The sequence below is a fragment of the Methylobacterium sp. UNC300MFChir4.1 genome (assembly GCF_900110155.1).
Taxonomy (GTDB): Bacteria; Pseudomonadota; Alphaproteobacteria; order Rhizobiales; family Beijerinckiaceae; genus Methylobacterium.
In genome coordinates, this window is the sequence record NZ_FOCS01000035.1 from 1 (window position 1) to 42,443 (window position 42,443).

A 42,443-nucleotide genomic window follows, 5' to 3' on the forward strand; every position below is an offset into this window, starting at 1 on the left:
CCCTCGTGTACGGCACCGGCGGCTTCGCCTACGGCTCCGGCAGCGCCGACCGCTCCTTCGGCGGCTACGCCGGCAACGACAGCTTCCGCACCGGCTGGGCCGTCGGCGGCGGCATCGAGTACGCCCTGCCCACCGACTCGTTCCTGAACTTCTTCCGCTCCTCGGCCGTGACGCTCAAGGTCGAAGGCCTGTACGTCAACCTCGACCGCAACACCCGCAACCAGGGCGCGTTCGTCATCAACGCCGCCAACAACTTCCCGGTCGTCTACAGCGGCATCGGCCGCCGCTCCGACGAGTTCGCCGTCGTCCGCGCCGGCCTGAACTACAAGTTCGGCTCCTACTGAGATCGACCAGCGACGGTCGGGTGCGACGCTCGCACCCCGACCGTCGCACCCGACCCGACACGCGAAGGGGCCGCTTCCCACAGGAGGCGGCCCCTTCGCCGTTCGGGCGGGCCGAACGCGACCCCCCGTCCTCGCGAGCGCGGCGGCGCGGAAGCTCGACGGCCAGCCGACGATGCGGCCGGCCCGGGATCGAGCCTCAGCCGATCGCCCAGAAGAGCGGCAGGGCGCCCGCCAGGAACAGCGCGGAGGAGATGAGCACGGCGACGCGCTCGCGATGGCGGAGGATGAGGGCGTGGGGCTGGGCGAACATGGGATGGCGGAGCTGAGGGAGCCGGATCGGAGGTGCGCGGTCACGCTGGCATCCGAACCTTGACGGATCGGGGGCAGGTCGCGTCATCCACAGGCGGTCGTCGGCGGGTGTCGCGGCCGTGCCACAGAGGCCGGCGGCAGGGCCGCCGCTCGGCGCTCCGCACCGGTACCGCGACGAGCGTTCGGTCGTCCGGGCCGTCGCCGGGGCGTCGCGGCGCGCCTCAGGCGACGGCCGAGTCGGGACGGCCGGGTGGCACGAACGTTTCGGACGCGTCGATCTGCGCGGCGAACCGCTCGATCGGCTGCGGACTGCTGATCAGGTAGCCCTGGACCTCGTCGCAGGCCTCCGCGGCCAGGAAGCGCATCTGCGCCTCCGTCTCGACGCCCTCCGCCACGACGCTCATCCCGAGGCTGCGGCCGAGCCCCAGAACCGCCCGCACGATCACCGCCGCCTGCGGACTGACCTCGACATGGCCCACGAAGGACCGGTCGATCTTGATCTTGTCGAAGGGGAAGGCCTGCAGCGTCGCGAGGGACGAGTAGCCGGTGCCGAAATCGTCCATCGCGATGGACACGCCGAAGGCCTTCAGCCGGCGCAGGATGCCGAGCGCCCGCGCCATGTCGTTGATGATCAGGGTCTCGGTGATCTCGAGTTCGAGCCGCGTCGGCGCGAGGCCCGTCTCGGTCAGGATGGCCAGCACGCGCTCGGGCAGATCCGCCTGTTGGAACTGGCGCGGCGACAGGTTCACCGCCACCTTCAGCGGGTGCGCCCAGCGGGCCGCCTCGCGGCAGGCGGCCCGGAGCACCCACTCGCCGAGCGGCAGGATCAGCCCGCTCTCCTCCGCCAGGGGGATGAAGGCGTTCGGCGGCACGAGGCCGCGGGTCGGATGCTCCCAGCGCACGAGCGCCTCGAACCCGAGAAGCCGGCCGGTGGCGGTGCTCACCTGCGGTTGATAGTGCAGGATGAGCTCGTCGCCCTCGATCGCCTGGCGCAGGTCGCGCTCCAGATCGCGCCGGGCCGCCTCGGCCGCGTCCATCGCGGGCTCGAACACCCGGTGGGTGTTCCGCCCCTCGGTCTTCGCCCGGTACAGGGCGAGGTCGGCGCGGCGGACCAGCGTCTCGCTGTCGAAGCCGTGGCCGGGTGCCCGGGCGATGCCGACGCTCAGGCCCACCTTCAGCCGCCGCTTGCCGAAGGGGATCGGCGCCTGGACGGCCGCGATCAGGCGCGCCGCCAGGGCCTCCGCGCGGGCGGGGTCGTCCGCATCGGCCACCAGCACGGCGAACTCGTCGCCGCTGAAGCGCGCCACCATGTCGTCGGCCCGCAGCACCGCGCGGATGCGATGGGCCACCGCCCGGAGCAGGAAGTCCCCGGCCGCGTGGCCGAGGCTGTCGTTGACGGCCTTGAAGCGGTCGAGGTCGAGGCACAGCACCGCGCAGGTGCCGCCGTTCAGATGCAGGTCGGCGAGCCGGATCTCGAGCCGCTCGTAGAACAGGGCGCGGTTGGGCAGGTCGGTGAGGCCGTCGTGGCGCGCCATGTGGGCGACCTGCCCCTCGGCGGCCTTGCGGGCGCTGATGTCGATCTGGGTGCCGATGAAGCGCACCGCGCGGCCGTCGGCGGCGCGCGCCACCACCTTGCCGCGCGTCATCATCCAGGCCCAGGAGCCGTCCTTGCGGCGCATGCGATGCTCGGACATGTAGGTCGGCGCCCGCCCGCTCAGGTGCTCGATCAGGGCCCGCTCGGCCGCGCCCGCATCCTCCGGGTGGAGCAGGGCCCGCCACGTCCGCGCGTGGCTCGCCAGTTCGCCGGGCTCGTAGCCCAGGACCCCCCACCAGCGGTCGGAGGACCACGCCTCCCCGGTCGTGAGGTCGCAGTCCCAGAGCCCGTCGCTGCCCGCATCCTGCGCCAGGGCGAGGCGGGTCTCGCTGACCTGCAGCGTCTCCTCGGCCCGCTTGCGCGCGGTGATGTCCGTGAAGGTCCGCACCGCACCTCCGTCGGGCAGCGGCACGGTGCGGATCTCCAGCACGGTGCCGTCGGGGCGCTCGCGCTCGTAGGTGTGGGCGCGGCACTCCAGGCCGCCCGCGGCCACCCAGCGCTGCAGGGTCTCGCTCGCCTTCCCGAACTCGCCGCGCGCGATCTGGTATTGCCGCACCGCCTCGAAGGTCGGGCGGGACCGCATCAGGTCCGGCGGCAGGTCGAGCAGCGCGAGGGCGCGGGCATTACAGACCTGAACGACGCCGGCGGCGTCGATCATCATCAGCCCCTGATCCATCGTGTCGAGAACGGTATCGAGGAGCTTCGCCTTCTCCCGCAGCGCGACCGTCCCACTGTTCATACCCGGGGATCCCAATCGTCCGCCTGGGCGAACATTCTGCTGGACGGTGCGAGGTCCCACCGGCGCGGACGGTACCATCGGGGAGCTTTCCGGATTCTTTCCGGAGGCCCGCTTTCAATCTCTGCGTGCACTTCCGGGCGGCGGATCGCGACGAGGCCGGGGCGCGGATTCCCGAGGCGCCTTGCCGGGCCTTGCCGGGCTGCCCGCGGAGCCCTCTGATAGGCGGCGCGCAGCGGGGACCGGGCCATGGCCGTGAAGCGGATCGTCACCAACATCCGGACCACGCAGGTCGAGGCGGCGCGGTCCTTCTACGCGGAGGTGCTCGGCCTGGAGGTGGTCATGGATCACGGCTGGATCCTGACCTTCGCGGCCCCCGGGATGTCGGCGACGCCGCAGATCAGCGTGGCCAGCGCGGGCGGCTCGGGCACGCCGGTTCCCGACATCTCGGTCGAGGTCGACGACTTGGCGGAGGTCCTCGCCCGCGTAAGGCGGGCCGGCCTGCCCGTGCTGTACGGCCCGGCCCGGGAGCCCTGGGGTGTGGAGCGGTTCTACGTCCGCGACCCGTTCGACCGGCTGGTCAACATCGTCGCCCATCTGGCGTGAGGCCGCGCGCGAGGCCCTCCGTGAGGCCGGGCCGGCCGCTCACTCGGCCTCGTCCCGGACGAGGGAGATGCAGGTCCGCACCATCTCCTCGAGCCGCAGGTCCTTGGTGTCCCCGATATTGGCGGTCTCCTCCAGACAGCGCATGAAGTACGCCGCGTCCAGCTTGGGCGACAGCGTGTGGAAGGCCCGGCCCATCCGGGTCGAGAAATCGATCTTGTCGGTCGCGCTCGCCCGCGGCCACAGCGAGGCCTTGTCGTCCACGGTCAGGCGGGCGGCCTTCGCCGGCAGAGTCGCGCAGGCCAGAGTCACTAAGACGATTATAAGCTTGGTCTGCATTGTAAATCTCCGATCCAGCGGCATAGAACTGCGCGACTCTTCGCAGCGGTGACGGTCGACGGACGCGCTGCTCCTGCGACTGGATGGGAGAAGCGATGCGCGCGATCCGTCTTTCCGGCCCGATCTCGGCCGGCCTCCTGGGTCTTCTGACGGCCCAGGCCCACGCTCAGGCGCAGCCCCCCGCGCAGCCCATCCCGCAGCCTCCGATCCAGCCCCAGGGACAACCCCCGATGCAGGCGCAGGACCCGGCGTCCGCCGATCCGCGGCGCAATCAGGCGGCGAAGCTCGCGGGGCTCGCCGGTTTCGTGAACCTCGAATGCCCCGGCCTGCGCAGCGATCCGGCGCGCCTCAAGCAGACCGTCGAGGCCCTGGGCGTCGACGCGGCGAGCCTGGAGACCGGCGACCTGCACCTGACCGCGACCCGCTACATCGCGGCCTACCAGAAGGACGTCGCGGCCAATTGCCGGAAGGCCGAGGCGACGTTCGGGCCGCAGGGATCGATCGTTCCCGGCCTGATCGTGCCGCGGTAGCCCCGGCCCGCTGACGGCGGTCGTCCTCACACCGGGCGCCCGTCCCGCGACAGGGCGATGCGCAGGAGGTCGGCGAGGCTGCCGGCGCCGAGCTTCTGCTTCATGCCCGAGACGACGGCCGACACGCTCCGGTGGCTCATCGACAGGCTGTCGGCGATCGCCTCGTTGGACTTGCCCGCCCCCAGCAGCGACAGCACCTGAACCTCCCGCGCGGTCAGGCGTGCCAGGGGCGATTCCAGGAGCCCGGCATTCAGCATCGCGATCTTGGTCGCGACCTCGTGCGGCAGGTAGCTGTGCCCGGCCGACACGGTCGCCAGCGCCTCGTGGAAGCGCGTCACCGCCGTGTCCTTCAGGACGAAGCCGTGCGCCCCGCCCTCGATGGCCCGGGCGACGATCACCGGATCGTCGTGCATGCTGAAGGCGAGGATCCGGGTCGCCGGCTCGAGGGCCCGCACCCGGCGGATCAGCGACAGGCCCGACAGCCCCTGGTCGCGGAAGCCCAGGTCGGTCACCACCAGCCCGGGCCGGTGGCGGTGGAAGGTGCGGTAGCCCGACACCACGTCCGCGGCCTCGTGGACCGCCCGGACGCCGGCATCCTCGGCGAGATGGCGGAAGCCGCGCCGCACGACCGGGTGGTCGTCGACGATCAGCACCGCGTCGAGAACCCGCGGGCCGTCCCGCCCCGCCGGACGGTCGGCCGAGGCCCGGGCGGCGCTCACGGCGTCCCCTCGCCGACCGGGTGCGGGCCGGCGAGGCGCGCCAGCGCGGCCGCGTGGTCGGCCCCCTGCATCCGGGCGTTGTGGTAGTGCTGGCACATCTCGCCGTAGAGGCTCTTGCGGCGGCCGCGCTCCGCCGCGATGCCGCCGAGACCGTCGAGGATCGCGCCGTAGCCCTCGCCGATGCCGGCCTCGGCCAGCATCTGGCCGAGCTGGACGGTGCGGTTGGCGATCATGCGCGGATCCTCGATGAAGCCGTCGCGGGCTCCGGCCAGCGCCGTCGCCATCGCGCGCACGCGGGGATCGTCGGCAGGCAGGGCCGTCCCGGCCTCGCGGCCCGCGAGCCAGCGGGCCGGGTCGGTCCCGTCGGTCGGCGCGAGCCAGGCCGGCAGGGTGCCCTCGGCGGTGGTGGCCACCACCGCGCCGGCCTCGTCGGCGCGCGCGTCGGCGCGCTCGTCCGCCCCGCGGTCGCAGGCGCCGAGGGCCAGCAGGACCAGCCCGGACGCGATCCCGATGCGGCCGGCACGGCTCATCGCGCGGGCTCCCCCGCCAGGACCGTGCGCGGCCCCTCCGCCACCTTGATGCGCGCCGTCTCGCGCCAGGTGGCGAGATCGATCACCGAGACGTCGTCCGAGAACCAGTTCGCCACGTAGGCAAGCGGACCGACCACCGCGATGCCCTCGGGATAGGGGCCCACCGCCACGGTGGCGACGATCTCGAGCCGGGCCGCGTCGATCACCGTCACGGCGGCGGCGTGCTGGTTGGTGACCAGGATGCGGCTGCCGTCCCCGGTGAGCGCCACGCCGTAGGGCATCCGGCCGGCCGGAACCGTGGCGCGGGCCCGCAGCGTCGCCGTGTCGATCACCGTGAGGTCGCCGCTGCGCACGTTGGCGACGTAGAGGCTCGCCTCGTCCGGTGCGAGCGCCAGGGCGAAGGGCGCCTCGCCGGTCGGGACCACGGCCACGCGGGCCATCGTCCCGGTGTCGATCACGCTGACCTGACGGCTCTCGCGGTCGGCGACGTAGAGCCGCCCGCGTTGGTCGAGGACGAGATGGGCCGGGTCGCGGCCCACCGCGGCGGCGCCCTCGACGGCGCCGGTCGCCGCGGAGATCTTCAGGACGCGGTCGCCCGACCAGTCGCCGACGTACAGGTGCGCCCCGTCCGGGCTCGCCGCGAGGCCGAAGGCCTGGCCGGGGACGGGCAGGCGGCGGGGCGGCGCGCCGGGCGCGACGACGGTGACGGCGCGCCCGTCCGGGTGGGTCAGATAGAGGCGGCCGGCCCGGTCGGTCGCCGCCGCCACCGGCGCCGGTCCGAGCGGGATCCGCCCGGCCACTTTCCCGGCCTCGATCCGCGCCAGCTCGGCCCCCTGCTGGCTGACGACCCAGACCGGGTCGCCGGCCGCGGACGCGACACTGGTCCCAGCGCCGGTCCCGGCCGCGACCGCGACCGCGAGCGTCGCGATCAGCCACAGGTGGCGCATGCGGGGCCTCAATGGGTCGTCCGGCCCTCGACGGCCGCCTTCAGGCCCTTGAGCCCGTCCGCGAAGTAGCGGTTCATCGCCGTGCGCCCGGCCTCGTCGCTGAGAGTCTCCGGCGGCTCGTTGCCGGTGTCGCCCCGGTAGAAGCGGCCGATCCACGACACTTTGGAGCCGGTCCCGTCCGGGGTAACGGTGAGCGTCGCCGAGTAGGAGGAGACGGGGAGCGCCTTCAGGTCCGGGTCGGACATCCGGTACGAGTAGGTCCGGCCGTCGGCCAGCCACTCGTCCAGCCCCTCGACCAGGGTGCCGCCGGCCTTGAGGGTCACCCGGCGGGTCGTGCCCTCGACGTTGCCGCCACTGGCCTCGGCCTTGGCCACGTCCGGGTGCCAGCGCCCGATGCCGCCGAAATCGCCCACCACCTTCCAGACCGCCTCCGGGGGCGCCTGGATGGTGATCGACTGGTCGATCTTCTGCGGCGTCGGCCCGTGGGCCAGCGCCGCGCCGGCGAGGCCGACGACGGCGAGGGCCGGGGCGAGGGCCGGAAAGAGGGCGAGGGGCATCCGCATGGTCAGGTCCTGATCGCTCCGGTTGGAGCAGGGGTTGGAGCAGGGATTGGAGCAGAGTGGCCCGCGCGCCCGCGGAGCGCGCGAAGGGCGCGGGCGAGGGGCCCCGCCAGCAGGGCCAGGAGCGTCAGAGCCAGGGCCGCCGCCAGGAGGGCGGGCCGCGGGTCGAGGCGGCCGGGCAGCGGGCGCGGCGTCGCCGCGGCGCGCAGAGGGGCGGAGAGACCGCCCGGGCCGTCGAGATGGACGTAGCCGAGGCCGGTCTCGGCGGCGAGGCGCTTCAGGTAGGGCTCGCGGACCGACGAGAGGTGCTCGGTGCCGTGGGCGGCCTGGGCCCCGAAGGGGGCGTTGCGCGGGTTGTAGCCCTCGCGGGATTCTGCGTCGGCCGGGGGCGGCCCGGAGCGGTTCTCCTGCTGGACGTCGCTCTCGCCGAGGAAACCCGTCTCGCGCCCGCGATCGTCGAAGCGCGGGATCGGCGACAGGCCGTAGCCGCCCGCGCCGACGATCAGACCGCGCACCGCGCCGGGCCTGCCGTCGAAGGTCGGGCTGCCGGAGGCGGGCAGGGGCGGCGTCTCCTGGCCGTCGGTGAGGAACAGGAGGTCGGCGTCGATCTCCCCCGCCATGGCGATCGACCGGAACAGGCCGGCCGCGATGCGGCTGTCCCCCTCCCAGGCCATGCGCGGGTCGAGGGCCGCGATGGCGCCGTCCAGCGGCGCGAAGTCGGCGCAGACCTCGACCGGCGTGAATAGCAGGAACGGCCGCCGGTCGGTGAACAGGCCGAGCGCCACCCGCGAGCCGCAGGGGAGGTCGGGCAGCGTCGCCCGAAGCGCCGCCTTGACGGTCTCGAGCCGGCTCATCGACCCGCCGGCGGCGGGATAGTCGCGCACCGCCATGCTGCCGGTGATGTCGACCACCGCCAGCACCGACACGCCGGTGCGGGTGACCGGGATCGGCGGCGCGACCAGGGCCGCCAGCGCCAGCGCGAGGGCGGCCGCCAGGGCGCGGAACCGCCCGTCGCGCAGGTTGCGGGCGACGAGGGTGGGCAGGACCGAGGGCAGGACGGGGGGAAGGACGCGCCGCGGGCTCACGGGCCGCCCCGCGGCTGGCCGGGGATGTCGGTCCAGATCTTCTTCGGCTCGGCGCGCAGCTCGTCCCCGGTCTTGCGGTCGAATTCCGGGTAGTCGCGCACGAGGCGCGAGGCGACGTCGAGGTTGTACTTGGCGTCCCAGAATTCGGGCCGGGCCTGGAGGGCGCGGCGGTAATCCTGCCGCGCCAGCGTCACCTGGGGCGCGGCCTTGTCGAGGTCGCCCCGGCCGATCAGCGCGAAGGCCTGCCGCATCCGCGCGTTGCCGATGACGTACCGCGCCCGGGCCGCCTCCCGCACCGCGCCGGCGCGGTCGAGGGCGTCGAGGAGGGGCTCGGTCTCGCCGAGACGGTCCCGGGCGGCGAGGAATCCGATCCGTGCCGCCAGGAGGGCCGGCCGCGCATCCGGCTCGACCGGCCGGTCGCGGCCCGCCTCCAGGGCGGCGATCCGGTCGTCGTCGCGCGCGGCGCTCCAGCCCGAGACGGCGAACCACAGGGCGGCGGCCGCGAGGACCAGCGGCAGCGCGACCAGCAGGGCCGGCCGGACCCGGCGCCACGCCGCCGCGGCGCCGAGGCGGGGGAGGGCGGCGCGGCGGCGCGGGGCCGGGCCGTCGAGGAGGGCGCCGGCGCTCATGCCGCCCTCCGCGCCGCCGCGCCCGCGGCCTCCGTCGCGGTCTCCGCACCGGCCGGGGCCCCCGCGAGGTCCGCCTCGGCGAGCTTGGCCACGACGAGCGCGGCGAGGCCGAGGGCGGCGAGCGCGGCGGCGAGCCCGGTCAGGTCCCGGCGCGGGCGCTCCTCGACGTAGGGGATCGGGTCCCGCTCCAGGGCCTCGATCTGCCGGATGGCGGCGGCCACCGCCTCGGCGCCCTCGGCCTCGAAGGCGCGGTAGGGCACGCCGAGGCTCTTGAAGAACAGGTCGAGATGGCGCTCCGGCGCGGCCTGGGGCGTGTCCTCGCCGGCCGGCCGGTCGGCGATGCCGGGCGATCCCTGGGTGCGCAGGAACAGCCAGTACAGGTTCGGCCGGATCCGCGCGACCGCGGCGCGCAGCTGGTCCTGGATGCGCGGGTCGATCACCGCCGCGCCGTCGGAGACCAGCAGGAGAACCCGCGAGGCGCCGACATCGATTCCGAACTGCGACAGGGCCATGCCGAGGCCCCGGCCGATATTGGTGTAGTCGAGGCCGGGCCGGTCGATGGCGGCGATCGCCGCCCGCACGGCGTCGTGGCGGTCGGTCATCGGCATGACCAGCATCGGCGCGGTGGAGAAGGCCGTCACGGCGAACAGATCGTGCGCCCGGGCGCCGACGAAATCGGCCAGCAGGCGCCGGGAAGCCGCAGCCTTCGATTCCTCGGCGCCGGAGGGCTGCCGGCCCGCGAAGGTCTCGTTCATGCTGCCCGAGCGGTCGATCAGCAGCGAGACCTGCGCGCCGATGCCGAGGCGCTCGATCCTTGCGCCCGTCCGGTAGGGGCCCGCCAGGGCCACGATCAGGCCGGCGATGGCCAGGACGCCGGCGAGCGTCAGCGCCCGGCCGAGCCAGGCCGAGACGGGATCGGCCGGGGCGGCGGCGACGGACGGCACGGAGGTCCGGCGCAGGGCCGAGCGGGCCAGCGGCAGCAGCGCCAGCGGCAGCAGCCACAGGACCCAGGGATCGGTCGCGCCGAGGCGGGCGAGGAGATCGGTCACGGCCTCACGCGCTCCGCTCCGCCGCCGCGAGCCGCGCCAGGAGCGCCTCGGCCTCGGCGCAGGGCCAAGCCGCGCGCGCGGCCGGCAGCCGGCCGCCGAAGAAGGCGAGGCGCGAGGCCTCGAAGAAGCGCGCGAGCCCCGCGGCCTGGTCCCGGAAGGCCTCGTGCCGGGCGAGGAAGGCGCCGAGATCGTCGGCCAGCACCCGCCTCCCGTCGGTCAGGTCGAGGCCCCGGTGCAGGGCCAGCAGCGCCGCCCGGTAGGCCTGATCGGGCCCGGTCCCCGCCCGCTGCCGCCGGAGCGCGCGCAGAGCCGCCGCGAAGGGCCGGCCCCGCCGCTGCCGGAACGGTCCCCAGGCCCGATCGTGCGCCAGCGCCAGCGCGGCGAGGCCCGCGAGGGCGCCGAGACCCGCCGCCGCCGCGACGTCCGGCCCGGGATCAATCCGCCCGCTCCGGCCGTCCGGGCGCAGGTACTCGGCCGGATCCTCGCGCCGCTGCGGCTGCACCTCGCGCAGGGGCGAGACGCCGAGGCTCCAGCCCGGCACCTGGACGGCCGCGGTGGTGCGCCCGGTCGCCGCCTCGCTCGCCAGCGTCAGGGGGAAGCCCGGCACCTCCAGGGTGCGGGCGTCGAGGGCGGCGTAGAAGCTCTGGTAGGTGAGGCGCAGGCGCACCCGCCGGCCGCCGGCCGCCGGGGCCTCGTCGACCGCGACGGCGCGCAGGTCGAGCCAGTAGGTCACCGGACCGGGCCGGGGCAGGGTCGCGCGCTGCAGCCGGAAGTCGGGATCGGCCAGGATCTCCACCTGCGCCTCGACCAGGTCGCCCAGGAAGATCCCGAAGGGCCGGGGGCTGCGCACCTCGACGGAGCGCACCTGCGCGGCGGCCGGGCCGGCCGTCAGGGCGAGCGGCGCGGCCATGATGCCGGCCAGGACACCGGCGAGGACGCCGGCGCGGAGGCTGGCGAAGAGGCTGGCGGAGAGGCCGGCGGAGAGGCCGGCCGGCAGGAGGGCGGGACCGCGCGCGCCCATGCTCAGGTCGTCATCAGGTGGCGGGTGAGCGCCTGGGCGTCGAAGCGCCCGGCGAGCTGGAAGACCCGGCGGGCGAAGGGCGCGGCGGCGCGCTCCAGGGCGGCGATCCGGTCCCGCTCCCGGGCGATCCAGGCCCGGCGCAGGCTCGGGCGCAGCAGGACCACGCGGCGGCCGCCGCCCTCGAGATCGTCGAGTTCGACGAGGCCGAAGGCCGGCAGTGCCTCCGCCTCGGCGGGGTCGGCGAGCAGGATCGGCACCGTGTCGTGCGGCGCCAGGGCGGCGAAGACCCGGGCGATCAGGGCCTCCGGCCAGCGGAAGTCGGAGGCGAGGAAGACGAGCTTCGGCCGCCCGGCGAGCCGCCGCGCGGCCTCGAGCATGCCGGCGCAGCCGCGCCCCGCGCGCGGCGCGCCCGCGACCCGCTCGGCGGCGGCGACGGCCGCGCCCCGGTGGCGGGTGGCGGGGAGGGTGAGGTCGTCGCGCAGGGTCTCGTCGCAGCCGATCAGGCCGAACCCGTCGCTGATCCGGGTCGCCGAGACGGCCAGCGCCCGGCAGAGATCACCCGTGAGCCGCGCCCGGTCGGCCGTGCCACGGAAGCCCATCGAGGCCGAGAGATCGATCAGGACCCAGGTCTCGACCGCGGTCCGCGCCTCGAAGCGGCGGACATGCACGCCCTCGAACGGGTCGCGCAGCGTCGCGCGCAGGTCGATGCGGCGGGCATCCGGCAGCTGCAGGAACGGCACCTGATCGCGGAACGGGCCGGCGCCGCCGGCGTCGCGCCCCCGGTGAAGGCCGGCCCGGCTGCCGCGCGGCCGCCAGCGCGGCAGGTAGACGATGTCGGCCGTGCGCGGGTCGCTCACGGCGCCGGCACCGTCTCGAACGCGGCCCGGCACAGGGCGGGCACGATCGCGCCGCGCTGCAATTCGTGGACGGGCTCGAGGAAGACGCGGTGGGCCATCACCTCGGTGAAGACCGCCCGCACGTCCTCCGGCACCAGCCACTCGCGGCCCTCCAGCCACGCCCGCACCCGGGCGGCGCGCACCAGGAAGGCGACGCCGCGCGGGGAGGCGCCCCCCTGCACCAGAGTGGCGGTGTCGAGGCCCGGGAGCCGGATCCCGGCCTCCGCGGGGCGGACCAGCGCGTCCCAGAGGGCCACCACGTAGGCCTCGATCGACGGCTCCGCGCGGACGGCGTGCTGGATCGCGGCCGCGATGCCGCCGATCCGGGCGTGGTCGAGCACGCCCTCGGCGACCGCGCCGACGAGGGCGTCGGTGTCGTGGAAGCGCGGGTCGAAGACCAGGCTCCGGCGCACCGCCGCGTCCCGGGGCGCCTCCAGCCCGATCTCCATCAGGAAGCGGTCGCGGGCCGCGGCCGGCAGTTCGAAGGTCTCCTCGCGCTCGACGCGGTTGCGGTCGGCGAAGACCTGCAGGTTCGGGAACGTGTAGGTGCGGCCGAAGGCCTGGACGCTGCGCTCGGCCATCAGCCGGAGCAGCAGGGCGTGGACCTGCGGCCGCGCCCGGTTGATCTCGTTGAAGAAGAACACCGAGAGATCCTCGGCCCGGGCCAGGACCGGGCCGGGATCGACCCGCGGCCGGCCGTCGGGGCCGAGATAGGTGTGGTAGATCAGGTCGGTCGGCATCATGTCGACCGTGCCCTCGACGCGCTCGTAGGCCCCGCCCAGCGCCCGGGCCACCGCCCGCAGCAGGGTGGTCTTGCCGACGCCGACATCGCCCTCGAGCATCACGTGGCCGCGGGCGAAGATCGCGATCGTCACGAGGCGGATCGCCCGCTCCTGACCGACCACCGCCTTGGCGACCTCCGCCTCGAAGCGGGCCGCCGCCGCCCGCCAGTCGGTGAGCATCGTGTCTCCGGAACGGAGGGTGTTCATGAGGCGGTGCCTGCGCGTGTCGATGCGGCGTGCGCTGCGGAGCGTCGCTGTGGGCCGGCGCCGCGGCGCGGGCCGGCCCCAGGACGGTCGGCTCGGTCGCGATCAGTTCGAAGAGATCTTGGCGACGTCGTACTCGAACTTGCCGGTCTTCTTGGCGTTCTCGATCCGCTTCCTGTTGCGCTCCTCCATCTGCTTGATGGATTCGGCCTGCTTGCTGACCTCCTTCGGGTCGTGCTTGGGATCGTACTTGGTCCCGGCGATCTTCTCGGGGAAGCCGGGCTTCGGCTGCCAGCAATTGCCCGGCGCCTTGCAGGTCTGACCGTCGTAGGCCAGCGCCGGCACCGCGAAGGCCGCCCCCGCGATCAGCATCGCCGCCGTGATCACTGTGCGCATCGTAGATTCCTCCGTCTCTTCCTGGGGCGGCCGGTCGGGCCGCCGGTTCGCCCCGTCTTGCGCGGGGCGCGACTTGCCGAGAACGGCTAGTCCAGCGGCTTGCACTGGCCGGGCACGTCCTTGGCAAAGGTCTCGCCCTCCTTGAAGGGCTTGTAGGTCTTCTTCTGCTCGTCGGTGAGCCACTCGGCATCCTTCACCGGGCCCGTGTAGAGATGACGGATCCAGGCGATGACCTGCAGCATCTCGTCGGGATTGAGATCCTCGTTGTGCGGTCCCATCATGCCGTTGGCACCGCCCCAGAGGGTCGCGAACAGGCCGACATCGGTCGTGTTCGCCGGGTAGGTCCAGTAATCGTCGTTGAGGCCGGGCCCGACCTTGCCCTCGCCGAGATGGCCGTGACAGCCGGAGCACGAGGTCAGGAACAGGCTCTCGCCGTTGCGCAGGCAGGACTTGTCGTCGATGTAGAGGTTCTTGCCGGTCTGGAAGAAGGTCTTGACCGCCTGCGTGTCCCGCCCGCCCGGCTTGCCCTCGGCCGTGTCCATCGCCTCGCCGGTGATGGTGTTGCGGAAGACGATGCCGGTCTGCGGGCCGGACTGGGGCTGCGCGCGGGCCGCGGCGGGCATCGCCACGGCGAGGGTGAGAAGGGCGACGCGGGCCGAACGTACGATGTGCATCTGTTGAGCGGGTCCTGATGTCCTGATCGATGGCCCGGACGCGCCGGGCCGGTCTCGGTGGGGCGGTCTCGGTGGGGCAGCCTCAGTTCGAGGCGACGACCGGCACACCGTCCTGCTTGAGGATCGCCGCGATGGCGGGCCGGGCCTTCTCGATCCCGGCGTCGAGGGCCTTGCGCAGGGCCTCGTCGTCCTTGCGCACGCCCATCGACTGGTCGAAGACCTGCGGGACCTTGCGGCCGTCGCTGCCGACCGTGTCGGCCGGGACCAGCGTCATGCGCAGCGGCGTCGGGGAATCCTTGACGTAGCGGGCCACGTCCGGGCCGAAGGCGACGCCGACATCGGCCTTGTCGTTGGCGACCTCGCTGACGATGCGGGCCGGGTCGATCTGGGTGTACTGGTTGCGCGGCGAGCGGAAGTTCACCAGCGAGTAGAGGTAGGCCATGTCCTCCTCGTAGCGGCCGATATCCTTGAGCATCGCCTCGCCGGGGGAGCCGAACGGCACCACCATGTGGTCGAGGGTCTTGAGCCGCGGGTCGGACCAGGACTTCACGTCGAGATCCTTGTCGGCGCGGGTGATGAAGACGTAGCCGCTCCGGTAGTACGGCCGGGTGGTCAGCACCCGCGGGTCGTCGCTGTCGAGGCCGACGACCACGTCGCAGGTCCGCTTCTCCAGGCCGTCGCGGACGAGGTAGATCGCGGGCTTCTCGAGCCAGACGAAGACGGGCTTCTTCCCCATCGCCTCGGCGACGGCGACCGCGACGCGGTTCTCGAGCCCGGAGCCGTCCTTCATCGAGAGGGGCGGCTGCTTCTCGGAGGCGCAGATCCGCAGGGTCGCGGGGTCGGCCGGCGGGGCGGCCGGGGCCTTGCCGGGATCCGACTGGATGGCCTGGGCCTCGGATTCCTGGGCCGCCACCGGCCCGGCGGCCAGGGTGGCGAGCGTCAGGACGGCGGCGAAGCGGGCCGCCAGGATGCGTGCGCGCGGGCGCGGCATGGACGTTGATCCCTGTTGTCGAAGCGTTTCTTGATGGCGTGTCCGGATGGCGTGTCCGGAGGGACAGGCGGGGCGCCAGAGGGCCTCGCCTGTCGGGATCTGATCCCAGCACCCCGCCGGCCGAGGGGCCGACGGGATGCAGGCGGCGGTTACTGGGGGCCCTTACTTGGCAGCGTGCTGCGCGTACTCGCCGACGTTCGGGTCGTCGTACGGGCCCTTGCCGTCCAGCGAGAACACCATCACGCCGCCGCCCATCTGGGTGTAGTTGGCGAGCTTCTTGAAGGCGCCCACCGCGCCGAGACCGGCGGTCGGGTCGGCGAGGTCGAACACCAGGCCCACGCCCGGCCAGCCGCCGACGCCGTAGTAGATGGCGACGTACTGCGTGCCCTTGTGGGTGTAGGTGATCGGGTAGCCGATGGCGCCCGACGGCAGCTTGAACTTCCAGAGGAGGTCGCCGTTGTCGGAGTCGCGCGCCTTGATGAAGCCGTCCAGCGTCCCGTAGAGGACGAGGTCGCCGGCGGTGGCGGTGGTGCCGCCCCAGACCGCGAAGCGCTCCATCTTCTCCCAGTTGAACTTGCCGGTGATGGCGTTGTAGCTCTTGATCTGGCCGAGGCCCTCGTAGTTCTGCCGGTCACCCTTCGGGCCCGGATACATGTTCAGCGTCGCACCGACGAAGAACTGACCCGCGCGGTAGGGCAGCATGAAGGGCTCCCAATCCATGCAGATGTGGTTGATGCCCATGTAGAAGGCTTGCCGCTTCGGGTCGTAGGAATCGTGACCCTGGTTGTGGTAGCCCATCGCCGAGGGGCAGATGTCCTTGGCGAGATGGTCCATCCGGGTGCCGTATTCCGGATCGCGCACCGGCGTGCCGGTCTTCAGATCCACCGACTTGAACACGTTGACGGTGTCGTCGATCTTGTTGGCCGAGACCAGTGTGCCGTCCGTCCGGTCGAGGGTGTAGACGATGCCGTTGCGGTCCGGGTGGGTGAGGAGCTTCCTCATCTTCCCGTCCTTGTCCTTCTGGTCGGACAGCATCATCACGTTGACGCCGGCATAGTCCCACTCGTCGTGGGGCGTCTTCTGGTAGCCGAACTTCGCCTCGCCGGTGTCGGCGTCGCGGCCGAAGATCGTCATCGTCCACTTGTTGTCGCCGGGACGCATGGTCTCGTTCCACGGCGCCGGGTTGCCGGTGCCGAAGTAGATCAGGTTGGTGCCCGGATCGTAGGCGTACCAGCCCCAGTTGGTGCCGCCGCCGATCTTCCAGGCGTCGCCCTCCCAGGTCGAGGTGCCGAGGCCCTTCTGGCCGTAATGGGCGTTGTGGATGTTGAAGTCCTTGGCGAGCAGCAGGTCCTCGTCCGGGCCGGTGGCGTAGGCGCGCCAGACCTGCGCGCCGGTCTTGACGTCGTAGGCGGTGAGGTAGCCGCGCACGCCGAGCTCGGCGCCCGAGGAGCCGATGATCACCTTGTCCTTCACCACGTAGGGGGCGATCGTGAGGGTCGAGCCGACCTTGATGTCGGAGTTCTCGACCTTCCACACCGTCTCGCCGGTCTGGGCGTTGAGGGCGGCGACGTTGCCGTCGAGCTGGGTCTTGAGGATCAGCGCCGGGGTCTTGCCGTCGCCGGGCCAGTAGGCGAGGCCGCGGTTCACGAGATCGCAGCAGGCCACCGAGCGCGCGGCCGGGTTCTGCTTGGGCTTGTCCTGCCAGAGGATCTTGCCCGGATCGTCGAGGCCTAGGGCGAAGGTGTTGTTGGGGAACGAGGTGTGGATGTACATGACGCCGTCGACGACGAGCGGCGCGCCCTCGTGGCCGTTGAGCAGGCCGGTGGAGAACGTCCAGGACGGCTTGAGCTGCTTGACGTTGCTCTTGTTGATCTGCGTCAGGTCGCTGTAATTGTTCGAGTCGTAGTTCTTACCGGGCATCACCCAGTTCTCGTCGCTCTTCGATTTCTCGACGAGCTTGTCGTTGGCCTGCGCCATGCCCGCCATGGCGACCGGCGCGAGCGCCATGATCGCCAATGCCGAGACGGAATTCCGGAGCCTGATCATCCTGCGTCTCCTCGCCGGACTGCCACGCCGTTTGGCCTCGCAGTCATCGTGGTGTTGATTCGATGGCGACACGACTTTCACCGACAAATCCGCCTCCAGCGTCGCGATAACCGGGCTATTTCCAGTATTCGCTGAGCTTATGAAAGACTTATTATCGTTGTGCGCCACTTGATTATTCGCACGGCTTGTAATGCGTGTCTTTGCAAAACGAAACATTTCTTTTCGGGATGATTTGGCAACAGAACACCGGAGATCTGGTAAGATCACGGAGACCTTGACCGAGAGCCGGCCGCTATCCCAGACAGGTGGGCCAGACAGGTGGGAACGATACGCGGGCGTGCGGGCCCGGAGCCGTCCGCCGACCCGTCCCGGGAGGACGCCATGGGTCATGTCACGGGCTGCGCGGCCCGCTCTCCGGCGCTGGCCGCCTGCTGGGCGGCTCTCGCCCTGGCGCCTGCGGCTCTGGCACCCGCGACCTTGGCGCCTGCGGCCCTGGCGGCCGGGACCGGCGGGGAACGCCGTCTCGCGGCGCTCTACCAGCAGGACGGGCGGCGCGAGCTGACGGGGGCCGACCTGGAGCGCTTTCCCGGCGCGGGCGTCCTGTGGTGCCGTCGCCCGGACGGGATTCCCCAGAAGGCCGCCGCCGCGTGGCTGATCGGGAGCCGGTCCCTCGTGCTGATGAACGCGCACAATTTCCGCAATCGACAACTGGAGGTTACTCGAAACGTCGCCGACTGCTACTTTCAGATAGCAGGTCGGAACTACGCCTTCGTGCCCGAGATCCTGGAACTCGGCGTCGAGCCCGAGGCGCGGCGCCTGCACATCACCGACGACTGGGCGCTGCTGCGCCTCGCCGAGCCGGCCGAGGCGCGGCCGCAGCCGATCCCGGACCCGCCCACCCTTCCGACCGGCGACCTGACGCTCCCGGTGACGATGGTCTCACCGGCCGGGCACGAGAACTACCGGGGGCAGAGCAGCCGGGAATCCTGCGCCGTCCGGCGGATCGATCCGCCGAGCGAGGGAGCGATCCGCCGCGCCCGCCACGATTGCAACGACGGCTACGGCGGATCGGGCTCGGGCCTGTTCGACGCGGAGGGCCATCTCATCGCGATGCAGAGCGCGTCGCTCTCGATGAACCAGCGCCACGCCTTCGACATCGAGTTCCATTACGGCTCGGCCCTGCTGATCGAGGGCCGGCTCCACGAGGCCCTCGAGGCTCAGGCCCGCGCGGCCCGGGACCGCTAGGGCGGGCCGCCCCGGGTGTCCGCGGCGCCTCCCCGGGAATCCGGTAAGCTCCCGGTAAGCAAGGCGGCGGTTTCCGCCCCGGCGCCGGGGGAAGCGCTCGACGGCGCCGCGGCGGCAAGCCAAAACTTAACGTTGAACCTCGAATCTGGTCCCGCGAGGGAGCCGGTATGCCCGCTGTCGGAACGTTCAGGGTCTGCGCGCCGGGACGGCCGCCGTTCGCGGCGGCCGTGGCAGAGGGCGTGGCCGAGGCGGTCGCGCTGCCATCCGTGCTCGTCACGATGCTGGGCAGCCTGATCGAGGCCTGGCCCCGGCAGATCTACACACAACCCCTGGTGACCACCCGCTTCCTCGGCCAGCGGACCACCTACGTCTGCGATCCCGGCCACATCCGCGGCCTGATGGTCGACCAGGCCGAGGCGCTGGAGCGGGAGCCGTTCATGCTCCGGGCGCTGGCCCCGGCCCTCGGCGCGGGGGTCCTCACCGCGGACGGGGACCACTGGCGGCGTCAGCGCAGGACCGCGACCCCGATGTTCCGCCCGGACCGGGTCCGGAGCTTCGTGCCGGCCATGGCCCGGGCCGCCGCGGCGACGCGGGCGCGCTGGCGCGACACCGATCCCGCCGGGAGCGAGCGGGACATCCTGCGCGAGATGATGCGCACGACGTTCGACGTCATCGTCGCCACGATGGTGTCGGGCGATCCCCACCTGGAGGTCGGGCCCTTCGGGGCCGCGATGGACGCCTATCTCGGCCAGACCAGCTGGAAGATCGCCCTGGAGATGCTGCGGGCGCCGGCCTGGGTCCCGCATCCGGGGTCCCGGGCCGGGGCGGAGGCGGTGCGCTACCTGCGCGGCGAGGTCGCCCGCACGATCGCGCGCCGCCGGGCCCGCGGCGAGCCCGGCTCCGACCTCCTCGGCCTCCTGCTGCAGGCGCGGGACCCGGAGACCGGCGCGCCGCTCACCGAGGCGAGCCTCGTCGACAACCTGCTGACCTTCGTGTCCGCCGGCCACGAGACCACCGCCCTGGCGCTGGCCTGGACCTTCCGGGTCCTGGCCGAGCACCCGGAGGTGGAGGAGCGCGTCGTCGCCGAGATGGCGCGCCTCGGCGCCGATCCCGAGTCCGATCCCGGTTCCGTGGACGGGCTCCCCTACACCCGCCAGGTGCTCCTCGAGGTGATGCGCCTCTATCCGCCGGCCCCGCTGATCGTGCGGCGGACGCGGGCCCCGGTCCGGCTCGGGGACACGGTCGTGCCGGCCGGGCAGTCGGTCCACGTGCCGGTTTACGCCCTGCACCGGCACGCGCTGCTCTGGGACAGGCCGGAGGCGTTCGACCCGGGCCGCTTCGCGCCGGAGCGGGCCGCCGCGCGCGACCGCTACGCCTACCTGCCGTTCGGCGCCGGCCCGCGGGTCTGCATCGGCATGGGCCTCGCCCTGACCGAGTGCCTCGTCGTCCTGGCGACGCTGCTGCCCGCCTTCCGCCTCCGGCCGGTGACGGCGGAGATGCCGGCGGCGCAGTTCCGCGTGACCCTGCGGCCCAGGGGCGGCCTGACCATGAGGGTCGCGCCCCGCCACGGGGCCGGGCAGGGGGACGGGCACGGGGCCGAGCAGGGGGCGGCCCATGCCGCCTGAGATGCCGCCTGAGATGTCGCCCGAGGTGTCGCCCGAGATCTCCGCGGGCGCGACCGGGCCGGGCGCGCGGCGGGGGACCTGGCCGGACCGCCGGCCGGGATCGCTGCTCGGCCGCCTCTTCGGTCCCGACGCCGACGACGCGCTGCCGAGCCGCTACCGCCTGCAGGTGCGGGCGGGGCTCCTCGACGAGACGCTGAAGCTCGCCACCTACTCGGCGGTGACGCACCTGATCATCGCGCTGGCCGTCGCGTACTTCTTCTGGGGTTCGGCCTCACACACCTACCTCCTCGGCCTGCTCGCCGTGGTCGCGGTGCTGATCACGGCGGCGACCTACGCGACCTGGCTCTACTGGCGCACCCACGGCGACACCGCCTCGGCGCACACCGTCCGGTGGGGCTGCCGGATCTCCGCCGGCCTCGCCTTCGCCCTGGGCCTCGCCTGGGCGACCCTGCCGGTCGTGCTGTTCGCCCCCTCCGGCGGCGACGCGCGGCTGCTCGTCGTCGCCATCGTGGCCGGCCTGATCTCGGACGCCTACGTGGTCGGCCCGCTCCTGTCGGTCTCGTACCTGTTCGCGGTCCCGGTCATCGTCGGCAGCTTCGTCGGGCTGGCCCGGTCCGGGGAGCCGGTCGCGCTCAGCATCGGCTTCCTGCTCGCCGTCTACGCGATCTTCGTGGTGACGAGCGTGAGCCGCATGAGCCGCCTGTCGCGCCAGCGCATCCTCGACCGCGTGCGGGTCGAGGACCAGAGCGAGACGATCGGGCTGCTGCTCAACGCCTTCGAGGCGAATGCCAGCGACTGGCTGTGGGAGACGGACGGGACCGGACGGTTCCAGCACGTCTCCACCCGGATGGCGGACGTGCTGGCCTGCCCGGTGCAGAGTCTCCAGCACGCCTCGTTCCCGGCGCTGCTCGCCGGCCGGGCGGAGGCGCCCCCCGAGGCCGACCAGAGCGCCGACCTCGTGGACCGTCTCCGGCGGGGCGTCGCCTTCCACCAGCACCTGATCGCCGTCGACACGCCGGCCGGCCGGCGCTGGCTCCGGCTGAGCGGCAAGCCGTTCCTCGACCAGAAGGGGCGCTTCGCCGGGTTCCGGGGCGTCGGCTCCGACGTGACCGAGGCCCGCCGGGCGGAGGCGCACATCGCCTATCTGGCCACCCGGGACCCGATGACCGGCCTGTCGAACCGGGTCATGTTCCACGACGTCGCGTCCGAGGCCTGCGCGGCCGCCGCGCAGAATGCGCCGCAGAACGCGCAACCGGCCCCGGACGCGACGGTCAGCCTGCTCTACCTCGACCTCGACGGCTTCAAGACCGTCAACGACAGCATCGGCCACGCCGCGGGCGACGCCCTGCTGGGGCAGGTCGCCGATCGCCTGCGCGCCCTGCTCCCGGCCGACGCGCAGGCGTTCCGTCTCGGGGGCGACGAGTTCGCGATCCTGCAGCGCGGCCGGGACGGCGCGGCCGCGCAGGCCCTGGCCGAGGCCACGATCGCGACCCTGCGCGAGCCCTACCTCATCGACGGCGTCCGGGCGGAGATCGGCGTCAGCATCGGGATCGCCTGCGCCCCGGCGGACGCGACCGAGCCCGAGGACCTGCTCCGGAAGGCGGATCTCGCGCTCTACAGCGCCAAGCAGGGCGGCAAGGGGCGCTGGCGGGGCTTCGACCGCGACCTGGACGTGCGCGTCCAGCGCCGGCACGAACTCGACGAGGCGATGCGCCAGGCCCTCGCCGACGGCGAGATGGCGCTGCACTACCAGCCGCTGGTCAGCCTGCAGGACGGCCAAGTGGTCGGCTGCGAGGCGCTGCTCCGCTGGACCCGGCCCGGTCTCGGCCCCGTCTCGCCCGCCGAGCTGATCCCGATCGCCGAGGGAACCGGCTTCATCCTCGCGCTCGGGCGCTGGGCCCTGCGGCGGGCCTGCGCGGAGGCGCTGACTTGGCCGGTGCGCCTGCGCGTCGCCGTCAACATCTCGTCGGTCCATTTCCGCCGGCCCGACTTCTTCGCCGACGTCGCGGCGGTGCTGGGCGAGACCGGCCTCGCGCCGGACCGCCTGGAGATCGAGATCACCGAGTCGATCTTCCTGGCCAACACGCCGCACGTGCTGGACAATCTCCGCTCCCTGCGGGCGCTCGGCGTGCGGATCGCCCTCGACGATTTCGGGACGGGCTACTCCTCGCTGAGCTACCTGACGCAGTTCCCGGTCGACAAGATCAAGATCGACCGCGCCTTCGTGCGCGACCTGAGCAGCCGCCCCGAATGCCTGACGGTGATCGAGGCGATCATGGTCATCGCCCGCGACCTGCGCATCGACGTCACCGTGGAGGGCGTCGAGACCGAGCAGCAGGCCGAGCTGCTCCGGCTGCGGCGCTGCAACAGCGCGCAGGGCTTCCTGTACAGCCCGGCCCGGCCGCCCGAAGAGATCCCCGGCCTGATCGAGAGCCTGCCCCGGCGGGCGCTCCCGACGGAGCGGGCGGTCCGCGCGGTCGCCTGAGGGCGGGCGAGCCCGGATCCGGGTTGCCACGCGGGCCGGAACGGCTCTAGCGGGAGACGACCACGCGGAACCGGGACACAGGCGCGCCATGCCCAAGGTCGTCATCAGCGAGTTCATGGACGAGGCCGCGATCGCGGCCGAGCTCGCCGGCCTCGACGTGCAGTACGATCCGGGTCTCGTCGACCGGCCCGGGGACCTCGCCGCCGCCGTGGCGCGGGCCGACGCCCTGATCGTGCGCAACCGGACCCAGGTCCGCGGCCCCCTGCTCGACGCCGCCCGCGACCTCAAGGTCGTCGGCCGCCTCGGCGTCGGCCTCGACAACATCGACGTCCCGGCCTGCCGGGCGCGCGGCATCGCGGTCTACCCGGCCACCGGCGCCAACGACGGCGCGGTCGCCGAGTACGTGGTCGCCACCGCGCTGCTGCTCCTGCGCGGCGCCTACGGGGCCACGGCCCGCGTGGCGGCCGGCACGTGGCCGCGCAACGCCCTGATGGGCCGCGAGATCGCCGGCAAGCGCCTCGGCCTCGTCGGCTTCGGGTCGATCGCCCGCGAGACCGCCCGGAGGGCGGCGGCCCTCGGCATGACGGTCGCCGCCCACGACCCCTTCGTGGCCGCGGACGACCCGGCCTGGAACCCGGCCACTGGCCCCGTGCAGAGCCAGGCGCTCGACGCGCTGATCGCGCAGAGCGACGTGCTCTCGCTGCACGTGCCGCTCACCGATCAGACCCGCGGGTTGATCGACGCGGCGGCGCTGGCGCGGATGCCGAAGGGCGCGATCCTGATCAACGCGGCTAGGGGCGGGGTGGTGGACGAGGCCGCCGTGGCGCAAGCCCTGCGGTCCGGCCATCTCGGCGGCGCGGCGCTGGACGTGTTCGACCGCGAGCCCCTCGACGCGGCGGGCGCCGTCTTCGCCGACGTGCCGAACCTGATCCTCACGCCGCACATCGCCGGGGTGACGCAGGAATCGAACGTGCGCGTCTCCGCCGTCACGGCCCAGGCCGTCCGCCGCCACCTCACGAGGGACTGAACCGGGAGGGCCCGCGCGCGGCTGCACATCGACGGCAACCTGCGCGCCGCGCGGGTCGCCTTCGACGGGCTCGACCGGGAGGCTCAGCGCAGGGCAAGCACCTGGGCAGCGTGCGAGGCGACGGCCTGCACGGCCGGGAGATCGTAGGCGTAGACGCGGCCGGCCAGGATCGCGAGCGCCAGCGTCCAGAACACCGCACCGCCGACGCGCCGCGCCGTGCGGTCGCCGGTCGAGGTGGCCGGGCAGGCGCCGGCGACGCCGTCGGCGACGGGCTCGCCGAACGGATCGAAGGCTGGCGACTGGTTTTCAGAGGCGCTGCGCATGGTGCCGAATGTCGCGCTCGGGAGGTCCGTTCGCAATGGACACGTCTTTCGAATTTCGCTGCGCACGGAGATGCTTGTTCTCCATTCGATCCCCGCGACAGGCAGGTTCTTCTCAGAGGGCCGGTTCGACTGCCGGGAACGCGATATCTTCTTCCCGCTGGGGGCCGGGACCGCCCGCTCCCGGGGCGGCCGGCGTGTGGTAGGCCATGCGCTCGCGGCGCCCCCGCAGGGGCTCGCGACTGACTTCGCGCCACGCCTCGGCCGGCGCCCCCGCGGAACGCCGCGCGGCCTCCGAGACCAGGATCGGGACGCCGTGGAGCTTGGTCGCCTGCTCGAGGCGGGCGGCGACGTTGACGGCGTCGCCCAGCACGGTGAACTCGTAGCGCGCCTCCTCGCCGATGATCCCGCAGAACACCTCGCCGTAATGGACGCCGACACCGATGCGCACGACCTGCGCGGGTGCGGCCCTGTCGGTCCAGCGGGCGATCACCGCGACGAGGTCCTGCGCGAAGGCGAGGGCGCGGGCCGCGTCGTCGGGCCGGGGCTCGGGCAGGCCGAACACCACCAGGGCGCCGTCGCCGATGAACTTGTCGACCACGCCGCCCCGCAGGCGGGCGAGGCGCGTCACCCGCCGCCGGAAGGCGGACAGGAACTCGGAGAGCCGGTGCGGATCCAGGCTCTCGGCCAGGGTGGTCGAGCCGCGCATGTCGACGAACACGATGGCGGCCTGCTGGCGGCGGCCGGCCTTCAGGCTCCCGTCACCGTCGGCGAGCCGCAGGACCAGCTCCTGCGGCAGGAACCGCGACAGCCGGTTGCGCCGGGTCGCCTCCCGCAGGGCCGACACGGCGAACAGCACGAACAGCACCGCCAGGGCCCCGACCATGACCCAGATGGCCAGGGCGATCCGCGACACCGTCGCCTGTCGCCGCTCCATCCGCCGCGCCTCGTGCGCCTCCATGCGGCGCACCCGGTCGCGGATCGCGTCCATCACCTGCTTGCCGCGCCCGTCCGCCACGGAGGCGCGGGCCGCCGCGCCGTCGCCGGCGCGCATGAGGGCGACGCTGGCGCCGAGCTCGTCGAGCTTCCGGCGGATCAGCCCGGCCAGGGTGTCGAGGTCGCCCCGCTGGTCGGGATCGTCCTGGACGAGGTCGCGCAGGAGATCGAGCTGCTGGTCGACGTTCAGCCGCCCCTCGGTGAAGGGCAGCAGGAAGGCCTCGTCGCCGGTGAGCAGGTAGCCGCGCTGGCCGGTCTCGGCGTCCTGCACCGCCGACAGGACCCGGGCGAGGCGCCCGTCCACCGCCACGGTGTGGCGCACGGCGTCGACGCCGCGCTGCTGGTACACGAAGGCGCCGAGCGCGATGGCGGTCATCACCAGGATCGTGGCGAACCCCACCGTCATCCAGGTCACGGTGCGCGAGCGCAGGGATCGCTGCACCCGCGCGCCCACGCGCGCGCCGACACGTGCCCTGACCGAGGCGGCGTCCGGCGCGGCGTCGCTCCGGTCCGATTCTGTTGCGGTGGCGGGCACGGTGGCGGGCGCGGGCGCTGGGACGGACATGTCAGGCCCCGCCCGCGCCGTGCAGCCGGACGGGCCGCCCGGTCCGCCCCCCGTCCTCGGCCGCCCGCGCCCGGCAATCCGCGATGGTCGCCCGCGCCGTGTCGATCGCGACGGACGCCGCCGACATGGTGCGGGTGTCCGGCTCCCGCTCGCGGGCGTAGCGGACGACGTCCATGGCCAGCGCGTCGACCTCGACGGTGAGCGCCTCGATCGCCGCCGGGTCGCGCAGCGCCCGGGCCTGCCCGGCGATCTCCAGGAGCTGGTCCAGGAGCTCGTCGATGCGCTCGCGGCGCAGGCTGGCGAGGCGCTGCCGGATCCAGGCCAGCACCGAGACGAGGCCGCCCACCAGCGCGCCGAGGAGGTAGAGCGTGTCGCCGTAGCGCTCGATGAAGCCGTGCTGGTCGCGCTCGTAATAGTCGATCGCCCCCGGATGGATCGGGATGCGGGCGCTGGTGGCCGCCACGGTCGTGTCGTAGGCCGGGGCCTGGACGTACTCGGCGGCGTCCGTCGCCAGGGCGGCGGCGCCGCGCTTCTCGAAGAGCTGCTGGGTCACGTCGGCCGCCACGACGCGGCTTAAGGAAGCCCGGGCCATCAGCCGGTACGAGGCGCCCACCGTCTTCACGTCGTCGGCCGGCAGCTTCGGGCGGCCGCCGAACAGGCCGCCCGGGACGGTGACCGCCTGGAGCCGCGGGAAGCGCTCGATCACCGCGCCGTCATCCTCCACGGCGACGAACGCCACCTTGCCGCCGCGGGCGACGCCCTGCACGGCCGAGACCAGGGCCAGCGCCTTCGGCGCCGAGGGCGCGATGATGCTGACGAAGGCGTCGATCCGCTTCTCGCGGAAGGCGCCGGCCACCGCCTCCTGATCGACCGGGACCAGCAGGACCGTCGAGTCCCGGGCCGGGCCGGCGGCCTCCTCCAGGGTGAGCCCGTAATAGCCGAGGAGGTTCCGGAGCAGCCAGAGATCGGCGTCCCGGTGCGCCGCGATGCCGAGCCGCTTGCCGGCGAGCTTCGGGAAGCTGGTGATCCCGGCCTGCTCGGGCGAGGCGATGACCATCGCCTGGTCGCGCAGGATCGCCAGGGTCAGGCCGTTCGTCGGCAGCAGCACGTCGGGGCGGACCACCGCGAGGTCGGCGCGCCCGTCCTGCAGGGCGGCGGCGCTCTCGCGCACGTCGTCGAAGGACAGGATCTTCAGCCGGACATTCTCGTGCGCGGCCTCGAGCGCGTCCGCGTAGGCCTTGATCAGGCCGGGCTCGGTCCCGTCCCGGGGAGCGACCGCGATGGTGAGCACCGTCGCCTGGAGCAGGTACCACGCCGCGACCCCGCCCGCGCCCAGGAGGGCGGCCCCGGCCAGGAGCAGGGTCTCCCGGCGCAGGATCCAGGCGGGGAGGGTCCACATCGCCCCGGCCACTCAGAACAGCGAGATCAGCACGATGCCGCCGACCATCAGGGCGGCGCCGATCAGGCGCGGCGGCCCGGCCTTGACCCGCTTCATGCCGAACCAGCCGAAATGATCGAGCGCCACCGAGGTCAGGAGGTTGGCGGTGATGAGCAGGCCGTTGAAGGCGCCGGCCCCGACCTTGTCGACGAAGAGCAGCCCGGCGAAGACCGCGACCGCCCCGGTGAGGCCGGCGAGGGGCATCCACCAGCGAACGCCCGCGACGTCGTCGCGGGTCGGCAGCGGCGACGGCCGCAGCAGGAACATCAGCGCGAACACGAACACGACCGGCACGAACGACACCGTCGCGGCGAGCCAGGGATTCTCCAGGGCCCCGCGGAGCTGCGCGTTCCAGACCACGCCGACCGCCATCAGGGCGCCGGCCACGAGGATGAACGGGTAGAGCAGCTTGCCGCCGACCCCCGAGCCGCCGCCGTCGCTCTTGCCGCCCGAGCGCGCGATGAAGGTGACGCCCACCGCCATCAGCAGGCCGCCGAGCCAGGGCATCGGCTTGAAGCCCGCCGCCTGCAGGCCGAACAGGCCGAGCGCGTCCATCGCCAGGGAGGTGAGGATGTTGGCGGTGAGCGTCAGGCCGTTGAACGGCCCGGCGCCGACCTTGTCGATGAAGGCGAGCCCGCCGAACACCGCGACCGCGCCGGCGAGGCCTCCGAGGGGCGCGTACCAGGGCATCTTGCCCAAGCTGTCGAGGCTCGGCAGCGGCGTCGGCATCGTGAGGAACAGGGTCGTGAACACGAAGACGATCGGCAGGAACGACACCGTCGCGGCGAGCCACGGATTGACCATGCGGCCGCGCAGCTGCGCGTTCATGGCGTTGCCGATCGCCTGCAGCGCGCCCGCCACCAGGATGAAGGGATAGAGGAGGGCAGCCGTCACGCGCGCGGACCTTCGGGTTGGCGGGGAGGGAGGGTCAGACGAGGAGCAGGCCGGCGAGCGCCAGCGCGAGGGCCGGCGGCATCACCAGCAGGCCGAGCTTGAGGAAGGTCCAGGCGCCGACATCCTGGCCCTCGCGGCGGATGGCGGTCAGCCAGAGGATCGTGGCGAGCGAGCCCGTCACCGACAGGTTCGGCCCGAGATCGACGCCGATCAGGATCGCGCCCGCCACCTTCTCGGGCACGTGGGCGGTCTGGACCGCGGCGCCCGCGATCAGCCCGGCCGGCAGGTTGTTGACGAGGTTGCACAGCACCGCGACGAGGCCGCCCGCCCCCCAGGCGGTGGCCTCCGGGGCGGCGTGGGCGTAGCCCTTGAGGAGGTCCGCCAGCATCGCCAGGACGCCGGTCTTCTCCAGGGCCTCCACGAGGACGAACAGCCCGGCCACCAGCGGCAGCACGCTCCACGACACGTCCTTGGCCACCTCGACGAGGCCGCCGCGCTTGAGCAGCAGCACGACGATCGTGGTGGCGAGCCCGGCCACGAAGGTGGGCAGGCCGAGATCGAGGCCGAGCGCGGAAGCCGCGATCAGCACGCCGCCGGTCGCCACGATGCCGATCCCCGCCACGAGGCCGGTGCGGGACAGCGGCACAGCCTCGACGTCGGTGGCGACCTCCTGCCCGCGCAGGGTCTTCGCCTGGGTCAGCCGCAGCACCGCGTAGGTCGTCGCGATGGCCAGCAGCGAGGGCAGGGCGAACAGGCCGAGCCAGCGCACCAGCGGCGGCATGTGCTCGGCGAAGACCACGAGGTTGGCCGGGTTCGAGATCGGCAGCACGAAGCTCGCCGCGTTGGCGATGAAGGCGCAGATGAACAGGTAGGGGAGGGGGTTCTCCACCTTGGCGGCCTTGGTGGCCGCGTAGACGGCGGGCGTCAGCACCACCGCGCAGGCGTCGTTGGACAGGAACACCGTGACGACGGTGCCGACGAGGTACACGAGGGTGAACAGCCGGGTCGCCGAGCCCTTGGCGGCGCGCACCGCGATCGAGGCGAGCCAGTCGAACAGGCCCTCCTTCCGGGCCACCTCCGACATCAGCATCATGCCGACGAGGAACAGGTAGACGTCGGTCCCCTTCAGCACGCCGTCCCAGGCGGTGGCGGGGGCGAGCAGGCCGAGGGCCACGAGGGCGCCGGCCCCGAGCACGGCCCAGATCGCCTCCGGCCACGCGAACGGCCGCAGGATGACGCCGAGGGTCGCGAGGGCGGCGATCGTCCAGGTCGCGATGTTGGGGGTCAGCGTCAGCGCGCCCATCGGTTGCGGTGGTCCTCTGGTGGGGTGGATCGTGCGGTGCGGTGTGCCGCGATTCGGGCGGGACCGGCTACCAGTGCCGGCCGTTGCGGTTCGGACCGAGCTGGTCGCCCCGGAGCCCCTTCTCGGGCCAGGCCGGCAGGCGGAACGCGTCGCTGCCGGGGCGCTCGTGCGCGGGCGGCGGCACGAAGCTCCGGTCCACGGGCTCGATCACCTCGGTGTCGGTGTGGCCGGTGCCGTCCGCGACCGTGATGGCGAGGCGGCGCGCGCCGTCCCGCCAGGGGATGCGGGCGTGGACCGTCCGGGGGCCGTCCGGCACCATGGGGTGGGCCGGGCCGCCATCGACGCGCAGGTGACAGCGCCACGTGTCCTGCGGCCGGTCCGACAGCACGAGGGCGCGCACCGAGACCGTGCCGTCGGCGGCGTCGAGGGGCGCCGTGGCGAGGCGCCGGTCGGCGGGGCTCGTGACCATCACGAAGGGCAGCGCCCGGTCGAGGGGCTTGAACCGCCAGCTCGCGACCGGCCCGTCGATCGCCGCGACCGCGTAGCCGACCGAGCCGTCCTCGTTCTGGCCGACCGAGCGGGCCGCGGCGTAGAGGGTGCGCCCGTCCGGGGCGAGCTCGTTGTAGTGGGTGTGGCCCATCTCGACGAGGCGGACGCCGTAGTGGCGGATCAGGCCGGCGAGCGCCGCCCGCTCGTCGGGCACGCAGAGGTCGTCCGGGTAGGTGTGGGCGAAGACCGCGCAGGGCTGGCCCTCCCGCTCGGCCTGGGCCAGCTCCTCGCCGAGCCACGCGAGCTGGTGGGGGCCGAGGCGGAAATCGAGGCCGAAGCCCTTCTGGCCGTAGCCGGGGCTGACCATGTCGAGGAACAGGCAGCGCACGCCCGCCCAGGTCTCGGCGAAGTAGTAATGCGTCACCGAGACGGGGTCGCGCGGGCGCGGCAGGTCGTGGCGCCGCGCCGCGTGGCCGCCGCCGCGCGGGCTGCCCGCGACCGCGGCGAACAGGGCGTCGAAATCCGCCATCGTGCCGTGCTGGCGGTCGTGGTCGCCGGCGATCAGGCGCACCGGCAGGTCCGGGTGCCGGTCCAGGGCCTCGTGCAGGACGGCGTACTGCTCCGCCCGCCCGTCCTCGGCGAGGTCGCCGGGGATGTAGACGAAGTCGAGGAGACCGTGTCGGTGCAGCCCCGCCACCTCGGCGAGCATCGCCCGCAGGTCGGCGGCGTGGGGGTCGGAGGCCCGCTCGAGATGCAGGTCGCCGACATGCGCGAAGGCGAACACGCCGTGGCTCGCCGTCATGGCGCGCCCGCGCGCCGTCTGTGGTTTCCCTGAGCCATCGTGCCCCCCGGACAGGCCCGTCCGCCCCGGCCGGGAGATCGGCCGCGGTGGTCGCGACCGGCCCGACGTTTCGGAGCCGGCGGGGTTCCGGCCCGGGGGGGAGACGCGCGCCGGTGGGGCCCTACATTTTCGTGAGCGCGGGCCAGATCCGTGCCCGGCGCCGCGAAGTGTCGTGAAAACAGACACTCGCTGTCCTCTCAGCCGACAGATCCGGGCGATGTCGGCGCAAGGTCAGCCCGAGGTCAGCCCGGGGTCAGCCCGGGGTCAGCCCGGGGTCAGCCAATGACTCCGCCGGCCGGCGGGTTTGCGGCGCGCCTCAGTGCACGCGCCGGAACAGATCCGGCAGGTAGCGTTCCAGGGTCTCGTGTCCCTCGAACTGCACGTCCACGGTGGCGGCCGCGCCCCACGGGCGGTGGAGCCCCACGACCCGGCCGCGGGCATGGCGCCAGATCCCGAGGATCTCGGCGAGGTCGAGCCGGTCGAAGACGACCTCGTCGCCCGGGGCGAGGGCCGGCGCGGCGACGCCGGACCAGGCCTCGGGGACCGGGCGGCGGGGCATCTCCGCGACCCGGGAAGGCTCATCCCCCGGATCGAGGATGGGGGAGAAGGTTTCGTTCGCGGAGTGCTCGCGGAAGAGCATGATCTTCACTAAGCCGTTGCGATGACTGGATAATCGCAGGTTCAATCCGATCCGACAAGGCTTGTTCCGGCGCTCCCCCCGCCGGACCGACCTGTATTCGGCGCCGGGTCCGGGCGACAGGGATCCGCCCGGGCGCCGCGCCCCGTCCCCGAGGCCGGACCGCCCGCGGGACCGCGCGCGCGGGGACGGAGCGGGGCCGGAGAGGAGCCCCGCGGGGGCGCAGCATGTGCCTCTCCGGTTCAGGGGTATCGGGAGATCGTTCGTGTCGTCGAACGACGATCTTTAGAATTTCGGGGCGGGCCGCGCTGATCTAAACCTGACGCGAGACAATCATCCACGTGAGACGGCGCCTGTCGATTTGATGGATCGTGTCCGCATGCCTTCGGATGCGGCGCGAACCATCGCGGCCCGGCAGCCGGACTTGCCCCCGTTCATCCTGATCAGAGTTCCCGCCCGATGAAGTTCCTGCGTGTCCTCGCCGTCGCGGCGCTCAGCCTCGGGGCCGTGCCGGCCGGGGCGGAGACCCTCCGGGTCGGCGTCGTGCCCGGCGCCTACGGCGACGCCGTCACGGTCGCGGCCCGGGAGGCCAAGGCCGAGGGCCTCGACGTCAAGGTGGTCGAGTTCAGCGACTGGACGACGCCCAACGTCGCCCTCGACGCCGGCGACATCGACGTGAACTTCTTCCAGCACCGCCCCTTCATGGAGAACGCCGCCAAGCAGAAGGGCTACGCGTTCGACATCGTCGGGCTCGGGATCCTGTCCAATATCGGCCTGTACTCCCTGAAGCATAAGAGCTTCGACCAGATCCCGGCGGGCGGCACGGTGGCGATCGCCAACGACCCGGTGAACCAGGGCCGCGGCCTGCTGCTCCTCCAGAAGGCCGGGCTGATCACGCTGAGGGACGGTGTCGGCTTCCTCGGCACCCTCGACGACATCGTCGAGAACCCGAAGACGCTGCGGTTCACCGAGGTCGAGGGGCCGCAGCTCGCGCGGATCACCGGCGACGTCGACCTCGCCCTGGGCTACCCGCACTTCATCGTGGCGGCCGGCAGTTTCGACCCGACCAGCGGATTGATCTATTCCGGTATCGAGGACCGGCGCTTCGCCGTGAGCTTCGTCACCAAGGCCGCCCGCAAGGAGGACCCCGTGATCCGGAAATTCGTGACGCTCTTCCAGAACTCGGAGGCCGTGAAACAGCAGATCCGCAAGTCCTTCGCCAACAGCGACAAGCTGTACCTGCTGGCGTGGCAGAACTGATGGTCGGCCTGATCTTCGACAGCCTGCGCGATCCGGGCACGCCGGCCGCGGCCGGGCGGACGGGCCCGGGCGCCGCGACCGCCGCCCGGACCCCGGCCGCCGCGCCCGGCAGCGAGGCCGGCCGGGAGACCGGAACGGTGCGGTTCGAGTCCGTCTCGAAGACCTACCGCTCGGCCGCCGGACCGGTGCAGGCGCTCGACCGGGTGGACCTCGCGATCCCCGCCGGGGCGATCTTCGGCATCATCGGCCGCTCGGGGGCGGGCAAGTCGAGCCTCCTGCGCACGGTCAACCGGCTGGAGGCGCCGAGTTCGGGCCGGGTCCTGGTCGACGGCGCCCCGATCGACGCCCTCGACACCGACGGGCTCGTCGCCCTGCGCCGGCGCATCGGCATGATCTTCCAGCACTTCAACCTGCTGGCGGCCAAGACCGTCCGGCAGAACGTGGCGCTGCCGCTCACGGTCGCGGGCGTCCCGCGGCGCGCGATCGGCCCGCGAGTCGCGGAGGCCCTGCGCCTCGTCGGCCTGGAGGACAAGGCCGACACCTACCCGTCGCGGCTCTCCGGGGGCCAGAAGCAGCGGGTCGGCATCGCCCGGGCGCTCGTGAGCGATCCGGAGATCCTGCTCTGCGACGAGGCGACCTCCGCCCTCGACCCGGAGACGACGCTGGCGATCCTCGACCTGCTGCGCGACATCAACCGGCGGCTCGGGATCACCATCATCCTGATCACCCACGAGATGAGCGTGATCCGCGAGATCTGCAGCGACGTGGTGGTGCTGGAGGGCGGCCGGGTCGTCGAGACCGGGCCGGTCTGGCGCGTGTTCGGGGCGCCCGAGCACCCGACCACCCGGGCGCTGCTCGAACCCCTGACCCGCGGGCTGCCGCCGGATTTGGCGGCCCGGTTGCAGCCGCGGCCCGCGCCGGGCGGCTGGGCGATCCTGCGGATCACCTGCTCGGGCCGGGCCGCGCCCGACCTCTCGGGCCTCGCGGGGGCCGGGGCGCCGGTGCGCCTGCTCCAGGCGGGCATCGAGCGGATCCAGGGCCACGCGGTCGGCCGGATGCTGGTGGCCGTCCCGGCCGAGGATCCGGGCGCGGAGGCGCGGCTGCGGACGCTCGGCGGCGACGTGGAGCGGGTCGGCTACGTCCCCGCCGACCCGGCGGAGGGGTGAGACGATGCGGGACCGCTCCTCCCCCGATACCCCGACCGCTCCACCGCCGCCCCAGCACCCCGAACCCGGAGGCCCGCCATGTCGCCGCAGATGATCGAACGCCTCTGGCAGGCCTTCCTCGACACCGCGCTCATGGTCGGGGTCTCGGCCGGGATCGCCGTGGTCGCCGGCATTCCCCTGGCGCTGTTCCTCGTCACCTCCGGGCCCGGCGGCATCTTCGCGGCGCCGACAGCCCACCGGGTGGTCGGGACCGTGGTCAACGGCTTCCGGGCCGTGCCCTTCATCGTGCTGCTGGTGGCGCTGATCCCGTTCACCCGGCTGGTGGCCGGCACCACGATCGGCGTCTGGGCGGCGATCGTGCCGCTCTCGGTGAGCGCGACCCCGTTCTTCGCCCGGATCGCCGAGGTCTCGCTGCGGGAGGTGGATGCGGGCCTGATCGAGGCCGCCCAGTCCATCGGCTGCCGGCGCCGGCACATCCTCGCCCACGTGCTCCTGCCCGAGGCGCTGCCGGGCATCGTGGCCGGCTTCACCATCACGGTGGTGGCGATGATCGGCGCCTCCGCGATGGCCGGCGCGGTGGGCGCGGGCGGGCTCGGGGACGTCGCCATCCGGTACGGCTACCAGCGCTTCGACACCACCGTGATGGTGGTGGTGATCGCGATCCTGATCGCCCTCGTGTGCGCGGTCCAGTTCGCGGGCGACACCGCGGTGCGGCGGCTCCGGGCCCGCTGAGCGAAACCGTCCGACCTGGGCGATCCGACCGGGAGCCCGCACCGATGGATCGTCCCCGGTCGACGACCTCGACATCGCCGTCCGCGCGCGCGGAGCGAAGCGATCCAGGCCGCGCCGCGCCTTCCAACCGCGCGCGGCCCCGGGGCGCTTCGCAGCGCTCGCGATGACGGCGGGACGTCCCAACCCGAGCGGTCAACCGGAAACCGTATGAGCCTGCACCTGGACGATCCCGTCACCGACCCGGTCGAAGATCGGCTGCCGCCGCCGCCGGCGCCGCCGCACCGGATCCGCTCGGACGCCGAGGCGATCGCGGCCGCGCGGGCCGTGGCCCGGATCTTCGCGGCGGGCGCGGCCGAGCGCGACCGCGACCGGCGCCTGCCCTGGGCGGAGATCGCGGCCTTCACGGAGAGCGGGCTCGGCGGCATCACGGTGCCGCGCGAACACGGCGGCGCCGGGGTCTCGCACGCGACGCTCGCGGAGGTCTTCGCGATCCTCGCCGCCGCCGACGGCTCGGCGGCGCAGATCCCCCAGAACCAGTTCGGCGTCCTGGCGCTGGTCGCGGCCGCCGCCAGCCCCGCCCAGCAGGCGCGGATCTACCGGGACGTGCTCGCCGGCCACCGGATCGGCAATGCCGGCCCCGCCCGCAACGGCAAGGCGATCACCGGCGTGGACACGCGGCTGACCGCCGGGCCGGAGGGCCCGCGGCTCAGCGGCACGCGCTTCTACTCGACGGGCGCGCTCTTCGCCCACTGGATCCCGACGCGCGCGGTCGGCCCCGACGGCGGGCCGCTCCTGGTCTTCGTGCGCCGGGACGCCCCCGGCGTGCGGGTGGTGGACGACTGGCAGGGCTTCGGCCAGCGCACCACGGCGAGCGGCAGCGTGATCTTCGCGCAGGCCCCGGTCGAGGCGGAGCTGACGATCGACCTCGCGCCCCTGGCCGGGCGCCCGGGCCTGTTCGGGCCGGTCTCGCAGCTGATCCACGCGGCGATCGACGCCGGGCTCGCCCGGGGCGCGGCCGCCGCCGCCCTCGACTTCCTGCGCACCCGGACCCGGCCCTATCCCTTCACCGCCGAGACCGTCGCGGAGGATCCCCACATCCTCGGCGAGGTCGGGCGGCTCACCGTCGACCTGCACGCCGCCGAGGAGGTCCTGGCCCGGGCCGGACGGGCGCTCGACCGGATCGCCGCGGCCCCCGTCACCGCTGAGAGCGCGGCCGAGGCGTCGGTGGCGGTGGCGCAGGCCAAGATCCTCACCACCGAGGCGGCCCTGGAGGCCTCCGAGCGGCTGCTCGAACTCGCCGGCGCCTCGGCGACCCGCGACGGGTACAATCTCGGCCGGTACTGGCGCGACGCTCGGGTCCACACCCTGCACGACCCCGTGCGGTGGAAGTACCACCTTCTCGGGAACCACGCCCTGAACGGCGTGCTGCCCGCCCGGCACCAGTGGAACTGAGGACCGGGCGATGCCGCTCCAGCCCCACGAGACCGCCTTCACGCAGGCACCCGCGCCGCCGCGCCCGGTGCCGGTCCTTCCGGACGCCGCCGCGGCGCTCGCCGTCGCCGACCGGCTGGCGGAGGCCTTCGCCGAGGCCGCCGCCGAGCGCGACCTGGAGCGCCGCCTGCCAGTCGCCGAGATCGCGCGCTTCACCGAATCCGGCCTCTGGGCGATCACGGTGCCGAGGAAATACGGCGGCCCCGGCCTCGACAGCGCCACGGTCGCCCAGGTGATCGCCCGGATCGCCGCGGCGGACGGCTCCCTCGGCCAGATCCCGCAGAACCATTTCTACGCCCTGGAGGTGCTCCGCAACGGCGGCACCGAGGCCCAGAAGCGCGCCCTCTACGGCCGCGTCCTGGCGGGCGAGCGCTTCGGCAACGCGCTCGCCGAGACCGGCGCGCGCGACCACACCCGCCGCACCCGCCTCGTGCGCGACCCGGCTGGCTGGACTGTCGAGGGCCGCAAAGACTACTGCACCGGCTCGCTCTACGCCCACCGCATCCCAACCCTGGCCAACGCCGAGGAGGACGGCCGGGCGGTCGCCTACCTCGTCTTCGTCCCCCGGGACGCGCCGGGCGTGACCCTGGTCGACGACTGGGACGGGTTCGGGCAGCGGCTCACCGGCTCGGGCTCGGTCCTGTTCGAGCGCGTCGCCGTGGAGCCCGACTGGGTGGTGCCGTTCCAGGCCTCGCTGGAGCGGCCGACCGCCCTCGGCCCCTTCGCGCAGATCCTGCACGCCGGGATCGATCTCGGCATCGGCGCGGGCGCCTTCGCGGCGACCTTGCCCTTCGTGCGCGACCGCGCCCGGCCGTGGATCGATTCCGGGGTCGCGCGGGCGAGCGAGGATCCCCTGACCCTCCACGCGCTGGGCGACGTCCAGGTGCGCCTCGCGGCGGCCGACGCCCTGCTGGCGCGGGCCGGCCGCTACGTGGACGCCGCGCAGGAAGCCCCCGACGCCGACAGCGTCGCGGCCGCCTCCGTGGCGGTGGCGGAGGCCCGGGCGGCGAGCCACCGGGCCGGCCTGCTCGCGGCCAACAAGCTCGTCGAGCTCGGCGGCACCTCGGCCACCGACCGGGCCGAGGCGCTCGACCGCTACTGGCGCGACGTCCGCACCCACACCCTGCACGATCCGGTGCGCTGGAAGTACCACTGGATCGGCGCCTACCACCTCGACGGCCGGCAGCCGCCCCGGCACGGAGCGCTCTGATGGCCCTCGGAAAGAAGCAGATCCTGTTGAACGCCTTCAACATGACCTGCGCGGGCCACATCAACCACGGGCTCTGGACCCACCCGCGCGACCGCTCGGCCGCGTACAACACACTGTCCTACTGGACCGAGCAGGCGAGACTCCTGGAGCGCGGCCTGTTCGACGGCCTGTTCATCGCCGACATCATCGGCGTCTACGACGTCTACGGCGGCGGCATCGACGTGACCGCCCGGGAGGCCGTGCAGCTCCCGGTCAACGACCCGACCGTGATGATCTCCGCCATGGCGGCGGTGACCGAGCATCTCGGCTTCGGGGTGACGATCAACGTCCACCAGGAGGCGCCCTACACCTTCGCCCGGCGCCTCTCGACCCTCGACCACCTGACGGGCGGCCGGATCGGCTGGAACGTCGTCACCGGCTACCTCGACAGCGCCCACCGCGCCCAGAGCGGCGGCGCGTTGCCGGCGCACGACCGGCGCTACGACTACGCCGACGAGTATCTGGAGGTGCTCTACCGGCTCTGGGAGGGCAGCTGGGACGACGCGGCCGTGCGCCGCGACCGGGCGGGCCGGGTGTTCAGCGATCCCGCCCATATCCGCAAGGTCGTCCACCGGGGCGAGTTCTTCGCGGTCGAGGGCTACCACCTGTCGGAGCCGTCGCGCCAGCGCACGCCGGTGCTCTACCAGGCCGGCGCCTCGGGCCGCGGCCGCGCCTTCGCGGGCCGCCACGCCGAGTGCGTGTTCATCTCGGCCCGCGACCCGGCCACCGCCCGCGACTCCGTCCGCGCCATCCGGGCCGAGGCGGTCGCGGCCGGCCGGGAACCCGACGACGTGAAGGTGTTCGTCGGCCTCGCGGTGATCCCCGGTCGGACCCGGGCGGAGGCCGAGGCCAAGCGCGATGAGTACCTGTCCTACGCGAGCCCGGAGGCGGGGCTCGCGCATTTCTCCGCCTCCACGGGGATCGACTTCGCCCGCTACGGCCTCGACGAGCCGATCCCCTACGCGCCGGGCAACGCCATCCAGTCGGCCACCGCGGCGGCGGCCAGGCGCGGGCTGACGAAGCGCGACCTCCTCGCCGAATTGCAGCTCGGCGGCCGCTACGCGGTCCTCACCGGCGACGCCGTGACGATCGCCGACGAACTCCAGGCCTGGATCACGGAGGGCGAGGTCGACGGGTTCAACCTCAGCCGGATCGTCGTGCCGGAGAGTTTCTCCGACTTCATCGACCTCGTGATCCCGGAACTGCAGGATCGCGGCCTCTACAAGACCGCCTACGCCGAGGGCTCGCTGCGGGCGAAGCTGTTCGGCCAGGGGGACCGGCTGCCCGCGCGCCACCCGGCCGAGGCCTATCGCGGCGCGCCTCGGCGGCCCTGATCAGCGACCCTGGGACTCGCCGCTCTCGGAGCCGAACCAGCGGCCGTAGATCTCGTCGTAGCGGCCGTCCTCGCGCAGTCCCAGCAGGGCCTGGTTGACGCGCTTGCGCCGGGGGTCGTTGGCCGGGAACAGGATGCCGTAGGATTGCCGGTTGAACGCGGTGCCGACCAGGCGCAGGGCCTCGTGGCCGGGCCGGGTCGCGTAGTAGCTGAGCGCGGGGGCATCGTAGACCACTGCCGCGACCGTGCCGGCCCGCAGTGCCGCGCAGGCCTCCTCCAGGGTCGCGAAGCCCACCGGCGTGGCGAAATGGTCCGCCAGGTAGGCGACCGAGGTGGTGTTGGCGACCGTGCCCACCCGCTTGCCCGGCAGGTCCTGCGGGCCGTTGATCGCGCCGCGCAGGCGCTCCACGGTCGCCGTGCTGGTCAGGCCCGCGGTGAACCACGCCACCAGGGCGATGCAGGTGAACAGCCAGAGCACCGTGACGGCCCGCGCCAGCGGGCTGCGCGGCATCTCCTCCGCCTGGGCGGCGAGGCTGCTCAGGGCCCACCAGACGACGTGGGCGAAGCCGCGCGCCGGTCCCGAGCGCGCCGCCATGCCGCCGGGGTGGCGCCGCTCGAGCCACCAGACCAGGGCCGCCACCGCCAGGATCAGGGCGGCGAGCCCCAGCAGGACCTGCAGGAAGGCGGCGTCGCTCAGGAGCGCCCGGAGAGCCCGCGCGGTGGCCGAGCCGGTCGCGTCCGGCTCCGCCCGGACGGCGATGCGCAGGCCGGTCTCCAGCATCGTGACGGAGAAGTCGAAACGCCGCTCGCGCTCCGCGGTGATCGACACCGCCGCGATGGCGAGGTCCGCGCGCCCGTCCGAGACCGCCGCGAACAGCGCCGGCAGGTCGTCGACGCGCACGTACGCCGTCCGGACGCCGAGATCCCGCGCGAGGGCGTTCCAGAGATCGATGCTGAACCCGCGCAGCCGGCCGTCCTCGTCCATGACCAGGGGCGGCACTGGATGCGTCGCGACCCGCCACGTCTCGGGCTCGCCGGTGAGGAGCGCGGGCGCCGCCTCCCGAGGCTCGGCCCGGACGGGCTCCGCGGCGAGCGGCGCGGCGGCCGCGCAGCACAGGGAAAGGGACAGGCAGAGGGACAGGACGCCCGCGGCGCCGGCGCGCCGCCGGCCGGCGGACCGGCGCGGCACGTCAGAGGCTCTCGATCCAGTTGCGCAGGACGGCGCCGGGCGCGGGTTCGGGGCCGGTCTCCAAGCGCTGGGACGCGTCGCTCGGGACGAAGCCGAACCGGCGCTTGAACGCCCGCCGGAAGGTCCGCTCGTCCGAGAAGCCGACCGCGAAGGCGACCTGCGAGATGCGCAGGGGTTTGGGGGCATCGTCGCGCACGAGCATCCGCATCGCCGCCATGAGGCGGCGGTCGCGGATATACGCCACGATGCCGTTGGGGGCGAACAGCCGGTACAGGGTCGAGCGCGACAGGCCGAGCCGCGTCGCGATCAGGGCCGGCGTCAGCTTCGGATTGCCGAGCTCCATCTCGACGAGGCGGCGGACCCGGATCCGGATGTCCTGGTGCTGGGAGGGGCGCCCCTCCTCCTGCCCGCGCAGCCAGCTGGCGCAGAGCTGGGTGATCGCCGCCGAGGCCGCCAGGGCCTCGCGGCGGTCGAGGAGGTCGCCGCAGGCGACGACGTTGGCGACGAAATTATGGACCAGCCGCCCGAACGGGTCGCCGTCGTGGTCGAGGGGGCGCCCGTGCAGGGCGTCGGGGTGGCAGCCCTGCTTCTCCAGCAGGGCGCGGGGGATCACGACGTTCGTGGCGTCGACCGCGCCCGCCACGATGCGCACGGGCTGGGCGAGGTCGAAGACGATGCACTGCACCTCGTTCACGGGGCCGGTGCCCTGATCGGTCTCCACGCGGCTCTGCCCCCGCCGGTAGAATTGCAGCAGGATGTGGTCGAGGCCTTGCTGGCCGATCATCTCCCGCGTCCGCACGAGGGTGTGGGCCGGCGCCACCACGTCGCCGACCAGCAGGTCGCCGAGATGGTAGCTGCGCATCGCGATCGGGACGGTCAGGTCGGTCTCCGGGCGGAAGCTCACGTCGAAGATGGGCGCGAGATGGTCCTGCCACGCCCGCCCCAGCGCCGCGGGATCCCCGGGCGGCTCGAACCGCAGGCAGGCGACCTCTCCGCCCGGAGCCTCGCCCCCGGCCGGCGCCGCGTCCGGGTCCTGGTTTCTCTCCTCGGAAGACATACGTAGAGCCTGACACCTGCTGTTCGCGCGACCGATGAAGAACGAGGGCCTGCCCCAAGGTGACGCGTGGCAACGCGGTCCGGTCGTCCCGCACGTTAGCCGCGCCCACCCGGACAGTCTTCCTGTCTCCCGCCGACCCGGGCGGCTGTACACTGTCGTTTGCCGGGGCGAAGTGCGATTCGACGCGGGCGCCGCCCGACCGGACCGCCCCCGGTGCAACGTCCGATCAACGTGACCCGCGAGCCGGCGGTGTGGTTCCATCCGTCCCAGAAAGGGGGATCCCCGTTTCAGGACGTCGCGCGCGGCGCCGAGTGTGGCCGCGATGTGATAGTCCGTTAAAGCCGCATTTTCTAATCCCCGTGCAAAGCTTGCGGCATGCATGACGGGGGTCAGTCCAGTGGTCCAACAGTATAGCGACGTAGAGCGCGTGACCGGATCCTGTGATCCGAGCCGGGGCGCGGGCGTCGGAACCCGGCGTCGCGGCCCCGTACGGCTCGGATTGCTGGTCGGCAGCTCGCTCGCGACGCTCGCGCTGGCTCTGGGACCTGTGGCGGCGCAGACCGTGCCGGCGCGCTCGCCCTCGACACTGGGACTGACCAAGCAGGATTTTGAAACACGCGAGTACTGGAATGACTGGGGCCTCGGGGCGATCAACGCCTCGACTGCGTATGCTCGCGGGTTCACCGGGCTTGGGGTTTTAGTCGCCGTCATCGACACCGGTATAGATGCGACACATCCGGAATTCAGGAATTTGACGAATCCAGGCGGTTCGCGAATCTCGCCTGCCTCAGCCGATTTCTACGAGTGGTATCCGCAAACGCCTACTCCATTCACTATGCCCTCCGTCGTGGACAGAGACGGCCATGGTACCCACGTCGCCGGAACCATCGCCGCAGCACGCGACGGCGATCCCGCGGGCATGATGGGCGTCGCCTTCGAGAGCAGAATTCTTGCCTTGCGCGCTATCGTTGGAACTGATGACAGCCAAACATACAATCGGCCGAGGATGCAGCTGGGCGGAGACACCGCAGCTGCAATCGAATATGCAGCACAGAACGGCGCCCGCATCATAAACGGCAGCTATGGGTACTCTTTTAAAGACTCAAATTTATATCAGAAGTACAGCTACGAAGCTATGAGCGCGGAGCACCAAGCATTAAAGGAAGCTTCGAGCAGAGATGTGTTATCTATTTTCGCAGCAGGGAACAATCACGTCAGCGGAAACCTATACAATTGGGCAAACGCTTCAAGTGCATCTTTAATTCCCTACATTCGTCCAGAGAATGCCAATTCCGGCGTTTATCGCTTGTACGATATCAATGGTATCGAGCAAAAACAGGTCGATTTCTCCGATGTTTCGGGATATATCGTCGCCGTTGTAAATGTTGATGAATACAATAGGCCAAATTGGTCGAGCAACTTGTGCGGAGCCGCAGCAGCTTGGTGCATTTCTGCGCCTGGGACAAATATTTATTCTACTTGGCCGCTGAATATGGCCCCAGCCGATCAGATGACGGCCGGCTATTACTCGATCAGCGGTACGTCGATGGCCGCGCCGCACGTAGCGGGTGCCGCCGCTGTCCTGCGTCAGGCGTTCCCGTTCCTGACGGCGCCGCAGATCGCCCAGACCATGTTCACCACCGCCACCCATCTCGGTGACGGTCCGGCCAACGCCCCGAACGCCACCTTCGGCTGGGGCCTGCTCAACCTCGGCAAGGCCATCGACGGCCCGGGCCAGTTCACCTCCGACTGGACCGTCAACACCACCTACAACGGACAGGCCTATTACGGCCGCTTCGCCAACGCCATCTCCGGCGTCGGCGGTCTGACCAAGGTCGGGCTCGGCACCCTCGAACTCGCCGGCACCAACACCTATGCCGGACCGACCACCGTCGCCGGCGGCACCCTGTTCCTGTCCGCCAGCGGCAGCCTGACCTCACCGGTCTCCGTCCAGAGTGCCGGCACCTATCTCAATGCCGGCTGGACCCAGAGCAGCGTCAGCAATGCCGGCCTCCTGATCAACACCGGCACCATCTCCGGAGGTGCGACCAATGCCGGCACGGCGCTCAGCAGCGGCGTGATCGCCGGCGGCGTGGCCAACAGCGGCACGCTGTCCA

The 42,443-nt window shown here is 72.8% G+C and carries 38 protein-coding genes and 1 pseudogene; 14 read left to right on the top strand and 25 right to left on the bottom strand.

Translation table 11 applies throughout. The features are described from left to right. Window positions 1-344, top strand: a pseudogene (locus BMY19_RS27570) (porin family protein); the annotation flags it as partial. Between the two features lie 530 nt (window positions 345-874). On the opposite strand, the gene BMY19_RS27575 reads toward BMY19_RS27570, so the two are convergent. Next, window positions 875-2,986 carry a putative bifunctional diguanylate cyclase/phosphodiesterase gene (locus tag BMY19_RS27575; protein WP_100253594.1) on the bottom strand — a complete coding sequence of 704 codons (2,112 nt, stop codon included), beginning with the start codon at window positions 2,984-2,986 and terminating at the stop codon, window positions 875-877. A 246-nt stretch (window positions 2,987-3,232) separates the two neighbouring features. Between BMY19_RS27575 and BMY19_RS27580 the strand changes: the two genes are divergently transcribed. Beyond that, on the top strand, window positions 3,233-3,589 hold the full coding sequence (locus BMY19_RS27580; RefSeq protein ID WP_020096043.1) for a VOC family protein: 357 nt from the start codon (window positions 3,233-3,235) through the stop codon (window positions 3,587-3,589). A 39-nt stretch (window positions 3,590-3,628) separates the two neighbouring features. On the opposite strand, the gene BMY19_RS27585 is transcribed toward BMY19_RS27580, so the two are convergent. Next, the gene (locus BMY19_RS27585; protein WP_234081578.1) at window positions 3,629-3,925 is read right to left on the bottom strand and encodes a hypothetical protein; all 297 of its coding nucleotides are present in this window, start codon (window positions 3,923-3,925) and stop codon (window positions 3,629-3,631) included. A 95-nt stretch (window positions 3,926-4,020) separates the two neighbouring features. Here BMY19_RS27585 and BMY19_RS27590 point away from each other — a divergent pair, with 95 nt between their 5' ends. Further along, window positions 4,021-4,455, top strand: coding sequence for a hypothetical protein (locus BMY19_RS27590; RefSeq protein ID WP_100253595.1), 435 nt, complete (start codon window positions 4,021-4,023; stop codon window positions 4,453-4,455). 26 nt (window positions 4,456-4,481) lie between these two features. Here BMY19_RS27590 and BMY19_RS27595 read toward each other — a convergent pair whose 3' ends face one another. From BMY19_RS27595 to BMY19_RS27660, 14 genes are all read right to left on the bottom strand, one after another. Beyond that, window positions 4,482-5,174, bottom strand: a complete 693-nt coding sequence (locus tag BMY19_RS27595; protein WP_020096040.1) for a response regulator transcription factor — start codon at window positions 5,172-5,174, stop codon at window positions 4,482-4,484. Beyond that, window positions 5,171-5,704, bottom strand: coding sequence for an MxaH protein (locus BMY19_RS27600; RefSeq protein ID WP_100253596.1), 534 nt, complete (start codon window positions 5,702-5,704; stop codon window positions 5,171-5,173). Before BMY19_RS27600 ends, BMY19_RS27595 begins: the two co-directional genes overlap by 4 nt. Next, complete coding sequence (locus tag BMY19_RS27605; RefSeq protein ID WP_100253597.1) at window positions 5,701-6,651, bottom strand: YncE family protein; 951 nt, start codon at window positions 6,649-6,651, stop codon at window positions 5,701-5,703. The genes BMY19_RS27600 and BMY19_RS27605 overlap by 4 nt, the downstream gene beginning before the upstream one ends. Window positions 6,652-6,659: 8 nt before the next feature. Further along, window positions 6,660-7,214, bottom strand: coding sequence for an SRPBCC family protein (locus BMY19_RS27610; protein WP_056529798.1), 555 nt, complete (start codon window positions 7,212-7,214; stop codon window positions 6,660-6,662). Between the two features lie 2 nt (window positions 7,215-7,216). Continuing rightward, window positions 7,217-8,296, bottom strand: a complete 1,080-nt coding sequence (locus tag BMY19_RS27615) for a vWA domain-containing protein (protein ID WP_100253598.1) — start codon at window positions 8,294-8,296, stop codon at window positions 7,217-7,219. Continuing rightward, window positions 8,293-8,925: an MxaK protein gene (locus tag BMY19_RS27620; protein WP_091928522.1), complete on the bottom strand. Its 633-nt coding sequence runs from the start codon at window positions 8,923-8,925 to the stop codon at window positions 8,293-8,295. The genes BMY19_RS27615 and BMY19_RS27620 overlap by 4 nt, the downstream gene beginning before the upstream one ends. Next, complete coding sequence (locus BMY19_RS27625) at window positions 8,922-9,974, bottom strand: vWA domain-containing protein (protein WP_100253599.1); 1,053 nt, start codon at window positions 9,972-9,974, stop codon at window positions 8,922-8,924. The genes BMY19_RS27620 and BMY19_RS27625 overlap by 4 nt, the downstream gene beginning before the upstream one ends. A 4-nt stretch (window positions 9,975-9,978) precedes the next feature. Continuing rightward, the gene (locus BMY19_RS27630) at window positions 9,979-10,884 is read right to left on the bottom strand and encodes a nonribosomal peptide synthetase MxaA (protein ID WP_100253614.1); all 906 of its coding nucleotides are present in this window, start codon (window positions 10,882-10,884) and stop codon (window positions 9,979-9,981) included. A gap of 113 nt (window positions 10,885-10,997) precedes the next feature. Further along, on the bottom strand, window positions 10,998-11,852 hold the full coding sequence (locus tag BMY19_RS27635) for a DUF58 domain-containing protein (protein WP_100253613.1): 855 nt from the start codon (window positions 11,850-11,852) through the stop codon (window positions 10,998-11,000). Further along, the gene (locus tag BMY19_RS27640) at window positions 11,849-12,880 is read right to left on the bottom strand and encodes an AAA family ATPase (protein WP_026605375.1); all 1,032 of its coding nucleotides are present in this window, start codon (window positions 12,878-12,880) and stop codon (window positions 11,849-11,851) included. The genes BMY19_RS27635 and BMY19_RS27640 overlap by 4 nt, the downstream gene beginning before the upstream one ends. Before the next feature lie 102 nt (window positions 12,881-12,982). Then, window positions 12,983-13,273 carry a methanol dehydrogenase [cytochrome c] subunit gene (locus BMY19_RS27645; RefSeq protein ID WP_100253600.1) on the bottom strand — a complete coding sequence of 97 codons (291 nt, stop codon included), beginning with the start codon at window positions 13,271-13,273 and terminating at the stop codon, window positions 12,983-12,985. A gap of 86 nt (window positions 13,274-13,359) precedes the next feature. Next, complete coding sequence (gene moxG / locus BMY19_RS27650; protein ID WP_020096029.1) at window positions 13,360-13,947, bottom strand: cytochrome c(L), periplasmic; 588 nt, start codon at window positions 13,945-13,947, stop codon at window positions 13,360-13,362. 82 nt (window positions 13,948-14,029) lie between these two features. Continuing rightward, window positions 14,030-14,938, bottom strand: coding sequence for a methanol oxidation system protein MoxJ (moxJ, locus tag BMY19_RS27655; RefSeq protein ID WP_056529785.1), 909 nt, complete (start codon window positions 14,936-14,938; stop codon window positions 14,030-14,032). A gap of 162 nt (window positions 14,939-15,100) precedes the next feature. Continuing rightward, window positions 15,101-16,984, bottom strand: a complete 1,884-nt coding sequence (locus BMY19_RS27660; RefSeq protein WP_100253601.1) for a methanol/ethanol family PQQ-dependent dehydrogenase — start codon at window positions 16,982-16,984, stop codon at window positions 15,101-15,103. A gap of 381 nt (window positions 16,985-17,365) precedes the next feature. Here BMY19_RS27660 and BMY19_RS27665 point away from each other — a divergent pair, with 381 nt between their 5' ends. The 4 genes from BMY19_RS27665 (at window position 17,366) to BMY19_RS27680 (ending at window position 23,366) form a co-directional block, all read left to right on the top strand. Further along, the gene (locus BMY19_RS27665; RefSeq protein WP_100253602.1) at window positions 17,366-18,229 is read left to right on the top strand and encodes a S1 family peptidase; all 864 of its coding nucleotides are present in this window, start codon (window positions 17,366-17,368) and stop codon (window positions 18,227-18,229) included. A 167-nt stretch (window positions 18,230-18,396) separates the two neighbouring features. Further along, window positions 18,397-19,854: a cytochrome P450 gene (locus tag BMY19_RS27670; RefSeq protein ID WP_100253603.1), complete on the top strand. Its 1,458-nt coding sequence runs from the start codon at window positions 18,397-18,399 to the stop codon at window positions 19,852-19,854. Next, the gene (locus tag BMY19_RS27675; protein WP_244535041.1) at window positions 19,844-22,339 is read left to right on the top strand and encodes a putative bifunctional diguanylate cyclase/phosphodiesterase; all 2,496 of its coding nucleotides are present in this window, start codon (window positions 19,844-19,846) and stop codon (window positions 22,337-22,339) included. The genes BMY19_RS27670 and BMY19_RS27675 overlap by 11 nt, the downstream gene beginning before the upstream one ends. 88 nt (window positions 22,340-22,427) lie before the next feature. Continuing rightward, complete coding sequence (locus tag BMY19_RS27680) at window positions 22,428-23,366, top strand: hydroxyacid dehydrogenase (protein WP_100253604.1); 939 nt, start codon at window positions 22,428-22,430, stop codon at window positions 23,364-23,366. An 83-nt stretch (window positions 23,367-23,449) separates the two neighbouring features. Here the strand turns inward: BMY19_RS27680 and BMY19_RS27685 are convergent, their stop codons facing one another. The 7 genes from BMY19_RS27685 to BMY19_RS27715 all read right to left on the bottom strand — a co-directional run bounded on the left by BMY19_RS27685 (window position 23,450) and on the right by BMY19_RS27715 (window position 30,771). Next, complete coding sequence (locus BMY19_RS27685; RefSeq protein WP_020096021.1) at window positions 23,450-23,689, bottom strand: hypothetical protein; 240 nt, start codon at window positions 23,687-23,689, stop codon at window positions 23,450-23,452. A gap of 112 nt (window positions 23,690-23,801) precedes the next feature. Continuing rightward, on the bottom strand, window positions 23,802-25,247 hold the full coding sequence (locus BMY19_RS31700; RefSeq protein WP_280141647.1) for an adenylate/guanylate cyclase domain-containing protein: 1,446 nt from the start codon (window positions 25,245-25,247) through the stop codon (window positions 23,802-23,804). A 1-nt stretch (window position 25,248) separates the two neighbouring features. After that, a complete protein-coding gene (locus tag BMY19_RS27695; protein ID WP_100253617.1) occupies window positions 25,249-26,646 on the bottom strand; it encodes a TAXI family TRAP transporter solute-binding subunit in 1,398 nt (465 codons plus the stop codon). A gap of 12 nt (window positions 26,647-26,658) precedes the next feature. Next, window positions 26,659-27,579 carry a DMT family transporter gene (locus BMY19_RS27700; protein WP_100253605.1) on the bottom strand — a complete coding sequence of 307 codons (921 nt, stop codon included), beginning with the start codon at window positions 27,577-27,579 and terminating at the stop codon, window positions 26,659-26,661. Between the two features lie 34 nt (window positions 27,580-27,613). Further along, entirely contained in the window at window positions 27,614-28,882 is a 1,269-nt protein-coding gene (locus tag BMY19_RS27705; protein ID WP_091928587.1) for an arsenic transporter, read from the bottom strand. 67 nt (window positions 28,883-28,949) lie between these two features. After that, on the bottom strand, window positions 28,950-30,173 hold the full coding sequence (locus BMY19_RS27710; protein ID WP_100253606.1) for a metallophosphoesterase family protein: 1,224 nt from the start codon (window positions 30,171-30,173) through the stop codon (window positions 28,950-28,952). 355 nt (window positions 30,174-30,528) lie between these two features. Beyond that, entirely contained in the window at window positions 30,529-30,771 is a 243-nt protein-coding gene (locus BMY19_RS27715) for a hypothetical protein (protein WP_100253618.1), read from the bottom strand. A 537-nt stretch (window positions 30,772-31,308) separates the two neighbouring features. On the opposite strand from BMY19_RS27715, the gene BMY19_RS27720 reads away from it, so the two are divergent. The 6 genes from BMY19_RS27720 to BMY19_RS27745 all read left to right on the top strand — a co-directional run bounded on the left by BMY19_RS27720 (window position 31,309) and on the right by BMY19_RS27745 (window position 38,081). Next, window positions 31,309-32,109 carry a MetQ/NlpA family ABC transporter substrate-binding protein gene (locus tag BMY19_RS27720; protein WP_100253607.1) on the top strand — a complete coding sequence of 267 codons (801 nt, stop codon included), beginning with the start codon at window positions 31,309-31,311 and terminating at the stop codon, window positions 32,107-32,109. Then, window positions 32,109-33,275, top strand: coding sequence for a methionine ABC transporter ATP-binding protein (locus BMY19_RS27725; RefSeq protein WP_100253608.1), 1,167 nt, complete (start codon window positions 32,109-32,111; stop codon window positions 33,273-33,275). Before BMY19_RS27720 ends, BMY19_RS27725 begins: the two co-directional genes overlap by 1 nt. 78 nt (window positions 33,276-33,353) lie before the next feature. After that, window positions 33,354-34,007: a methionine ABC transporter permease gene (locus BMY19_RS27730; protein ID WP_020096012.1), complete on the top strand. Its 654-nt coding sequence runs from the start codon at window positions 33,354-33,356 to the stop codon at window positions 34,005-34,007. 207 nt (window positions 34,008-34,214) lie between these two features. After that, window positions 34,215-35,459, top strand: coding sequence for an SfnB family sulfur acquisition oxidoreductase (locus BMY19_RS27735; protein ID WP_170863060.1), 1,245 nt, complete (start codon window positions 34,215-34,217; stop codon window positions 35,457-35,459). 10 nt (window positions 35,460-35,469) lie between these two features. Then, on the top strand, window positions 35,470-36,708 hold the full coding sequence (locus BMY19_RS27740) for an SfnB family sulfur acquisition oxidoreductase (RefSeq protein WP_100253609.1): 1,239 nt from the start codon (window positions 35,470-35,472) through the stop codon (window positions 36,706-36,708). Continuing rightward, window positions 36,708-38,081, top strand: coding sequence for an LLM class flavin-dependent oxidoreductase (locus BMY19_RS27745; RefSeq protein ID WP_100253610.1), 1,374 nt, complete (start codon window positions 36,708-36,710; stop codon window positions 38,079-38,081). Before BMY19_RS27740 ends, BMY19_RS27745 begins: the two co-directional genes overlap by 1 nt. Here BMY19_RS27745 and BMY19_RS27750 read toward each other — a convergent pair whose 3' ends face one another. Then, window positions 38,082-39,269, bottom strand: coding sequence for a transporter substrate-binding domain-containing protein (locus BMY19_RS27750; RefSeq protein ID WP_100253611.1), 1,188 nt, complete (start codon window positions 39,267-39,269; stop codon window positions 38,082-38,084). Window position 39,270: 1 nt separating this feature from the next. After that, complete coding sequence (locus BMY19_RS27755; RefSeq protein WP_100253612.1) at window positions 39,271-40,326, bottom strand: helix-turn-helix domain-containing protein; 1,056 nt, start codon at window positions 40,324-40,326, stop codon at window positions 39,271-39,273. Window positions 40,327-40,825: 499 nt separating this feature from the next. On the opposite strand from BMY19_RS27755, the gene BMY19_RS27760 reads away from it, so the two are divergent. Further along, a partial coding sequence (locus BMY19_RS27760; RefSeq protein ID WP_244535042.1) for a S8 family peptidase occupies window positions 40,826-42,443 on the top strand: 1,618 nt, incomplete at its 3' end.

What these genes read in the sequence shown, in the direction of transcription:
- BMY19_RS27575 (WP_100253594.1), bottom strand. Translation starts at nt 2,986, where the DNA reads ATGAACAGTGGGACGGTCGCGCTGCGGGAGAAGGCGAAGCTCCTCGAT.
- BMY19_RS27580 (WP_020096043.1), top strand. Translation starts at nt 3,233, where the DNA reads ATGGCCGTGAAGCGGATCGTCACCAACATCCGGACCACGCAGGTCGAG.
- BMY19_RS27585 (WP_234081578.1), bottom strand. Translation starts at nt 3,925, where the DNA reads ATGCAGACCAAGCTTATAATCGTCTTAGTGACTCTGGCCTGCGCGACT.
- BMY19_RS27590 (WP_100253595.1), top strand. Translation starts at nt 4,021, where the DNA reads ATGCGCGCGATCCGTCTTTCCGGCCCGATCTCGGCCGGCCTCCTGGGT.
- BMY19_RS27600 (WP_100253596.1), bottom strand. Translation starts at nt 5,704, where the DNA reads ATGAGCCGTGCCGGCCGCATCGGGATCGCGTCCGGGCTGGTCCTGCTG.
- BMY19_RS27605 (WP_100253597.1), bottom strand. Translation starts at nt 6,651, where the DNA reads ATGCGCCACCTGTGGCTGATCGCGACGCTCGCGGTCGCGGTCGCGGCC.
- BMY19_RS27610 (WP_056529798.1), bottom strand. Translation starts at nt 7,214, where the DNA reads ATGCGGATGCCCCTCGCCCTCTTTCCGGCCCTCGCCCCGGCCCTCGCC.
- BMY19_RS27620 (WP_091928522.1), bottom strand. Translation starts at nt 8,925, where the DNA reads ATGAGCGCCGGCGCCCTCCTCGACGGCCCGGCCCCGCGCCGCCGCGCC.
- BMY19_RS27630 (WP_100253614.1), bottom strand. Translation starts at nt 10,884, where the DNA reads ATGGCCGCGCCGCTCGCCCTGACGGCCGGCCCGGCCGCCGCGCAGGTG.
- BMY19_RS27640 (WP_026605375.1), bottom strand. Translation starts at nt 12,880, where the DNA reads ATGAACACCCTCCGTTCCGGAGACACGATGCTCACCGACTGGCGGGCG.
- BMY19_RS27645 (WP_100253600.1), bottom strand. Translation starts at nt 13,273, where the DNA reads ATGCGCACAGTGATCACGGCGGCGATGCTGATCGCGGGGGCGGCCTTC.
- moxG (WP_020096029.1), bottom strand. Translation starts at nt 13,947, where the DNA reads ATGCACATCGTACGTTCGGCCCGCGTCGCCCTTCTCACCCTCGCCGTG.
- moxJ (WP_056529785.1), bottom strand. Translation starts at nt 14,938, where the DNA reads ATGCCGCGCCCGCGCGCACGCATCCTGGCGGCCCGCTTCGCCGCCGTC.
- BMY19_RS27660 (WP_100253601.1), bottom strand. Translation starts at nt 16,984, where the DNA reads ATGATCAGGCTCCGGAATTCCGTCTCGGCATTGGCGATCATGGCGCTC.
- BMY19_RS27665 (WP_100253602.1), top strand. Translation starts at nt 17,366, where the DNA reads ATGGGTCATGTCACGGGCTGCGCGGCCCGCTCTCCGGCGCTGGCCGCC.
- BMY19_RS27670 (WP_100253603.1), top strand. Translation starts at nt 18,397, where the DNA reads ATGCCCGCTGTCGGAACGTTCAGGGTCTGCGCGCCGGGACGGCCGCCG.
- BMY19_RS27675 (WP_244535041.1), top strand. Translation starts at nt 19,844, where the DNA reads ATGCCGCCTGAGATGCCGCCTGAGATGTCGCCCGAGGTGTCGCCCGAG.
- BMY19_RS27680 (WP_100253604.1), top strand. Translation starts at nt 22,428, where the DNA reads ATGCCCAAGGTCGTCATCAGCGAGTTCATGGACGAGGCCGCGATCGCG.
- BMY19_RS27685 (WP_020096021.1), bottom strand. Translation starts at nt 23,689, where the DNA reads ATGCGCAGCGCCTCTGAAAACCAGTCGCCAGCCTTCGATCCGTTCGGC.
- BMY19_RS31700 (WP_280141647.1), bottom strand. Translation starts at nt 25,247, where the DNA reads ATGTCCGTCCCAGCGCCCGCGCCCGCCACCGTGCCCGCCACCGCAACA.
- BMY19_RS27695 (WP_100253617.1), bottom strand. Translation starts at nt 26,646, where the DNA reads ATGTGGACCCTCCCCGCCTGGATCCTGCGCCGGGAGACCCTGCTCCTG.
- BMY19_RS27705 (WP_091928587.1), bottom strand. Translation starts at nt 28,882, where the DNA reads ATGGGCGCGCTGACGCTGACCCCCAACATCGCGACCTGGACGATCGCC.
- BMY19_RS27710 (WP_100253606.1), bottom strand. Translation starts at nt 30,173, where the DNA reads ATGACGGCGAGCCACGGCGTGTTCGCCTTCGCGCATGTCGGCGACCTG.
- BMY19_RS27715 (WP_100253618.1), bottom strand. Translation starts at nt 30,771, where the DNA reads ATGCCCCGCCGCCCGGTCCCCGAGGCCTGGTCCGGCGTCGCCGCGCCG.
- BMY19_RS27720 (WP_100253607.1), top strand. Translation starts at nt 31,309, where the DNA reads ATGAAGTTCCTGCGTGTCCTCGCCGTCGCGGCGCTCAGCCTCGGGGCC.
- BMY19_RS27725 (WP_100253608.1), top strand. Translation starts at nt 32,109, where the DNA reads ATGGTCGGCCTGATCTTCGACAGCCTGCGCGATCCGGGCACGCCGGCC.
- BMY19_RS27730 (WP_020096012.1), top strand. Translation starts at nt 33,354, where the DNA reads ATGTCGCCGCAGATGATCGAACGCCTCTGGCAGGCCTTCCTCGACACC.
- BMY19_RS27735 (WP_170863060.1), top strand. Translation starts at nt 34,215, where the DNA reads ATGAGCCTGCACCTGGACGATCCCGTCACCGACCCGGTCGAAGATCGG.
- BMY19_RS27740 (WP_100253609.1), top strand. Translation starts at nt 35,470, where the DNA reads ATGCCGCTCCAGCCCCACGAGACCGCCTTCACGCAGGCACCCGCGCCG.
- BMY19_RS27745 (WP_100253610.1), top strand. Translation starts at nt 36,708, where the DNA reads ATGGCCCTCGGAAAGAAGCAGATCCTGTTGAACGCCTTCAACATGACC.
- BMY19_RS27755 (WP_100253612.1), bottom strand. Translation starts at nt 40,326, where the DNA reads ATGTCTTCCGAGGAGAGAAACCAGGACCCGGACGCGGCGCCGGCCGGG.